The organism is Paenibacillus intestini (genome assembly GCF_030803945.1).
GTDB classification, from domain to species: domain Bacteria; phylum Bacillota; class Bacilli; order Paenibacillales; family Paenibacillaceae; genus Paenibacillus; species Paenibacillus polysaccharolyticus.
On the sequence record NZ_JAURUN010000009.1, the window covers coordinates 170,217 to 226,421 of the forward strand.

Genomic DNA, 56,205 nt, shown 5'->3' on the forward strand with positions numbered 1-56,205 from the left:
CGGAGATTGCACGGCTCAGGAAAAACGATGCGATTGCTTTTGTCTTCCCTCTATGGTGGTGGCATCTGCCAGCGATGCTGAAAGGGTATATTGACCGTGTGATGAACAACAGTTTTGCCTATGGTTCGAACAAGTTGCATCATGAGCAAATGTTGTGGATCGCTCTTGCCGGTGTGACGGAAGAACAGATGAATAAGCGGGGCTATGGTGACTCCATCCAAAACCTGCTCAATGTTGGTATCGCCGATTACTGTGGCGTGACTAACTCAAAGGTTGAATTTTTGTACGAAACGGTGGACACTCCGCCGGAACACTATGAGGAACTGCTGAATCAGGCGTTTGATTTGGGCGTTAATTATGCCAGCGCATCTGCTGAACAGTCAGTAACATAAATGGTTAGGGTCCATCCATCCCTTTCTCAATTGAAAAAATAAACACCTCACATGCCGCTCCGCCTTTTGTAAAATAAATCACCCTTGGCCGCTTTTCATAAGCGCTTATGGTAAGTAAAACACCCCGGCATTACACATCAAAAAGGGCCGCTCAGTTGAGCGGCCTTTCCTGTGTTTGTGCTGTTTGGCGATCGTAATTAGGCTACGTTACGATGCTGCTTGTTTTGTGATATATGCTGCACAAAACTCTCCGACCTTATTTCATCGTTGCCAGCAAGAATTTCTCCAACATGCTAATGTCCGTGATGCTCTCGTTGCACGCCTGATCATCCATACAAACATACTGGCCAACAGACGCAAAATTGTCCGCCGACCGTGCCTTGGTCTTCACGTTGTAGAATCCAAGCTCCTGATGGCGGTGACAGAACATGCAGTATCCCTTCTTGTTCGTGGGCGTCTGCGAGGCGAACCATGATATTAATGTATCTTTTCCAGGGCAAACGAACTCATTTTGTCGCGCTCCTACACAAAGTCCGCCCCTATTCAGGCTTTGCGTAAGGCTTTCTAGCGAACGAGCAATCCGGCATCATCCCTATTGCCACGTCATAACCCCCAAAGCAATTGATATAACGGGCATTATAGCAGGGCAGCATAGTGTAGGCAACGAACTTCGTTCCAGGACTCAATTCAAAAATAACTTTATTCTAAATATATAAATGATAAAGTCTAGAGTTCTCTAAATCTATATTGAATTTGCCTTCTTAAGTATATCTAGCCCTAATACCCCCCCCGATATAAATTCCAATATAATCCACTCCAACTTCTAACATCAAGATATGACTTGCTCCCATTTCAATGACAATATTATTAAACCAATCCTTTTTCTTTTGTTGATATATTGTTAGTTCAGTAAAGCTATACAATATAAATTTCGGAAATTCCACAGAAACATCATTGACAATTTAGAGTTTAATAGGTAACAATATTAAATGTATGGATATTCAATATAAGGAAAATAGTAGAAGAAAATCAACGATACTTCCACTGATCACATCCTATAAAGAGCCGAGATGAAATTCTTATTTGGGAGTAGCTTGATTTCATAGGAGGTGATTAATGAAAGTTCATTCGTTCTTTCAACGCTGTATCATAGTTTATCCATTCTGAAAAACTAGGAGGAATAATATTCATGTTGAAAATGTTCAAATCCGTATTTGTCTCATGCTGCATGGTATCGATTCTAACAATTCCACTTGCAAGTAACGCTTTTGCAAATGACTCGGTTAAGACCATCAGTTCATCTGACAGTATATTGCCTACCGTTGTCTCTGATTATGTGGACGCAATCAATAACAAAGACTGGGATTCGTTTGTTCACTCTTATTCACCCGATCGACAACAATTTTACCAAGGATTCCCAAGTAAAGAACAAGAAGAAAATAAAACAGGTATTTTATCTGTAGAATCTATCAATGTATTCGAGGCTAAAAAACTCCCTTCGAATAAAATATTAAAAGTAGAGCCCTATTTTGCTGACATCAGCTCAGCATATACGGATATCGAATATTACTATGTGGGATTTAATTATACAGTTAATAAAGAAAGCGAATTCTTCTATAATGGTGTTAAATATGAGTTAATTGCAACAGGCAATCTAAATGGACAAGAATATATTATTGGTCATGAGAATGTCTATAATATTGATGAGCTTGTAGCTCTTGGCTATGCCTTTAATTCAACAGCTGAGCAAAAAGCCAATAACATAGTTAAAGAACGAGAAAAAGGGAATATTGTAAACTTCGAGAATAAATCTATAGAGCAAACTACTATTAATGAAGATCCGCAACATGCAGAATTAAACCAAACAGTAGAAGAAAATACTATAGATCTAAATCAGGATCTTCCCGAAATGACTACAATTAAGAAACCACGAGAACAACTGAATTTGGAAAAGGCTAAGAACGGAAGTAACGCTCAAAGCAATTCGGGCGATATCCAACCTCTAAGTGCTACGAGTACACCATCAACGTTTAAATTGTATATTACTGGTTCCGGAACAATCACTAATATCGGATTTGACACTTATGCTAAGAATGTATTGCCAAACGAGTGGTACGGATCATGGAAATCGGAGTCTTTGAAAGCTGGAGCAGTAACAATTAAGACATATGCATGGTACAACGCCACTTACCCAAGAAAACCTGCAACAAATTATGGGGCACACTTGACAGACCGCTGGCAAAATTACCAACACTACGTTCCAAATTCTGGTCAAACAACTACAAACAATGCTGTTAATGCCGTATCAGGAATCTTCATGGTCAATTCTGATGGCAAAGTTTTTGACGCTCAGTATAGAGCAGGGTCAGAAGGGGTTATTGGTACAGTTTCGAGTGGAGTGTTAAGTCAATGGGGCACACAATATATTGCGCAAAATTACCCAGAGTATGACTACTACACCATGCTAAGCTATTACTACAGTTTTTCTGATAAAAGTAGTGGATATATCCAAACTGGGAATTATTAATCATATACTTCAGTTTAAAAACGTCAAACGTAAGGTTTGGCGTTTTTTTTTGGAATTTTAGTTCATTTTTTTCTATAATATAGATTATTCATTGAAAATTATAGAAGGAGGTGATAATTATGACAAAAAAAGCATTCTACCTGCTTCTTTTTTTCCTTCTTCTTCTCACTGCATGTACTTCAGAAGACTCTGGAAAAAATCTTGAGACTGAAAATGTTCAAAGAAAAGAGTCTGCTCCTATAATCACAAGTATTAAGACTAACTTTCCTGAAAAAGAAGGTTGGGTCGTAGTTCCTGCAAACAGTTCTGATTTGACGGTCACTGTAGAGGCAACTAACGCGGAAACACTTCTGTTCTGGTCCGTTCCAACTGGGACAGAGACGTGGAAAGAAAGAGAACTAATTGGGTACGATACCAGTGAGAGCGATGGTTGGAAAATAACATGGAATATTGCGGGTAAGTCATTACACAATCGTCTAGTGGTTCAAGCATTAGGAAGTGATGGAAAAACGATCACTGATGAAACGATAAATATTACGAATGAGTAAGTCTCACTAGAGTAAAAAAACAGTTCCTCCTGTGACTGGACTTTCACCGGATAGAAGATGCGTGCTTAACTGGGCACGCCACATCAAAAAGGGCCGCTCAGTTGAGCGGCCTTTCCTGTGTTTGTGCTGTTTGGCGATCGTAATTAGGCTACGTTACGATGCTGCTTGTTTTGTGATATATGCTGCACAAAACTCTCCAGCTCTATTTAACCGTTGCCAGCAAGAATTTCTCCAACATGCTAATGTCCGTGATGCTCTCGTTGCACGCCTGATCATCCATACACACATACTGACCCACGGAAGCAAAGTTGTCCGCCGACTGTGCCTTGGTCTTCACGTTGTAGAATCCAAGCTCCTGATGGCGATGACAGAACATACAGTATCCCTTCTTGTTCGTGGCGGCAAGGCGTCCCTCAATCCCGAGGAACTTGCCTTCGTGCGGGTACACGATGAACAAACGGCTTGTCGCAATATAGATCCATCTCAGGTACGTGGTGTGTACATAATCGATGGATTCCAGATCAGGAAGTTTGAGCTTCTTCGCCTTTGGAAACAACTTCTGAATCTGCTTGGCTGTAACCTGTGGGTATGGAATCAGATAGTCTTCAAGCTGATTCAGATAGAGTTGCACGTCATGCGGCGTCGCATACGTGGATAACTGCTCCAGCAGCTGCTTCTGTTCCAGCGTCAGATTCTCGAAGATGCCTACGGCATTCGTACTGACGGTGTAGCGGACCGTATCCAATACTTTGGGGTCCACGACCGAGCGCAGCGTTTTCAGCAGAAATTCGGCTTGTTTATAAATATAGTTATATTGATGATTATGAATAAATGGTGTTTGCATGGCCTTCAGCCCCTTATTTATAGTAGTCAAGCAAATAAGGTGCAAAGCCTGCGGGTCGAACCATGATATTGGTGTTGATTTCAGGGCACACGATCTCATGTTGTCGCGCCCTACACAAAGTCCGCCCCTATTCAGGCTTTGCGTAGGGCTTTCTAGCGAACGAGCAATCCGGCATCATCCATATTGCCACGTCATAACCCCCAATACAATCGATATACGGAAATTATAGCAGGAATGGTGGGAAGGGGGCAATTACAGCGTTAACACTGCCTGCACTTCACCACAAGCCAATACATCACCAATAAGTTGAAAACCAAGAGAATCATAGATTTTCTTAGCAGGCACATTTTCCGGTTTATACGTTAGCTCTACCACTTTGGCTTCCCCACGCGGGGCTGAACGTGCATACGCAATCGCTTTCTCTACCATTTCTCTGCCGTATCCCTGTCCTTGGTACCGATGGTCAATCATCATTTTGAAAATACCATAGCTGCTGTAGTCGAAATTTCCATCTCCATCGTCATAATACATCGAAATAAATCCGACCATTCGTTCATCCTTGTATACTGCAAATGTGATAATGATCTGCCCCTCATCCGAGGCTATGTACGCTTCTGCAAGTGCATGCTGATTCGAAGAGATGAATTGTTGCTGATCCGGAGAAACCTTGAGTTCAATACATTCAATAAAGTTATCCCAAGTGATTTTTCTGAATTCCATTTCTTTTCCCCCTGCTCGTAGAGTGAATTGTAGATGCTACCCCATACATGCTTTTGTATATACTCATCTTATCTTAGTACTTCATCCTAGTATTTCTCTCTAAATCGTTCGGCCCACCAGTCCTTCTTCATTAGATATTCCGTTCTAATCGGCATAATCAAGTAGTCATCTGCGACTTCAATCGGCTCATGAGGACCGTTATAGATTAATTCCACATTCATATGAAAGGGGTGAATAGTCCTGCCCGTTTCCACCTCAAACTCCCTAACATACCTTATAACATCCGGTTTACCTTCCCAGTAATGCATCGCAGCTTGTCCGCCTGCGGGCATGTTCCACCACTGGATGAAGGAGGGCCATAGTGCGATCAAAGCGTTTCTCCATCCATCGTGTTCTACAGTTTCAAGTTGAGGCGGGTTAAGCACAAAAGGTGATATATGATTATGGTTAAGGTAAGCAAACTTTACTTGGGCCTGTGATCGAAAATTGGATACAGCTATTTGCCGGATCTTTGCTTCCGCTTTTTGTTGAATGCTGTTCTTCCAGAAATCTTGCCATTGTGTCTCAAACTCCAGATGTAACTCATCTGCTAAAACAACCTTCCTGTCAGGCCATGCACTGTGCTCAATGAAATACGTATTGCAAATGCCATACGCTCTGGCGACATAGACTAAAAAGTTCAATTCAACATCACTTGATATGCACACAGACCATAAGTTTGAATCCGTCATCATAATGAGCTTCCCACTCCTCTCATTTTTATTTTTTTCCTATAGTACCATTTAATTCAAATAAAGGTAACCAGAGAGATTTTAGTTAAGCATGAGAGAATCTACTTACATAGAACTGGTAGTACTGGTAAAATAAAAAAACGGATACAGCGCCATTAGCATCAATTGGTTTCAATAGTTGAAGTACATATAGTTCGCGCCAAAAAGGATGTAATTCATTTGAGAAATAAAAAGATAATCATTAGCATTTTTACACTGTGTATTCTACTGCTATTCGGTTTTATGAGATGGGACCAACTTGAATCTGAATCCAGCGCAGACCTCAAATATAAATATGATCGATGGACAGGCCAGAAATGGGTCGAATTCTATCCGCCGCTAGCTTCCTCCAATAGTATGGAGTTCCCACTTATATACATCGATGAGATAAATCCGAACGATATTAATCACTATTTAGCGAAACAAGCTCTTTCTGGAGAACTGGTGAACAAGTGGATTGAGCGAACTCAATATACGGACGGATACTTAGGTGTATTATTGTTGAACATCATCGTAACTGTGTATAGTTGCTTAAAGATATGGATGAAGAAACGTAATACAAGGTGATCTGTTAAAGACTACAAAAAAGAAGCTATCTCCCTGGCCTTCCCCAGTTTGACAGCTTCTTTTTCACATTACATTCACATAACTTGAAAACAAACGTGTACACATGCATTTCACTTCTCAATCGCTATTAACGGCATCCTAATTACAACCTTAAGTCCTTACTCCTTCACAGCCCCGACCACAATTCCGCTTACAAAGTAACGTTGCAGGAACGGATACACGAGCAAGATTGGCAGTGCGCTGATGAAAATTTGCGATGCCCGGATGGTCCGCTGGGACAGATTCGCAATCGCTTGCGGGTCCATCTTGGTCATGTCGCCCTGTACGATGATCGTCTGCATAAATGTCGCGAGAGGCAGCTTTTCCGAATCACGAATGTAGATGATTCCGTCGAAATATGCATTCCAGTGCCCCACCATCATAAACAAGGACACGGTAGCAATAACCGGAACGGACACGGGCAGATAGATTTTCACAAACGACTGGAAATGACCTGCGCCATCGATAAATGCGGCCTCTTCCAAATCTTTCGGCACCGTTCGGAAGAAATTCAGCAACAGAATGATGTTGAACACCGCCACCAGCCCCGGCAGAATCAGCGCCCACAGCGTGTTCATCAGACCAAGCTTCAGAATGAGGATGTATCCCGGAATCAGACCCCCACTGAATAGCATCGTGATCACAAAATACCACAAGTAGACATTGCGAGCGCGGAACACACGTGTCTCCTTCGACAGAGCATACGCCGCAAGCGTATTGACGATGAGTGCAAGCCCGGTGCCCAGCACCGTCCGCTCCACCGATACCCAGAGCGAGGACAAGAAGTTGGAGTTATCAAACGTCTTGGCGTACGCCTCGAACGTAAATCCAATTGGCCAGAATGTCACGAGCCCTGCATTCGCAGGGGCGGACGAACTGAGTGAAACCATCAGCAAGTGATACAGCGGCAGCAAGCAGAGCACCGAAAGGATGGTCAGAAACACATTGTTGAAGATGCTGAAAATGCGATAAGGTAACGTTTTATGATACATGGTTCATCATCATCCTTTCTTAGAAAATTCGGTATCCGGCAAAACGATACGCCAGTCGGTACGAGATCACGATGAGGATCAGACTGATGACCGATTTGAACAGATTGACCGCCGTTGCAAAGCTGAACTGTCCACTGAGTAGACCTTCGCGATACACAAACGTATCGATGATATCCGCTTGCTGATAGATTAATGGGCTGTACAAATTGAAGATTTGGTCGAAGTTGGCGTTCAGCACGTTGCCCAGCGCCAGCGTGGCAATAACGATCCCGATGGGAATGAGTGCAGGAATAGTGATATACATCGTCTGTTTCCAGCGTCCCGCCCCATCCACTTCAGCCGCCTCATACAGAGCCGGGTTGATTCCCGCCAGTGCTGCAAGGAAGATGATCGTGTTAAAACCAAACTCCTTCCACACATCACTGATAATGACGGTGAACCGGAACCAATTGCCGTCCCCGAGGAAGAAAATCGGTTTGATGCCAAACACCGACACTAGAAACTGATTCAATATTCCCGTCTGAGCCAAAATGTCGATCAGAATACCCGACAACGTCACCCAGGACAAGAAGTGCGGCAGATACACCAGTGTCTGGATCGTACGTTTCAGCGCCATCTTCCGCACCTCATTGAGCAATAGCGCAAAGATAAACGGAATGATGAGGTTCATGATGATTTTCGAGCAGGCAAAGAATAATGTGTTCCACGTAATTTGCAGGAAATAATCATTGGTCCACATATACTCGAAATGCTTCAGCCCCACCCACTCCGAACCACTGAAGCCCAGCGCGGGCTTATAATCCTGAAAGGCCATTAGAATACCTGACATCGGAATATATGAAAAAATAAAGACCATAATGGCCGCTGGCAGCACCATGAAGTGCAATATCCACGGCTGTTTGTAACGTTTTTTCTTCTTTTTTTCCAGCTTGTTGCCGACATTCGCCTGCGGGAGCCGTTGACCCTCCATTTTAGCCTCCATATGAACCTTCTCCTGTTCCCAAAAAAAGTTTTTGTGTGTCTTGGGCTTCTCTGATATAAATAGTATCAAGCCATTCCGAGGTCTGACTATATAACATTGTTAGGGTGGATAGGGTTTTGTTAGTTTGATCTATATTGGTGAACTAATCGTGTTATTTACACCAGCCACTCCGAGGACAGAATAACCTTACAATCGCTGTTATCCCCAGATTTTTTTGATTCCCTTCTTAAAGGGAAAATCCGGTGATAAAGGCGAGCGCTTCGCTTTTCCAGGTTTTTTCTGTCCTCTCTGTTACATGTGTAAATAAAAACGTTCAGCAATATAGTTAGATGTGAATATAGAGGAGACTTTTTATGTATATATGGGAGCGCTTTAACGTTTTTCAAAAAGGAATCCGATCCCGCTTTAGCCTTTTCGCCAAAATCAATCTGTTAATCATCATTCTGTTCATCCCGATTCTGATCATGTACACCTATTCGAACAACGTTACGTATGACGTCGTCAGCAAAGAACTGCAGGTCTCGAACACCAAGCAACTCACGTTCCTGTCCAGTCAGATCGATTCCCGTATCAATCAGATGATGGATTTCAGCCTTATTCTCTCGCGTGATCCGAATGTGCGTGCCTTCAACGGTCTGAACCTGTGGCAGGATAAGTATGACCAGATGCAGACGCGGTACATTATTCAGGAGAAAATGACGCTGCAGACGGGCGTAACCGATCTCTGGCCTACCCGCTACGCGGTGTACTCCCAGCAGAACAAGGAGGTTATTGCGAACTATACCCGCGATACGGGTTATGATGAGGCGTATCTGAAAAAAAACATGAGCGGACAATGGACCTACGGGGATCATTCCACCGATTCGAAAGACGCCATGCAATCCTTTTACTGGTTCTATACGGATTCATTAGCACAACCAGGTATGCTCACAGGCAGCAATCTGGTCATTGAAGCCAGCTTTAGCCATGAGAACATTCAGAATATGCTCGACACGTACAAAGCAGGTGGACAGGGTGACCCATTCTTTTATCACAAAGGCAACACTCCTATTCTAAACCGCACCGCGGACAAGCAGTTATCCGGTGACCTGATCCGTTATCTGGATACTCACTCGCTTGAAGATACAACGCAAGATGTCGTGGAACTGGGCGGCAAAAACTATCTTGTCAGTACCGTCAAATCCACGTATCTGGACTGGCATCTGGTGGATGTCGTGCCGCTGTATCAGATATTGGAGCCGATCTCGCTGAGTCAGAATCTGTTTTATGCCTGCATGATTTTGCTGCTTGTTGTGGGCATATCGGCATCCATCCTTCTGTATCGCAATGTGCAGTACCCCATCCAGAAACTGATCAAAGGTCTGCGCCGCGTGCAGCAAGGCGATTACTCCGTGCGTTTGCACAGCAAGAATCAGAATGAGTTTTCATTCTTGTTCCACCGTTTTAACGACATGTCTCACCAGATTCAGGATCTGATCGAAAATGTCTTTCAGGAAAAAATACGGGCCAGAGAAGCGACGCTGAAGCAGCTCCAGGCACAGATTAACCCGCATTTTCTATATAACTGTCTCGGTTATATCATCAACATGGCGCAGATGAAGGACGAGCAAGCCGTGGTGTCCATGGCGCATAACCTGAGTTCATATTATCGCTACACCACTCGGATGGAACGGGAGACCTCTTCGCTACAGGAAGAAATCAAGTTACTCATTAACTATCTGGATATTCAGAAGTTACGCAACGGCCGAATCGAATATCACATCGATATTCCGGAGCATATGCTTGCCCAATCGGTTCCGCGTCTGATGTTGCAACCGATGGTTGAGAACTCGGTGATCCATGGTGTCGGAAAATCGTATACATCCGGGGAGATTCGTATTACCGGGGAGAGTGTGAATGGCTTTGGCAAAATCTATATCGATGACGACGGCCCTGGCCTCACGCCAGAGCAGTACGAAGCGTTGAACCAGGAAATGCTGGAGCCTTTGCAAGAGGAAGTCGGCTGCGGTCTCTGGAATACGTACCAGCGTATGATTCACACCTTTGGCAACCATTCCTACCTCTTGTTCGGCCCTTCTCCACTCGGCGGCTTCCGCACCGAAATCGTCTGGGAAATTCCGAGCGAAGAAGCTGACAAGGAACGTGGGAACGACTCAGGCGGATAGATAAAGACAGATTAACCTAGTATCCGTTACCCTGGACCGCCGCATTTGTTGCTCAACGTCCTCGGGTAACGATTGCATACACTAATGTACGCACTAAAAAACGCCTTCCAACCGCTCATTGTGGCGGCGGTAAAGGCGTTTTTTCCTTCTTCTTGGTATCTTTTTCGTATCCTTTTTGCTATCCTCTTTGCTACACTTTTTGCTATCTTCTTGCTTTCTTTTTCCATTTGCGACTACGTCTATACTTTCTTGCTCATCCGCTCATCCAACCAATGCACAATATCCGCAGTAACTTCATCCCTGTTCGTTTCGTTCAGCATTTCATGTCGTCCGCCCGGATACAGCTTATAGGTCACGTTGTCGATGCCCTGCTGTTTATAGGCGTTGTACAGCCGGATAATGCCTTTGCCAAAGCTGCCTACCGGGTCCTTGTCCCCAGCGAAGATATGAATTGGCAGGTCTTTGCGCACCAGATTCAGATTGCTTTTGATCCCAAGCTTCTTAAGTCCACTGAAAAAGTCTGCGAAAAATCCAGTCGTAAACACCGTGCCACAGAACGGATCACGGATATATTTATCCACCTCTTCCATATCCCGGCTAAGCCAGTCAAATTCGGTGCGGACAGGTTTGAACGCATCGTTGTAGTTGCCGAAGGACAGCTTGTTCATCCGGTGGCTCGGAACACGTCTGCCGCGGCGCCGAATCTCTTCATGGGTTAACAGCGCAGCTGCATGAAGAATAAAGCGCACATGCAGTGTAGAACCCGATAAGATAACCCCGTCTAATTCTTCGCCATAGAGCATCAGATAACGCTGCGTAACAAACGAGCCCATACTATGACCCATCAGAAATAAAGGGAGTTCAGGATACTTTTTCTTAATGATGCCAGTCAGTTTATACAGATCATGCACCATCCACTCGAATCCGTCGCTATCTGCCAAATATCCTACGTTCTCCAGAACCTCTGCCGTCTTGCCGTGCCCTCTCTGGTCGTGAATATACACGATATATCCATTCCGATTCAGTTCCAGTGCAAAACGCTCGTATCGGGCCGCCGTCTCCGCCATCCCGTGGCAGATCTGTACCACCCCTTTGACCTGAGTATCACTCGCAGGTAGCCAGTTATACACATGGATTCGCGTTCCTTCGTCCGATTTAAAATTAAAATGATTTGCCGTACTCACAAAATCCCCCCGTAATGATACGTTTTCTCTTCATTCTCTTCTTCTTTTTCTTTTTCTTTTTCTTAGTCTTCTTTCTCTTCTTCTTCGTCGTCATCTTTGTCTTTATGTATTTCTGAATTTCCTCATCGGCTTCAAGGTTGCCACATGCTGAGTGAACGTTCCTACATATTCATCCTACTTCTCTAAGGAGGAATTTAGCAATTGTAATTTCACCCTATATATCGGATTACTATACGTAAATATTGATTATTCAATCTTTTTTTCAAGCGCATATGCGCCCGGAACTGTTTCCATAGAGAAGCGGATGGTGGTGTGATATACTGCTTGCAACACATGTCAGCTTAGAAGCGTGTAAACCCTCAAGCAAGGAGACAAAGCAACATGCAAATGATCATCGTAGACGACGAAGCACACTGGGTCGATAACCTGTCCATGACCAAACCCTGGCATACGCTCGGGATCGAACAGGTTCACCGGGCATACTCCGCTCGCGAAGCCCTGCAACTCATTGAAACTCATCCGATTGATATCGTGATCTCGGACATTCAGATGCCGGAAATGACAGGCATAGAACTGATCGAACGCATCCGCATCCGGGACAAAAAAATAAAATGCATCCTCTTATCCGGCTACTCCGAATTCGACTATGCCAAGAAAGCCATCCAGTACGAAGCCGTGGACTACCTGCTCAAACCGCCAACAGATGACGAACTGATCGGCGCCGTACAGAAAGCCATCGATCAGCTTAACAATGAATGGGCACTTGTCAGCTCCCTATCGCGAACGCAGTTTACCCTGCGCGAGAATTTACCGCATTTGCGTGGACGCCTACTTTTGGAAGCCTTACAGGGACATCGGTTCTCCGCCAGCGAATGGGAGCGCAAGCTCGATAACTATGACCTGCCCTTCCGCACCGGAGATGCGGCGCTGATGCTGGTCCGTATGGATAATGAGTTCAGCCAGTACGACAGCCATGATCAGACCCTGATCGAATATGCCATTATCAACATGGCGGAGGAGATTATGGGTGAGTTTATGCACGTGTGGGGTGTGAAGGAGGAGCACGGGTATGTTGTGTTTTTACTGCAATTGAAAGAAGCGAACGGCGATATTGGAAAAGAAACCATTCTGGAGAAGCTGTCCATTCAGCTTCAATCCAAAGTAAAACAGTTTCTGAAAGGCTCCCTCTCCATTGTTATGACCGAGTGGTTCACCTTCCCGGAACAGATCTACGATCGCTTCCGTCAGGCTTCCGCCTATTTCCGTCAGATCGTCGGGGACGAGCGTGAATTCGTCATGCGGGTGACCGATGTCGAAGCACCAGCGGCACAAGGTCCGCTGGATGTGCTTTACACACCGCCTACCTTCATTCAGCTGCTCGAAAGCGGCCAATGGGATGCCGCGGAAGACAAAATCCGTGCCGTCTGCGCCGAACTGGACGAAAAATGGTCGGAATCGTGGGAACACTGTATGGAGGCCGGATTTCTCATCACCGCTGCGTTCACGAACCTGGCTCATCGGAACAAGCTCACCCTGGCAGGTCTCATGGGCAGTGAGATCGAGCAGCTACAGAGCGGCGAAGTCTTCTCCACCATAGGCAAACTGCGCAAATGGTCGCTCTGCGTACTCGCCAAGCTAAAGGAAGGCACATCCAACGAGGTCAAAGACACACGTTCAGAGTATGTGAAGAAGATACAGGAGTTTACCGATAAAAACCTGCATCTGGATGTATCTTTACGTGTGCTTGCAGATCATGTGAATCTGCATCCAACGCATCTGTCCAAAATTTACAAGATCGAAACTGGCGAGGGCATCAGTGAATATATCGCGCGTTTGCGCATGGATCGGGCCTGCCATAAGCTGGTCACAACCACCAAGAAAGTATATGAGATCAGCTTGGAGATCGGCTATATGGACCCGGCGTATTTTATCAAAGTGTTCAAACGTCAATTTGGCGTGACACCTCAAGAGTACCGAGACCAGCATTAAACCAAAGTTTTTACACTTTCACTAAGAGAGTCCTATCGAAACTAACAAACTCATATAGATGCCCTCCTGCTCCTCTTGGTACAGTTACAGTGTAAAGATCATACATCGTAGGGGGATTGAACAATGATCAAATTCAAAGCATGGTGGTCCTTGCTCATGGTTATCGCACTCATCACCATCACTGCATGCGGCAGTGGCGGGTCAGCCAGTGAGAAAGGCACGAATGATACACAAGAGGCTGTCGGCTCTGCGGAAGCGGAAGCGGCGTTTGCCAAAGGAAAATACGACCCGCCCATCGAATTCAGCTCCGTGCTGATGCCGAAAAAATACGCTCATGGCGATACCAAAGAGAACAACGTACATGACCGTTGGATGCTCGAAACGCTGGGCATGAAGCACAAAGATACGTGGTATCCGGCCACTGACGATCAATACAGACAGAAGCTGCAGCTGGCGATTGCGTCCGGCGAGAAGCTGCCTGATTTCGTAACCGTGCCAACGAACGCGGTACTGACGAATCAGCTGATCGACTCCGGTCAATTCATCGCCATTGACGAGCTGTTCGAGAAATATGCAAGCCCGATTCTGAAAGAGCACGCAGCAGCACATCCTGAGCTGTGGTATCCGTTCACCAAGGACGGCAAAAAGTACAACATGCCAATCATGGAGTACACGGATAACGACGATACCCTGCTCTGGCTCCGCGAAGACTGGATGGAGAAGCTGAACCTGGAAGCGCCAAAAACCATCGCAGACCTTGAGAACATCATGGACAAATTCAAAAACGAGAACCCGGACGGCCTGTCTCCAGACAAAGTATTCCCGCTGGCAATCTCGCTCAAAAACAACACCAACACCTGGATGGGCGGACTCGACTGGTTGTTCGGTGCATACGGCACAATTGAAGAACAATGGAACAAAGACGCAAACGGCAATCTGGAGTACGGCTCCGTGAACCCGGGTGCGAAACAAGCCCTTGCCAAGTTGGCTGAATGGATGGAAAAAGGATATATCCACGCCGACTCCGCACTGTGGGACGAAGGTAAATCCGCCGAAAGCTGGACGGCTGGCAAAGCCGGCATTCTACCTGGCGCAAACTGGGTACCGGACTGGCCTGCTCCAGACCTGCTGAAGAACGTACCGGGCGCGAAATACAAAGCCTATCCTGTTCCGGCTGGTCCAGACGGCAAGATCGGTACGAAATGGCAGAATTCTGGCGTCAACGCAAGTATCATGATCAACAAAGATGCGAAGCACCCGGAAGCAATTTTCCTGTACTACAACTACTTGCTGGATAACCTGGCGAACCCGAAAGCGGGCAGTCCGTATGAGTACGGCTTTGCCAAAGGGTACGACTGGGATATCGTAGATGGTAAACCGACCAGTGACAAAGAGAAGATCAAAGACTTCTCCAACGAATTCCCGTTCCTGACCGGCCCGGCGCGAATTCCGGACCTGTACATGAAAACACTCGTGAAACTCGCGAACGGCGAGAAAGCTGAAACACCTTACGAGAAACAAATGGCTGAATTCCGTAAACCGGAAAACTGGTATGCAGGTAAAGTCGTGATGTCCCAGATCGACATCCGCAAACAAAACTATTTCACAGGCGCAGCCACACCAACCATGGTATCCAAGTGGAACCTGCTCCGTCAGTCCGAGCTCGAAACCTTCAACAAAATCATCTACGGCAAACTGCCAATCGATGCATTCGACCAATTCGTAGCCAACTGGAAATCCAACGGCGGCGACCAGATCACCCAAGAGGTAAATGATTGGTTCAAGTCTGTGAGTGGGAAATAAGAATTTGTTGTTGGGAAAAGTAAAGCATTAAAACCCGAGCCGAAGCGAGTTATTCACGCTTCGGCTCGGGTTTTTTAGTGTAAAGCGGGGTTGCTCCCCCATGACATATGAGTTCGCGTTAGCGGATCAAGCCCGTTAATGCTTACCAAGCTAAGCCATGTAAGCATTAACGGGCTTTTCACACTGCTAAGTTCGTAAATCAATTAGCTTTAGTCAGATTCATTCCCTCTCTCCACCAACATCGACTGGCCTAGCAAGGATACCGTTAACTGAATACCATCGCGCAGCCCCTGCATATACAACCGTTCATTCTCTATGCCTCTGCTAACAATGTAACGATTCTCCCATTCCGCATATTCAGGTGTCTGCTCGACATCTTTGCCAGCAAGCAAAGCTTCAAACGCTTCGTCGGTTTCCCCACGTACACGACTCAGTTCAGGATCATGCTCGATCCGGGGTGTCACCTCATCCAGCCTTGCTTGAATCGCTCGCTGCATCCACGGTGGAAAATCCATAGCTTCTCCTCCCCTACGCATTATGTACTTCGCTCATTACCGTACAACTTGGTTATGTCTCGCTTTCATTTCAGTAACTTGTGCCACCAGTTCATCCACCCTCCGGCTCTGCTCCTGAACCGCAGGATTGTCCCACAACGGAATCGCTTGCTTCAAGGATGCCTCACCAAGCTGATTAAGCTTGCGCCGTTCCTCTTCCAATAAGTCAAGCAATCGGCTCATACTTGCACCTCTCTGATGGGTCTAAACTGCATCGTGTCTTGTTAGAACTAAACATAAGTAGTCATTTTTAATGCGACTACTATCCAGAGAGAATTCACTTCTACTTATTCATATTGTAAGAGGAAATATAATCGTTATAATGCGGAAATCGAATTAAACTTAAAAAATTTTGAAAAAAAGATGAAATTTTAAGTAACTTTTTCCCTTTTATGGCGTTTATATCTATGAAACAACATTACAAAATATGACAATAGGAGAGTGAAAAATTGAATTTCAAGAAGACTTGGTTGATTGTTGGAACGTTCGCTCTAGGCTTCAGCTTAATGGGAAGTGCTGCTTCCGCAGAGACTAATTCAGAGAAGGTTGCCGATATTCAAATTAATGCTAGCGATATCCAGTTTTACAATGTACTTCCTGGAAAGTCAGCAGAGGTGAAAGAAAAAGCTCTTATTGAACACAACGATGCTATCAACTTGGTTGAAAAGCAGTTGAATAAAGATGGTATCGCTATCAAAACAGACTTAGACAATGTAGAATATCAAAAATATGTACTCTCGTTAGGGACTTCTTTTGAATTATTCTCTGCTGAGGACATGAAAAAGATAGTAGAATATGTAAAATTTATTGATTGGTATGAAAACTATGAACTTAATGTACAATTGAGAACATATCAAAATAAGCTTAGAAACAACGTAACACTCTCCAATGCAGAACTTACTGAATTAAATGGTCTTTTACCGATTCCTTCAGATGCTCCTTCTACTGCTCCATCTACAGATAATAACGAAACAACAACTAGTAGCGAAACAAACTTTGATTCTTTCGCAACAGACGAGGTTAGTCCACTAGCTACTTCCGCAAACGGATATGACAATATAGCAGCCCGAGACTATGCTTACAGTTGGTGGAACAAAAGAAACCCGACGTATTCAACATATTATGCTGAAAAAGAAGGCTGTAATGTAGCAAATTCATCTTGTTGGTCGAAATGGAATGATTGCACTAACTTTGTATCCCAAGCGATTTATGCAGGAGGGATGAAATTTAGAACAGGTTCCCACGTAACTGCTGATGATGCTTGGAAGTTCGGACCCCTTATGCCTACTCACACGTGGGGAGGAGCTCAAAACTTCTATAAACATTGGAGTCAAAGAGCTGGCGTTGCATCAAGTGTGGCCGCTCTACAAACAGGTGATGCCGTAAATGCGGACTTTGGAGCTGATGGACATGTCGATCACACTGCTATAATCACAAAAAATACAGGCAACAACAATAACAATAAATTCTTAACCCAACATACAACTGACAAAAAGGAAACTAGCACACTCCAAGATTGGTATACCGCTGGCTATAAAGTATATGGATACGAAATGGACAAAGCAACTAACACTGGTAACTAAGCACAACGTAAAACAACGCCCCCTTTACAAAGTAGGGCGTTGTTTTCTTGTCTAATCCTCAAGGTTCGCAATTCCAGCATTCAAACTATATATAATATAAAAATGATTCCATTGCTGCGTAGTGACTATTTCTTCCCGACCGTCTTTCTTAAAAAAATAACCTGATCCCTCCTGTTGACTATATACCCACCCTTCTCGTTCCATGCGTGACTTTAACAGTTCCTGTGGATCACCCTTTTCTTTCGTGAGATAGCGCTCTCGGGCAGGCATATCGCTATCTATCCGAATTACAGATTTACCGGTTGATTCTAAACGATACATGTGTTTCACATTATTATATCCAACGTTATTCACATATAATGCTCCTAACACGACTAAAAGCATACAAGCCCCAATAAAGCTGAATAAAATGACCTTCCATTTCTTATTCATCAGTTTCCCTCCTAAAATTGATTTTCTTATTAAATATAAACGGAACCAGACATCACTTAGTTGCCAAAAAAATTAAAAATCCTCTTTTTTCACTTCTTTTTAAAGATCATTTAAATATTTCAGTGCATCTACAAAAGTAAAATGGATTGTCAATGTGAAATCAGACATTTTTTTAAAGCTGCCTTGCAAGTGACGTGAACTCAGAAGAGATGCCCGTGGTACGCCGAGAGTCCGGTATTTCAAATCCTAAAGTAGACACTTTGACATCTCTTACTCGAAGATCGGCGTTATGTAGTCTAACGATGGCATCTCTAAATAAAGCATAACATTCAGTAGAATGGAGTTCAGGTGCAAATCTTGCTGTTCGAATGCTTGCTTGAGCTTCATCAAGAGCATACTTTCTTTTCATAACCTTGGGATTAAGGAAAATCTACTTTTGTTAATTTCAACCGTCATCAATATATAAAAAACCACAACTCTTTCATCACCTGATCAAAGTTGTAGCTCTTGGTCCTGATACATTTTTTTCGTTATCATATTTGTATATTTCAGTCTCGTGATTTCGATCAGTTCATTTGCCTGCATTATATTCAGGATATGACTATCTTTTATTAATATTTTCCGATGACCTTTCCCCAGCCCTTTAACGATGATGATATTTGTATCCTTCTTCACCTCTACGATTTGTCCAATGGTTACGAATTGTTCTTGGTTCTTGAGATCAAGGTAGGTTAGCAGCCCAAGTATACAAAATATAATAAAACCAGAAATGGATAATCCAGTTGCCCATGCAGGGGGATGATCCACGAAGTAGTTTTTGACAATTAATTGCACACCAATGATAAAAATAAATAGTATGATGAAGCCAAATTGCATTTTCAATTTCTTTTTAGCTCTTTCGTTCATAAGCTCTCCTTCTAAATCTTTTGCTCCATATCCGTTCAATATACCGCCCTCATTAATGGATCTTTACGGAGATGAATCACAAAGTCTGGATTTGAAGTATGATATACAAAGTTACCAGGCTCTACTCGAAAAAACTCTTTATTGGCATCTTGTTCGGATACGATACGAATTGGTGCAACTTCATCTACGATTTTTTTGTTATCTTCCTCATGATATTGAATAATGGAAACTAGGACAAATTGGTCAGGGAACAGTTCTCTCACTTCCTGCCATTTCATGTGTTATACCTCCTGTTATTTGTATTTTTAAAACTTTCTATCATTTTATCATATACACCTGAATTCAAATATCGTTCCTTCATCATAACAACCGAATTAGTCTATTATGTCCCTATCAAATATGTAGAATATACAAAAGAAACCGTACCCTTAAGTAGATTGCTGCTTGCACTTCCACCTGTTGCGGAACGGTTTCTTTTTTCTCATTAGAACCTGGCTCTCCAAACAATACGCCTGCGTAATCTATCTAATACACAATACCATTAAATATCTACCAGTCTATATCCTCATCTCAGCATGCTGTTTTCCCTGTAATCTCTACGCTCCTCTCGGTCAGCTTCCTCCATCCTATGGATGTAACGTCGCAGTGCTTCTTTATGCGTCTCCAATTCATTTATTCTTGTGGATGTTCCGCTTAGGAAAGATTGCATTTTAAATCCTAGCGTGGTTGCAGAATTTCCAGCCCAATCTTGCTCTAGTCTGCTATGTATTGAACGCATCTTCTGCTCCTGCTGCATTAAGCGCTCCAGCAACTGCTCACATTGCTGAACGGCTCTTCTCAGATCAGATAAAGATACCGATATTCTTGCCATGTCACTTACCTCCTGTCAAGAACTGATCTGCTTGAACGAAATCTTCGTGCTTTCGTTCAATATACTCTGCAATCTCGCTGATCGATTCCTGATACCAACGGTTAATTCGTTCTAGTGTCGCTGTAGCATCGTAAGCAATTGGGGTAAAGGAATGGCTTTCACTTGTGGAAGTATACGCCTCGAACATCCGGATGGAAGCTTGTGCATCATTGGAGAATCCGTCCAGGCTAAGGCGCATTTCCCTTGCTGCCTGCGCCAGCTCCTCCGGTGTCAATCGGATTGTACCGCCACCTTGACCTGACTTCCCATAGGCGGCAACCGCAATTAAGGGCGCCAACACTCCGCCAAAGAGGTTTGACAAGGCCACCTGTGATTCCTGATAAGTATTCCAGCGTGGTGAGATATCAATTTGTTGCCCCGTAGCACGATCAATAAGTGGACCGACCAAATTCCCCTGTTGATCAAACTGATATTGGTTCATGGAGTGATAGCCTTTACCTTCTTTTTTAGAAAATGAGTCCATCAATCGAATAATATTGCCGACCTGAAACTTGTCCAGATCAATATCGATTGGGAAATTGTATGTAGCTAGTGGGCCGCTGGGTCCCATCGGGCGAATAGGCAACATAAGCTGGAATTGCAGTCTCCAGTTTTGGTACATCGCATTGGCTGAGTCAAAATCCTGGCCTTTGTAGTACGTGCTGCCAACATGCCTGTCATATTCAGAAATCCCACCTGCACCTACTGAATCGTTAGGATGAACGATGTTTACCACTTTTTTATCATAGTATCCCTCATTTACTTTCGCTAAGCTTGCATCGTCCAGCAGATTGGTTACACTCGGGGCACTGTATGTCATGGCTGACAAATCCTGTCGCGCTGCTACGTATTGCGCTAAACCACCTCCAAGCGAATGTCCTGTAAGAGATATACTTGCGTCAGGATATTTTGATTTAACCTGTTCATAAAGTACTTCCGCCTGATGGAATTGGTTATTCTGCCAATCGATATCTTCCTTAATCGATTGAATAAAGCTTTTCTTGAAAATGTTATGATGATTCGGGTCAGTTACGGCATCCTCCAGTTCTCTGGTACGTCCACCTAAGACATCAAACACGTCTGTTTCGTAATCAGCCGCTATCCCCAGCCAGTTCCCATCCGGCTCCGTTCCCCGGTAACCGATGACAATCTGATTTGTTTGATTGTTTTGGAAGACAACGGAATCGAAACCCGACACTTTATTGTGGAGCTCAGCACCTTCAGGTTCAATGACTTTCCATTGTGCATATTCCCCCTCCTCTGTAAGCGGTGTGCCGGCAGAAATGTCCCTCTGATAAGCAAAGTTAGATATTTTCTGGTATAACTCGTCGCTAATGTAACCGTTTTGCATAAATACCTCCTGAATTGAACATTTCAATATGATTATGTAAACTAGTGATAATTCAATCTTTATAGTATATTAATACCAGTCTAAGAAAGTAGAGGTGTCCCTTTTGAGAAAACCTTTCTTCCTGTTTGTAATCTTAATTATCTCATCTCTCTTGCTTGGAGCATGTGCCTCCAAAGAGGAAAAGGAGATTGTATCCTCCGCCGAGAAGTTCGCTGCAAATTATGTTCTCGAAAAATACGGTGTAACGGTTCGTTTTACGGAGTATAGATTCTCTCCTCCCGATCTAAGCAAGTCTCTAGGCCTCCACGGCTATGCCGAAGGCGATAAGAAAAAGAAGGTATTCGTTATGGTAAATTACGATCCATTAAGTGTGGAGACACTATCGCTTCCTGATGGAATATCCAAGAAATCAGATTCCAAATAGAGCGTTGAAGTATATTTTTTTAACTATCAATCTATATAAATGCTTTTGAAAATATAGGGAATATATGGATTTTATCTTTCGTTGATCACTTCTGTCAACGTTCCCCGCAACAATAAAATGAAGAAACAAATGCGATCTACATAATAGAATGATTGTACTCTCAAATTATGATATATCTCTGTTTGAAGAAGTTCTCTACTGATCCAATACATTGTGGACATACGTAAATAGGGGGAGAAACATATAGCTCCTCTCCCTTCTAATGACGCCTGCTTAATCAGACCCACGATCCCATTAATCCCCTGCGTCCACCTAAAACATCGAACACGTCTGTTTCGTAATCAAACGATATACCACTCCAGTTCTCATCTGGTTCCGTTACTCTGTGACTGATGACAATCTGATTCGTCTGATTTTTTTGTGGAGGACAACGAAATCGAAACCCGACACTTTATTCTGGAGCTTGGCACTCTCATGTTCAATGGATTTCAATTACGCATAATCCCGCTCATCTTTAAGAGGTGCTCAGTTTAAACGTTGTCTTAGTAAGCAAGTGCAGATATTTTCCAATATACATCATCGCTAATGTAATCTCGTTAGGCCCCCATGTCTACATAAACATAGAAGGCGATAAGAAAAAGAAGGTGTTTGTTTTTGTAAACTACTATTTTTTAAGTATGAAGACAGACACTATCCCTCCCTGAAGGTATATACAAAAAACCAAATTTAAATAGGTATCCCCCTTCACCGTAGCAGGTTTTATCCATACACTGCTTACCGAAAAGGGGGACTTTTCTTTGTTTATATCTACTTAGTTTAAAAGCTATGAGCTATTTCATGGTTAACCCAGCAATTGATCTATCGTTGGATTCTCTCTCAGCATGCGCATGATTACCGTTAAGGCTTCCGCCCTCGTGAGATTGGCGTCCGGTTCAAACCGATTCTGGCTCTTGCCCTCCAGTATACCCGCTTTTGCAGCCGTTTCAATGATCTCCTTCGCCCAATGCTTGGGTGCTACGTCAACGAATGTTGCTGCATCGCCAGATACACTATTCTGAAAAATCAGGATTTTTGAGATCATAGCAACCATCTCGGCTCGTGTAATCCTGTAATCAGCGTGGAACGTTCCGTCAGAGTACCCGTTGATAACTCCATTGGAAGCAAGAATTGCTATAGAGTCTCGCGCCCAGGAGTTTTGAATATCCCGTAACTCAAACATTCCGCTTCCTGAGCGCAGAGCAAATGCTTTAACAAGAAGTGTGCTGAACTCTGCCCTTGTAATAGAAACATCCGGTTTGAATCTGCCGTCTGGGTAGCCATTGATTATACCTATCTTGGTAGCGGACAAAATATCTTTGGAAGCCCAGTGGGACGCTACATCCCGGAACGTTACAGAATTACCTGCCAATGACTTTTGTATAAAAGCTACGAGCCGATCGGTTTCAACAAGAGCTTGAAAATGCTTGGTCTCCTTAGCAGGAGGTATTGAAGGTTCCGTTTTAGCCGGAGTACTATTATCGATTGAAGTGCTTGTATTGGTTGAACTGCTCGGAGAAGATCCTGACCCCGAAACTGGCGTGCCAGTTACTGTTATGTTGATATCTACCGATTGGGTTCCATACACAGCACTGACGACAGTGCTGCCCGCTGTCTTACCTGTAACCCTCCCACTGCTAACAATAGCAATTGACGGATTACGAACAGTCCAGGTTACCCATGAGGTCACATCTTTTTGCGACTGATCTGAGAAAACAGCTGTAATCGCTACAGAAACCGTTTGTCCGGTCGATACGCTCAACGTATTCGTATCCGTCTTTAAACTGTTTAATCCCTGCAAGGTAATGCTCTTTGTTGCGATGCCGCTCATTTTGTTGCCGTCGCTTACGGTAAAGCTGATCGTGCGCGTCGTCATATTCGTAGAAACTTGTGTGTTACTGTAAGTAACTGCTTGCAATGCGTTCTGCCACTGCGCCAACGTTGCGGTTCCACCTGCGGACGTCAGCGTCAGAACACCCATGAGAGCATCATAATTCGCCGTAATATTCCCCATGCTCGCTCCATCATTGGTGTAAGCCAATACGTCTTTTCCCGCGTCCAAGTGGCTCGTGATGCTAACCGTTGCACTGGCCAAGGTTGCATTATCCAAATCGGATACCGCCAGACCGCCGTCAATAGCAACCGGAGTCGAAGTTCCAGAGATGTAATTGGTCAAACCATCACTCGTGGTCACAATAGGTGTCTGGTTGGTATCCATCACCATCACAGTTCGTGTCGCTGGATTGCTCACATTGTCGTCATCCGTCACCATGAAGCTTACTACACGTGTCGCCGCATTTGGCTTGATCGCCGTATTGGTATAAGTAATCGATCTCAAGGCAGCTTGCCACTGCGCCAACGTTGCAGTTCCGCCCGATGATGTCAGCGTCAGCACACCCGTAGATGCATTATAACTGGCTGTAATATTCCCCATGCTCAGCCCGTCATTGATGAAACCCAGCACATCTTCTCCAACATGAAGATTACCTGTAATGGTCACTGTTGCGCTTGAAAGCGTGGTGTTGCTATCTGCGGTTACCGTTATGCCAGAGTCGATAACGACCGGAGTTGAAGGTATATTATCCCCAGCCACAAATGAAGCCGAACCGTTGCTTGTAGTCAGCATCGGAGGCGCGATCACCGCCACTTCCACAGGATGTGTAGCAGCAACGCTTGCTTTTGTTCCGTCGCTTACGATATAGCTAATATTGCGTTGCCCTGGCGTGGCGCTCGTGCTTGAGAACGAAATTCCCCTCAACGCTCTCTGCCACTGCGCCAACGTTGCGGTTCCGCCAGATGATATCAGCGTCATTACACCAGTAGAGGCATTATAACTCGCCGTTATATTTCCCATGCTAGCCCCATCATTGGTGTATGCCAATACGTCTTTTCCCGCGTCGAAATTGCTCATAATACTAACCGTTGCGCTAGCCAAGGTTGCATTATCTAGGTCGGATACCGTTAGACCGCTGTCAATATCCGCCGGAGTCGAAGCTCCAGAGATGTAATTCGTCGAACCACCACTTGTGGTCACGATTGGTGACTGGTCCGTAGCGGCAACCGTTATATTTCGTGTCGCCGTACTACTTGTATCCACACCGTCCGTCACCGTGAAGCTAACCGTACGTGTCGCTGTATTTGGCGTAATCGCTGTATTCGTATAATTTATCGACCTCAAAGCGGCTTCCCACTGCACCAACGTTGCCGTTCTGCCCGATGATGTCAGCGTCAGCACGCCAGTAGCTGCATTATAACTGGCTGTAATATTTCCCTTGTTCAACCCGTCATTAATGAACATCAGCACATCTTCTCCAACGCGAAGATTGCCTGTAATCGCCACTGTTGCGCTTGCAAGCGTAGTGTTGCTATCTGCGGTTACCGTTATGCCAGAGTCGATCGCAACCGGAGTTGAGGACGCATTATCTCCAGCCACGAATGAAGTCGAACCGCTGTTTGTCGTCAGCATCAGAGGCGTGATCACCGTTACTTCCACTGAACGTGTAGCAGCACCGCTGGTCTTCATTCCATCATTTACGGCATAGCTAATGATACGCTGCCCTGGCGTGGCACTTGTACTTGAGAATGAAATACTTCTCAACGCACTCTGCCACTGCACCAACGTTGCAGTTGCGCCTGATGATGTCAGCGTCATCACGCCAGTAGATGAATTATAACTCGCCACGATATTTCCCATGCTCGCCCCATCATTAGTGTATGCCAATACGTCTTTTCCCGCGTCGAAGTTGCTCGTGATGCTAACCGTTGCGCTGGCCAAGGTTGCATTGTCTAGGTCTGATACCATTAGACCGCTGTCGATCGCCAACGGAGTCGAAGCTCCGGAGATGTAATTCGCCGAACCACCACTTGTGGTCACGATTGGTGTCTGGTCGGTAGCTGTAACCGTTATAATTCGTGTTGCCGTGTTACTTGTATCCACACCGTCCGTCACCGTAAAGCTAACCGTACGTGTCGCCGTATTTGGCGTAATCGCTGCATTGCTATAAGTAATTGATCTCAGAGCGTTCTGCCACTGCGCCAACGTTGCGGTTGCGCCTGATGATGTCAGCGTCAGCACGCCAGTACCTGCATTATAACTGGCTGTAATATTCCCCATATTCTGTCCGTAATTAATGAACATCAGCATATCTTCTCCAGCATGAAAATTACCTGTAATCGCTACTGTTGCGCTTGCAAGGGTATTGATGCTATCCGCGGTTACCGTTATGCCAGAGTCGATCGCAACCGGAGTTGAGGACGCATTATCTCCAGCCACGAATGAAGCAGTACCTCCAGTTAAAGTTAATACGGGACCCGTTGCTGCAAAGGTTGTCGGCGTAATATAATTACCGAATCCCGCCTGAAAGGTTAACGCAATGGTGACCAGGACTAACATTTTTCGTAATAAGCTCTTCATCGACTACTCTCCCTATCGTTTAGATTTAATCCTGAATCTCACTATTGCTGAAACATAAACATTAATTAACACCAGAATTAGTTGAACCCCTTTTAAAACCTTTACTACATAGACAAAATCCATTTTGCGATATTATCGAAAAGAATTCTTGTGCTTTAAGAACTATCTTTAGAACTTTCGCCCTATTCCGACTCATTAAAACCAAAAAAAACAGGTCACTTATCCTCTTTACGGAGAGAAAAGATGACCTGTCTATAGTCTTTCGAATAGCTATTTGAACCCCGATTAGGGTAAATGCTTTATGTAAACCCCAACAACGCTTTTTCCATCTGATCCACAATTCCATTGATCCCCATCGGCCCATAGCAACCAATCCAAGTCGCCGCATCCACCGAATGTACTCGCTGCTCCTCTCCCCCACCAAGCATCTCCAAAACCCGCTGCTCTGTTGCCGATATCCCATCCTGCATAAGTTTATTACTCAGCAGAAAGTAGTGACTTGCCTGCACTGCGGGTAATCTCTCAACCGAAATATGATAGGCCGTATCGGAGGTGTCAGCCACAAACAATGGTGCAGGCAGACCTAGATCACGGTACAGCACAGCACCTGTACGATGAGCGGCGGAATGGACACGAACGAGCGAGTCCAACGGACGGATCAGGGCCACACTTTTGCCTGCCAATACTGTAGCTAGTTCCTCAGCCAGCAAAGCCGTTCTGCGAAGATAGTCGGCATTAATCTGCTTGGCCTCTGCTCGCTTGCCTGTCAGTTCACCGAACAGACTAAGGATCGTCTGCCAGTTTTCGTTACGTTTGAACATGAGCACTGGAGCGATCCCACTTAATCGTTCAAGATACTGCTCATGTACCTCGGTGCAGATGATTAGATCCGGTGCAAGTCGTTCCACCGCAGGCAGATCGGGATATTCATATGTACCTAGTAAATCGGTGTGCTTGAGTCCTGCCTGAAGGGGTTGGGGAAAAGATAACACGCTGCTTCCTAGTCCGACACTCCCTACCGGAGACAAACCCAGCGCAAGCAAGTGATCGGCATACTGCACATCGAGGACAGCGATACGCTGCGGTGTTTCAGTGACGATGTATTCCCCTTGCATATGGCAGATGACCGGGCCTTGGGCTGATTCATAGGATGAAGCTGTGCGGTTTTGCAACAAAGCCTTCGCATAGTCTGCATCGGTTCTCGACGCGGCGGCATGCCGATAATGTAGTGGTGGGACGCCTACATACTTTTTAAAAGCCCTGCTGAAATAATACATATCTCGATAGCCCAGCTTGTCTGCAATTTCTCCTATTGAAGCATCCGTATGACGCAGCATGCGCGAAGCACTTTCCATGCGTAGCTGGATGACGTACTCCATCGGGCCGAGCTGCTTTTCTTGTTTGAAACGGCGCTGTAGTTGTCTTACGCTACAGCCCGCAAGGGCTGCCAGCTCTTTCAGCTCCAGGTTCTGACGATAGTGCGACGCAATATAGGAAGCGACCACATCCACCATATCGGACTCCGCTCCCCCCTGACCACGTTCATACGCCATGATTAGCTCATAGATCATGCCCTGGAGCAAAGCGTTGGCATAAAATCGTTCCAGTCCTTCGCCGCGGCGCCATTTGGCTACTATTTTTTCCGCATTCTCAATCCATTCGGCGTGGGCTGCCGAGTTCTGTACAAATGATCTACGCAACGGGTGTTTACGGTACGAAGGCATAACAATAGAGGCTCCCTCCATGGAAGAAGCCTTGTACTTGATCACAATATAATGAATGTCCTCTGATCTGGCCGTCAGCGTGTAGGATGATCCCTTCACCGCATGACAGGCAAAAGAAGCTCCAATGTGGCAACCCTCGCCATCCATTGCAAGCTCCCCTTCCCCTCCGTAGGCCAGCAGCAGCACATTAGAAGTTACATTTGTTTCGTGTAAAACGCTGCCTGTCTGCAGAGTACCGCTATATCCGTCCAGCATCTTGATTGCTGTGTCACTCCAACCACTTGTCTGTTCCTGCAGCGGCATTTCTCTCATCTCCTGACAATCGCGTAGGTATAATCATTACTGTTGTCATTGTAGTTGAGATTCTTTCTCATTGTCAATTTTCGGACATTTGAGGCAATATTCCCCTGACATCTGGTACCAGAAACAGCAGGTGAGCCGATCACTTTTGGCAACATGCACATCGTTCTTACACTCGGTAAAACGGGTTAACGGATTCTTCCTCTCACCAAACACTGGCCCGGACGCTACCTGCGTCAGATAGGCGAAGTCCTCTCGAATGATCTTACGTTCCTGCTCCGTCTCACCTTCATCAGGAGCGAAAAGTCGCCCGATCCGTACCATGATATTCTCCCAGAGAATACTCATCGAAAGGGGTGCAATCGCAGCAAGTGTCTTTAACAGAGGTGTAAGCTGTACCGCGAACATCTCTTGGACTGCCTTTTCCCGCCAAACGTGTCTATCTCCCGTCAGCTCTTCAGCCCGAAGCTCGTTCACCGCTAGAAAAGGAAATCGTGTACCCTCCTCATGTTCTTCGAGCTTCGGATGATAGAGAAAGCTGTTCTCCAGCTGAAAGGTTACATGCTGATGATGAAATGTCATCGCAGTCACGAGCGGAGTCGTCCATAGATAGCCAATTCGCTTGGCTAACATCGAAGCGGCAACCTTCATGTCTGGTGCATCGATATAATGTTGAAACCAGCTGATATACTCTCGGCACGCCTCTTCGTCATGCAGCTCACTCAGCGCAATGCTACGGACACTATGTTGAGGCGGCTCGCCAAGCAAAATCGAATGATCCTCCACCGTCTCTTTCCATGCGTCTGTCGAGAGATATCGGCTCATATTAGTTCGATCCGAGCAGGGCTTCCGAAGCCTGATCTACAATCAGATTAATCGCAAGCGGTCCGTAGTATGCGATCCATAGTGTGGAGTTTACATCATACGTGCGGTTATTTTTCACAGCATCCAGAGACTTCCATACCGGATTGTTCACCATCGCTTCTGCTTCTGCGGCAAACAGTTCATCCGACAGGACAAAATAACGATCTGCTCCAATTTCAGGGACTTTCTCCATCGAGATTTCTACGGAAGTATCATCCTTGATTCCTTCAACAAGTGCAGGCATTTTCAAGCCCAGGTCATTATACAGAATGCCGCCTGTGCGGTGCTCGATGCCATGAACGCGAATACCTTCTTTACGCGGACGAATCAATGCTACCGTCTCATCACCCAGCTTCTCAGCCAGTTTTGTTTTCATTCCTGCCACTTTCTCTTCATACGCTGTGCGCACTTTCTCTGCCTCGTCTTGCTTGTCCGTAATCTTAGCTACTGTAGCTAACGTATCACGCCAGTCTTCGTAGAAATCCAGTACCAGGGTAGGTGCAATTTTGCTTACACTCTCATACTGCTTCTCTTGGAAGTCGGTCATGATGATCAGATCCGGGTCAAGTGCAACAATGGCTTCCAGGTTAGGCTCGTCCCGTGTACCCAGCACTTCAACGCCACTCGCCTGATCACCCAAGTATTCTGGAAAATCAGTGTTACCTCCAGCGATAACACTACCTGCCGGCTTTTCGCCAACCGCTAACATTTGATCCAAAAACTTAACATCCAGCACGGCCACTTTCTTCGGTTTTTCGTTTAGAGTGATGTCACCCTTCATACCCTTGATCGTTACTGGAAAAGCGCCGTCGGTCTTCGTCTCTGTACTTGCAGGTGTATCCGAAGGCGTTGCCGCGGATTGTTTACCGCTATCTGTACCTGTTCCGGCACCGCACGCCGTCAGGACAAGAATCAGGGCCAACATCAAGCCCATCAGTAATCGTGATTTGTGAGCAAGATAGCCTTTGCTTCCGGCTGCTTGCCCGTTTGTTCCTTGTTTCATTTGTAAATCCCCCTTATGTATACTAGTGATAATGATTTTCATTATCGAAACATAAAGAGAGTATAAACGATCTGTGTATCGTGTTACCATGTACTTTTGCGACATTTCAGTCGGACTAATGCGACATCGTCATTGATATTTTACCTACACCTATCCACTATCCGCCTTTTAATTTCTCAGCAATGTAAGCCTGAAGACGGTAAATGTCTGCAAGAAGTTCTTCTTCCTCCGGCGTATTGCCATACTCCCCCAGCCAGCGCGGTGTACGGAACTGCCAATCCTCTGTCAGGTACTGCTTTTCATCTCGATACTCCCTAATATGTCCCAGGAAATATTCCAGTGAGCCGAAGGATTGTTTCTGATTATCGTTAATGATGGATTGTGCGTTCTCAATGATAGTATGTAACATTTGCTCAATATGCTCTTCTGGATTCATAGTGGATCTCCTCCAAAGGAATATTTTTAAGGATTCATATCCAGATTTCGTTCAAGCATTGCTCCTATACGTTCAGCCATTACGGAAGGTGGGAGAGGTCTTTCATGCGTAAACCACCATTCGACGACCCCAATGATCGCTCCCCCCACAAACTGAACCTCCACAATCTGGTCTTTCATTAATTCGGTGTTCATAACAGCTGGTTCGCTCTCGTTCCCGTTCTGTAATTCATGAATAAAAAAGTCCAGAAACTGCTTACGAAAAAAAGAACTGCCTTTACTCGCCAGCAATGCGTAGAAAAATAAAAAATGCTTCTCAAAATACTCAAACCACACGAATACCATGTTGTTATAACCCGTGTCCATCTCCGTAGATTCACAGATTTCACGCAAATTCTCAATATGCTCTGTGATGAGTTTATTCAGAAGATCGAATTTATCTGTGTAATGAAGATAGATCGTTCTGCGGCTGATATCCGCTTTGTCTGCAATGTCCTGGATCGTAATATGATCAAAATCTTTGTTCATCATCAGTTCAGTAACCGCCGTTTTGATCGCTTCTTGGGATTTGCGTATCCTTCGATCCACCTTTACCACCTTATATCACCCTTTTTCTTCATTGTTAATACACATTTTCAAACCATCTGTGCACAATTGCACGCAATCCAGCCTTTTAGCCATTGTAAGATTTTTATTTACGTATACCATTATACATAGTTGATAAATAATACACTACTGTGCATTAATTCACAGTGAGAAATGGAGTTTAACCATATGAAAATCGCAGTCATTGGGGCTACCGGAGGAACAGGAAAAAAAGTGATTGAACGCGCACTTGGATTAGGGCATGAAGTTATTGCCGTTGCTCGTCGTCCCGAAGCCATTGCTCCAATAGAAGGACTTACTGTTAGAAAAGGGGATGTGTTCGATTTACCTGTTATGATTCAGGCCATTTCAGGGGCAGAAGCTGTCATCAGTTGTATAGGCCCTCCCCTCAATGTATCATCCACCTCCGCCAAGAAGGGCTTGGGTAATCTCAGTGCCGGTTTAAGTACAATGAAGGCTAATTTCTCACCAGGTACGGTCATGTCTGTGGGAATTCCAAATATTATTTCGGCCTGTCAGCATACAGGGGTTAAACGTATGGTGATGCAGAGCGGCATTAATTTGAGCGATGGTAGAGAATTTTCTTATGTCAGCCGTCTCGCCGTGCATCTGATGCGCCGTATTTTTTGGAAGGCCATTCAGGATAAACATATCGCGGAACAAGCGCTCATCCAAAGTGATCTGGAATGGGTCATCATGCGTGCATCCGTGCTTCAGTATGCGGAAGGGAACTTGGAATATACGGCTGGTCCACTCGCTCGCATCAATCCAGTTGCTGCACTTCCTTTTGCAGATTGTGCGGATGGGCTAGTACGTGCGGCATCAAGCCAGCCCGATTGGACCGGAAAAATTGTGAATATAGGGAGATAAGTCGTTCGGATTGGAGGTTCGTTTCATTTCTTATATACTCTATGTAGGTCTGTGTTAAAACCAAAGAATCGATACCCCATAATAACGGAGACATCGATTCATATCATCTAACTATGGGGTGAATCATGAGTATGCAACTAAATAGGAAGTATATCACTACCGTTTTCACTGTTGCCATTATTGCTTTTCCTATAATCATTGGATTTTATATGTTGAACAAGGTTGTCGATGCGGAAAAAATTATGGTCACGAAAACACAAGTTTCTTCTGAGCTTATTACGATACAAGGTGGATTTGGAGACAGTATCAGCAAATATCACGGCTACAACATCTCACATCATGATCATTCACTATTCATCCAGATCAAAGGCAGCCAACTTCCGATTGGAGGTCATAACGACTTCAACATTTCATTCTCTAACACATATGGGAATATTGATGAAATCTACTTAGTAGGGCAGGACAACGCTAAAAGAAAGATTTGGCCTCAGACATAACGGATACCTGCCTTCCCGTCGCTCTCATCATTGCATTTCCTATTACTTCACCTGCTTTTCAACCAACTCTTGTTTGATTCTGCCAATCTGGTCGAGATGGTTCTGCACATGAGCGACAAAAGCAGGAATGATTGCAGCTAGAGATACCGTCTCGCCTTTGAAGTTAATGCCGGTTTTCTCCCATTCTTCGTCGCTCAGCCGCTCCAGTAGTCCTGAGTTGTACTGCACCAGACCATTAGCAATCGTAAGCAACTGAGAAATCTGCTCCTCATTTGCCTTTTGTCCGGCAACCCATGCATCCTGGTTAAACCCAGGCAGCGTCACTGGTGATCCCGCTAATATTTCACGGATGCGGAAGGATACGACGATACTGTGATCCACCAGATGTCCCAGCACTTCCGTAACACTCCAGGAGGAAGGAGAAGACTTCCACCTCAACTGCTGCTCGGTCAAACCTGCAATCTCCTGTTCAATCTCTTCATAAGCGTGTACATATGCCGATATAATGGATTCTGTCTTCACTGTTGTGTTCCCCATGATTACCGCTCTCCGATCTATATAAGTTTAACTACAATACGGATGATAGGATTTGCTATGTTTACACCAGTTCCCCCGTAAATGCTTCTTTCAGCAATTGGAATGAACGTGTTCGTTGTTCAAAATCAGGAATAATCGTTGTAAACACAAAGCTATTCACGTCATATTCCTCCGACAACTCCAGCAGCCGCTTCCGCACCGTTTCCTTGGTCCCGCGTGTAATGTCCGCTTCGCGTTCAACCGCCGTAAATGTTTCTCCCGCCTGTCTTGCGAATTCTGCTGCCTGCTCCAACGTCTGCACATTTATGGTTCTGCCACTCGCCAGCGTTGCACGCACGGTTTTGTGCTGTCCCGCCAGCGCATTCGCCTCTTCTTCCGTATCTGCAGCTATAACCGACAAAGCCAGAATGGCTTCGGGCTCTCCGCCATGTTCCGTGTTAAACTGCGTGCGGTACGTATCCAGTGCAACGCGTGCTGTTTCGGGATCACTGTTGATAAACAGCGCGAACGCATAAGGAAGCCCCTGCTTGGCTGCCAGTTCCGCGCTGGAAACACTCGTGCCCAGCATATAAATACGTGCCGGCTGTCCCGGCAACGGATGTGCTGTCAGTCCTGGCTGCGCATGGGTTTCACCCGCCGGAGCATTCAGGAAGTTTCTCAGTTCTACCAGTTTGTCATCCAGTGTTTCCGGCTCGGCGATTCCCTTTTGTAGCGCCTTTGTGGAACGCGGCAAGCCGCCCGGGGCACGCCCGATCCCAAGTTCAACCCGTCCCGGAGCCAGTGTGGCAAGCACATTGAAACTTTCGGCCACCTTATATGGGCTATAATGCTGGAGCATCACACCACCGGAGCCAATCCGGATTTTTTGAGTCTGAGCAAGCAAATACGACACGAGCACTTCCGGCGATGATCCGGCAACACCTTCCGAGTCATGATGCTCTGCTACCCAAAATCGGTCATATCCAAGTGATTCTGCAAGCTTCGCCAGTTCTACGGTATTTTTCAACGCCTCCGCAGCCGACTGGCCCGGGAATATAATGCTTTGATCCAAAATCCCTAATGTAAATGACATATCTCTTCCCCCTTGGATATTCCTTAATCATGGTTCTAATCCCGTGTTCTTATATGGAGTACGCACTATCCGGCGTAATGCGTTTGAGAAACTGCTTCGTTCGTTCTTCCTTCGGATAGCGGAACAGCTGCTTCGGCTCTCCTTCTTCCACAATGACCCCGCCATCCATAAAGACAACATGATTCGCCACCTCCTGGGCAAAACCCATTTCGTGAGTCACGATGATCATCGTTATGCCTTCCTCCGCAATCTGGCGAATAACCGCCAGCACTTCGCCTACAAGTTCCGGGTCCAGTGCCGAAGTCGGCTCGTCGAACAAAATCACCTCTGGATTCATCGCCAGCGCCCGGGCGATCCCGACACGTTGTTGTTGTCCGCCTGAAAGCTGGCTAGGGTATGAATCGAGCTTGTTTCCGAGACCTACCTTTTCAAGCAAAGCGATACTCCGCATCCGTGCTTCCTCTTTCGCCACTTTGCGTACAGCGACAAGTCCTTCCATGACATTTTGCAACGCTGTTTTGTGCCGGAACAGATTGTATTGCTGGAATACCATCGCTGATTTTTGGCGTAAGGCATGGATGTCCTTTTTGGCATGCTTGCCGTAATCCAAGGTGAAATCACCGAGTGTGATATGCCCGGAGTCCGGTTTTTCCAAATAGTTCATGCAGCGCAGAAGTGTCGTTTTGCCTGATCCACTCGGCCCCAGAATCGCAACAACTTCTCCACGTGCCACCTTCAGATCGATTCCTGACAGTACCTTATTGTCTCCGAAGCTTTTGTGTATTTGCTTGAGTTCAATCATGACACGCCTCCCCGGTTGTACGATCTGAACCGCTTCTCTGCCACTGCGGTCAGTCTTTCAATCATGACGGTCAGTCCCCAGAAGATGAGGGCCGCCGCCACATATGCCTCGAAAAATTTCCAGTTGGTCGATGCGACAATTTGCGCCTTGGCGTTAATCTCCACCACCGAGACCGCAAATGCCAGTGTAGATCCATGCAACATGCCAATCAGCATGTTAGAAACGTTGGGTAGACTGGCTGCAAAAGCCTGTGGCAACACAATTCTGCGCAGCGCCTTTGTCGCTGTCATGCCCAGTGAATACGCCGCTTCAATCTGACCGCGATCCACCGCGAGCAGACCAGACCTTACAATCTCTGACGCATAAGCACCCGCCGTAATCGAGAACGCCAGATAAGCAAAACCAATCAATGGAATGGATGACGAGTTGAACCCAAGTCCGAGTGATGAAGACACGCTGTCAATGATCATCGGCAGTCCGAAATAGATCAGTAGCAGATGTGTAATCATCGGTGTTCCGCGAATAAACGTAACGTAGGCCGTCGCCAGCTGGCTTAGTACAGGAATCCGAAACTGGCGGAGAAGGGCGACCGCTGTGCCGATGATAAAACCAAGTACCACCGAGACCACCGTGATCGCCAGTGTAATCGGGATGACACCGAGAAGTTGCACGAACGCGGTCCATACAAAGAAAGCATCAAAGCTCATATCGGAGCAAACCCCCTCTTCTGCACTTTCCGCTCAAGTACACCGAACACCCTCTCCAGCACAAAACTCAAAACAAAATAAATGAGCGCCAGCGAGATATACGCTTCAATAAAATGACGAGAGATCGTTGCCAGCGTAGACGATTTGCCCGTCATCTCCATGACACCCACACTGAACGCAAGGGATGTGTCCTTCAAGCTACCAATCACCATGTTGGCGAATATAGGCAATGCCGTCACATAAGCCTGCGGCAATACAATCCGGAAGAACGCTTGTGGGCCAGACATGCCCATGGCATAAGCTGCTTCGACCTGTCCCCGATCCACGGAAGCGACGGAAGCCCGAATCATCTCCACCATAAACGCTCCACTATTGAGCGAGTAAGTCATAATGACAAAGTAGATGGCAGGTGCGCGGTTCGCATTAATACCGAACAAACTTAAAATTTCCGGCACGCCGTAATAGAACAAAAACAGTTGAATCAAAATCGGAGTTCCGCGAAAAAAGGACACATACAGCTTAGACAGCTGTTTCAGCACCGGAATATTGTACATCTGCGGCAGTGCCGCGATGGAGCTGATGAGTAGACCAAGCACCATTGCACTAACTACAATGAGAAGCGTAGTACTGATGGTGGGTAAGAGCTTTACAAAGTAGTCGATGACATAACTGAATTCAAATGGTGCACCCATCGTTGCAACCTGCCTTTCCTGTACGTGTTATTTCGTTTCCGATTGCGTAGCGTCAAAGCCAAGCCACTGCTCACTCAGTTTCTTCAATGTACCGTCTGCCTTGATTTCCTTCAGTGCTTCATCGATGCGATCCGCAAGTTTCTGTTCTTCAGGATCATCCTTGCGGAACATAAACAGGGTATCCGATTCACTGAGTGGTGGACCGACCAGTTTCAGCTCGCCGCTTGGATCAATAAGTGGAAGCGTAAAATCCGCTGCTACAAATGCTGCAACCCGTCCAGCCTTGAGCTGTGCGATGGAATCGTTGGCCACACCGCTTGAATACACAATATCTAGTGCATTGTTATTCTGCTTGTTGTAGTTTTCCAGCAAGATGGCTTGTGCGCTAGTTGCTGTCGTTAACACTTTTTTGCCTTTCAGATCATCAATGGAATGAATGGTATTGTCATCTTTAAGAACCGCGATTTTGTTCTTCCAGTGGGAATATGCTTCTTTATTGAATAGATATTTCTGTTCGCGCTCCGGGTTTTTCTCCATCTGATGCGCGACCATGTCAATTTTGTTCGTTTCGAGACTGAGCAACAAGTTCGTGAACTCCATCGTCTGCAGATCGAACTCGTAATCATCAAGCCGTTTATCAATTTCTCTGACTAGTTCTACATCGTATCCCGTCAGCTTGTTATTTTCGTCAATAAAAGCGACATTCGGAAATTGCGTGCCTGTTCCCACAATAATCTTGGTTGGTTCTTTCGCTCCCTCAGCTCCCGATGCCGTCTTCGTGTCTCCCCCGGTGCTGCATCCTGTCAGCGCTAATACGATTGCAGTTGTAAGTGTTAGAAAAGACCATTTTTTCATGTTTTTCTCCCCCGTTATGTGTGCGATTATTTTAAACCACTAATTCTTACATGTTAACTAGGAATTAATTGATCTAAAAATAGCATTCCAACAGGAACATCGTCAACGGGTTTACTTATAGAACAATTCTATATATAAATAAAATATTCGATGGGTGCGATTACAACTCGCCTTAACATTACCATGAGTGTCCATTTGCAATAATATAGACGACTTCTACACTAAACCTGATCGTTATCTTTATCTAACGTGATCTCGGAGAAACAAGCAAAAAACCTAACGAAGAATCGTTAGGTTCAAGATGTCCAACACCCTTATGAAAGTATAACTAGCCGCCCCTTCTCCTTCACTTATCTTCTATATAAGTTGAACTAAAGATGTTTACACGGAGCACTCCGACCACAGAATAACCTTCCCATCGCTGTTATCCCCGGATTTTTTTGGATTCCCTTTTCTTCAACTTATATAGTTATCTTCGACTTAACTTCTTAAATGCCGAGTACTCTTGCCCGGAGTTCATATAACTTAGTATTTTTTCCGCACATGCAGCTGAAGTGAGTTCTTCTGTATTCACATCCAGATCATACTCATCGTAAGCGTATATGTAATCGAACTGGGAATGAGCAAGCCCGATCTCGCGATCTCCCCGGCTCTGCTCTCTTCTGGTAAGTTCTTCTTTGGAGCAGTGTACACCAACAAACAATATCGGATAATCCGCAAGCAAATCATAAAAATCATTGAACAACTTGTCATCGCTGATGACCGTATCCACAATTACATTCAGACCCAGCTCCGAAAACAGTTTAATGGTTGAGAAGTACAATGAACCAATCGGGCCAAATAGGATATCTGACATCACACCCGGCTCCACTTCTCTTGTTGGCTTCATATCGGGATATGTCGTATCTATGAAATGATCATAATTTTGAAAAATTGATCTACGGACAGATGATGCAGCGGCATTTCCCCTTGCTTTTTCATTTCCAGCGCAATGCTTGTCTTGCCTGAACTTGACGTTCCGTTTAAAAAGATAATAAGTCCTCGTTCCATATGGTTCACCCTTATCTATTAAATTGGTGTTGCCTAGCTGAGCTCTTCTCCCTTTAAGATATCCTTTGAAAATTGATCCACAGCGAGCCAGGTAGACACATCTTCTTCTACATACTTCTTCCAAGCGATTACAACATGAATTTCACATACTTCATCCGATCCCATCTGTGACATGGGCACACTAATCCCTTTTCCAGAACTCAGGATGTACCCCTGTGCTTCAACATCAATACCTTCACCATAGGATTTCGGAATCCGATCCCCTTGGTTTCTCCTCATCATTAATAGCGTTCCGTCTTGTGTACCGATATGTAACTGAACCGTTTGATTTTTATATTCAATCGCTTCGAGTCCTTCTCCAGTATCCGATCCACAGTTTGTCCAGTTATATCCCTCTTTCCACGAAGCCGTGAAGCTGCACTCATCAATCTGGTAATCATTCTTTGGTTTGATTCTGAATACAGCTCCCCAGCATTCTTCTACTGCCTGATCGCAAGCAAGTTCTACATCCACTCTACAAATTGCGAGTTCGCAGTCCCATGAGTCGTAGTAATACTTATACAACCACCCACCGCTTTTGAGCTTGGCGCATTCTGTTGCAAGACAGGATTGGTTGGAGACCGAAAGTGAGAATTCCACGGTGCCCAGAGGTGTACAAATAGACGGCATCGCAGGCATCTGCGGTATATCGTTGGTTTCTTTTCCATGAAAAAGCTTCATGTTCTCTCTCCTTTGAATTGTTGCTCCACAGCCATCATTCATTCCAGAATTCAATAATTTTCTGGTTTACCAGATCCGCCTGCTCGTGGTTAATGGCATGACCTGCATCTCGAATGATCTCATAATTCAACTGGTTGCGCTGTAGCCAATGTATCGCTTTTGGATAGTTAGAGAGGATGTCATGTTCCCCGATCAGAAACTTGGCCTTTCCTACCAGTGTGGCAAGTTCCACATCATCAACAAATTGTATCCGGTGTTTCATCATAGACTTGTTGTTGAAATACTTCAGCAAATAAGTCCAGTGTCGCATCAATTCTTCATTCTCGGCAAAGACCGCATAGTTAGGGCCACATAATTTTCGAAGCAGCTTCTCACAATTTTTTTCCGAGAGGAACAATGCTTCAGGCATAAAGGCTTTCATCATTTTGACCATCACTTCAAACGTACTCGATGAAATTCCGCCTGCCAGGCACATGGCTTTTCTGATTCTGTCAGGTCTTTTTAGTGTGTAAAAATAGGACAGATATGCACCATAAGACACGCCGCAAATATATGAATTGTGGAGCTGAAAAGCGTCCATGATGTCATCCATCCATTTCACCTGATCAAACCGTTTGAAATATTCGGCGTTCGGCTCACTTTTCCCCGATCCTCCAATCGAATCTACCGCTATGACATAGAACTTCTTGGAAAGCTCGTTCATGTTGTACATCCACATCATTGCGGCATTATCCGCAGTGCCATGGAACAGTAACAAGGAAGGATTATGCGGATCTCCGGCAGTAATCACATGTGTCTGTCCAAAGCTCGTTTCAATAAATTCCTCTTCAATATGAACAGCATACGATTGCAGCAGCTTGTCATACGACTGGTAGATGAGCTGTCTTCCTTGAGGTGATTTATATCGCTCCATTAGGCACCATTTTCCTTTCCTTTACATGGTTGCTCCTTTTCCTTTTTAACATATTGTCTAAAATATTCCCTAAACACATCATAGATTTCCTGCACTTCAAGGATCTCTTCTTGGAACTTTTCCTGTATTTCTGTTCTTTGTTTATATTCCAGCTCGATGTTAAATTCCTCGGCCTCATAATGAGTTAATAATTCAAAAAAGTACTCACAAGGCTCCTTCACTGCTTCACAACCGTCAGCATACTGTCCAGCTTCCATCAGAAAGCTGGCCCAGGATAATTCTCTTCTGTCGTATTTTATGTACAAACAAGCAATATACTGATCAAAATGTGTATGATTATAATAAGTACAAAAAGGTTCGGAGTGGATGTATTTGTTAACGATCTCAATAGCCGCACCTTGATATCTGATCGTTGCTAATTCAATGATCCAATACGGCGGCTCCTCATATTCCATAATAATGTCATCACAAAACGGGTGGAAGTGTTTGTACCAGATTAATTTACTCTGGAGCATAATCCCAAGCTTACAAGCAAACTCTTTGGTAAGTTCAATCTCCATACATATACTCCTTCTGTAAGCTTAAATAGGACTAACGCTTGCCTATGAATAATTTCGTCTGAGTCCAATGAAGATTATAACCATAACGGTACAACTCGAAGTATGGATACAGGCAGTTTTCTGCTTCCTGCAGACCTTCATAACGGGGCCATTGCAAGTAATAGGCTACCCAATAGTCACAAGCAATTGAATAGTAGGCTTCGCTGAGGATTTCAATCGCTTCATCGTAGTTTCTGCGAGAGCTAAGAAGGTCTCCGAGGGCTTCGTAAACCGCCTCGCTATCTTCTTCGTCCGTGCCTTGGATGGCTCTTTGCTCTAACTTTCCAAGCTCACCCTGTGGTAACACAACCACTTCCTGCACACAGGCCAGCTCTTGTAATGCTTCCATAGCGATATCCGCTGATTCGTCATCTTCTGGCACCATAGAGAACAGACTTTTCAAGCCTACAATGAGCTCCAGACCCCATTTTCGTAACGTTTCCTCGGAAGCAACCTCATATCCACCATTGAAATAACCGGGCACATATTCGCCGGTGAAGTCCTCCGGATTCAACATCGCATAGATCGGACGTATTCTGTTCAAGAAAAGCTGGCCCTCTGGAATCGACTCAAATACCCGTTCAACACCTGCACCCGACGGCATAAACCACTGAAAAAATCCGTACAGATGCTCTGCTTCAACCTGTTCGCCATCTTCTGGCATAAACTCTTCTCCACCCATTGCTAAACAATAGAGGCCATATTCCTGTTGATCCATGCATACTCTCTCCCCTCTTTTTCGAGCAATCCTACCACTCTCTCCATTCTTCCGTAATATCTGCATTCTCCTTGATGTGCATACCAGCCAATCTATCTACTCCAGGGTTTCGTCGGTTTGTCCTGAAACAATTCTTGTAATATCATCCGGGCTATTCCCTCCAGCCGCAATGTTATTTAAATTTTACCTATAACCAAGATGACGTACTAGCTCTCCTGTCGAATCACTTTTTTCTTATTCTTGCCAGAGCCTTCTCACCTTCTCTAAGGTTAGCCCGTCAAATTGTAATTGGTAGATATCCGGTTTCGTAGTCTGGTTCATAAAATGCAATCCGTAACTTGGATCAAATTCATTCATTATTAACGTCATGACATGTCCGTGTGTGCCGATCGCTACTTTTTTCCCAAAATGCTCTTCTACAATCTGTTTCAATACGGTCACAGCCCTATGCTGGCAGACTCTGTTCGATTCTCCTCCCGGTAATGCGTAATCAGGGTCATCAAACATCTGCTGTTCAGCAGATGCAAAATCTTCATCCGCCACAACCCCATCGGAAAAATGTCTTTCTCGCAGATCCTCCATGAGCTGGATTTCTAACCCTAAAGCCGTTGCAACTCCCTCCAAGGTTAAAACAGCCCTGGCATAAGGACTTGAAATGATGGTATGTATTCCTTCTTCCTTTAATATCTCTGTTACTTTAGCCGCACCCTCCCTGCCCTTCAAGGTAAGTCCTCTCGTTCTTTCTGTTCCTTCGTTAAACGGTGACTCCGCATGTCTGACCATGTAAATGATCGTTTTCATAGGTTCCTCCTTACATAATTGATCTGGATAGACATCAATGGCCCAATAGGTCTTAACATTTATATATGTCAAGATGCCTCACCTTGTCTATTACAATGATATATAATAGAGTATCTTTAGAGTTTATTTCCATAAAAGGAGAATTAAAACCTATGAGAATAAAACCTTTGGCTCTGACTCTACTTATTTTCTTATCCTTATTAGCAGGCTGTTCTAGTATGTCTACCTCACACAAGCAAGTTATTGTAGAAACGGCCAAACCCATAAGTGTTCAATATATAAAAAAGTACTATAATGCGGACTTTATTGTAACGGGTCACGATATTGATGCTCCTTACATCCATCCACGCCTATACCTATATGGTTACATCAAGGGACATGAGGATGAACATGTTACCGTTTCCTACGACTATGATAAACAAGAGGTATTCAGTGTACAAGGACCAGGCTGGTTTATAGATAGTCGAAACCCGAAAAAGGACGTACCTTCATCTTAAAATAATCTGCACAGAAAGGATGATATGATGTCTCTTTTCAAAAAGAAATACGTACTGTTCTCCATATTAGGTGTGCTTGTTATCTCTATCGCTACTATCGGAATTGTAAATAATCAATCCAAACCGGATCAAACCGTCTATAATGTAGTCAATCTTCCTGCCAACTCCATCACCTTCAGCGAAGTGGAATAGCTGCATGAGTTTGCCGAATTGATCGTGATCGGTTACGCAGAGGAAGAGTTTAACGATCGCGAACATGTGATCACCGCATTCGATGATGGAGCCATGCAGTCCTTTCACACCAACACCAACATCAAAATTAAGCAGATATTGAAGAAGCCCGAGGATTTCCTTGCAGATCAGAAGAAATTGACAATAATTGAACCTGTCAGCTTGAAAGAAGATGTCAAGTATACCGTTAATCAGTATGTTGAACTGCAGAAGAGTGAACCAAGTGTACTATTTTTAATGAGAAATACCTATGGTGACTATGGATTAATCAATGATAATTTAGGAAAATTCAGCTTGGAAGGCCTCAGCCAGAGCAGCTTACCTGAAACCGCCACAGCACAGGAATTATCCGAATACGCAGCATTTCGCCACTCGGTTATGAAGAAGTACAATTTAGGACAGGATTCTTAATCAATCTCATTGGTCATAAAAATACGTTTGATCAGATCAGCCCCAGAATAGGGGCTTTTTTTATAGTTCATGCCGTACTCTACAACTTTTTATCCCGATCATATTCCATCAATTTCTCCTCAATGAACGCCCATGCGCTGTTCAGATCTCGGTGAACCCAATCAATGTCGTCAATAGACTCGTCACTATATTCTCCCAAAATCAAAGTTCGTATTGCCTCTTCCGATTGTTTGCCTACAACAAGTGCTTCTGGGAAAGGAATTCTCCCAGACTTGGCTTTACCGATATCAAAAACACGCTCGATCAGATCGCCCCATTCGTAGACCAGCTCACTAAAGTCCAAAATCAAACCGTCTGGTCCCCAGGCTTCAACTGCTGCTTCTCCGATGGCACACATATAAATAGCATCTGAATTCCCAGATGAACCAAAACCATACTCACCCATGAATTTTAAGATCATGATGCTACAGTAATTAACGGCTTGGGAATCTCCCATATGCACTTCATATTTCAAATCACTAAGCTCTTCCAGCTTCAACTGCTTGGTTACAATGTCCATACAATCCTCCATATATAACTTCATATTACTCTTCTATCCGAACCAGAAAATCACGCGTACATCTTGAGGCTCTCCTAACACGGAAAGCTTCGGGATCGTTTCATAAATAAAATCGGAACATACCTGTTTAACCTCTCTATATTCCATAAACGCATCACAATAAAAGCGCTCGTCCCATTTGAACTGCATAAGCTCTTCTAACAAGAGCCAGCTGTGGTCATAGAAGTCATCTTTACTCTCTAATGCCACTTGAAGCAGCTCGGGAGAAAGATCAGCCGGAAGACCTCGCGGGGCATCTATAAACTTAAGATTACGGTCATTTCTGGTATTGGACAAAATACCAAACAGATCGTAGTTTCTAACTCCGCTGTAAAATTGATATGGATTGATCTGTACGAGTTGAGCAGCACGCTCTTCCGGGTACAGATGGTAGTTGGGATTGACCTTCCAGTGATCCTCGCTAACCCAACGGGCTGTGTCCTTCAATTCTTTTTCACTTTTCGGGATTTCGACCAGGCTGCCATTTGTCCATTGATACTCTCTTCGGTAGTGTTTTTTCTCTACATAAAACCAAATATCTGTCCCCATAACTCCTCCTGACCTTACTACGACTTTGTCGAATCATCGACTTCTACCTCTTTTAAATACGTTGGTCCAATGCTATGATTTCACCTTTCCAGTTCAAACTTATGACTTCTTTGTCTTTCATTAAGCACCAGTCAATGATCTTCCCTATCAGTCGTGGTGTAACTACGCCATCGTTCCATACGGGTGTTCGAACTCTTCGGTGACCCATATAATCTGCAGTCCAACCTTCAAACTCTTTACCGATAATCACTAACATTGGGACCTCAAGATGACCTCTAATGCACTGTCCCACCTCATAAGCGACAATAAATTTTCTATCCTCAGAAATGATATGTAGTTTCATGATCCCTTCATCGTCCAGATCCGGCTTTACATACCAAAAAAATAATCGATTCGCACGAATAATACTGCGTTTATGTTTCTTGCTTACACCCATCCATCCACCTCTCGACACGGCGCATCCAATCGCTGAACTCATTCATGATGAGCTGTTATTTTTTCATATAATTATAAACTTTAAAATCATCATACTTCACATAGAATCCTTCTTTGATAAGCATCTGTTCTTCCTTCTCAATTCCAAAGGAAAAAGCTGCGCCTGGACCAATTCCTGTCTGACCTACTGCAATTTCCTTCCCATTCTTATCGTACAATTTCATATTAGTGTCCATGGATGTACTAATCCCCTCGTCAGTAAAGTATCCATTATATATAAATGCTCCCGAAGGATTGTTCATATTAAAGATCGTTCTAAACGAAAAATAAATATCGTTACCTCTGTTTACCACATCCAGTAGCAGAGTCGAGTTGTGGATCTCGGCTGCTTGGATATCTTTTTTCATGGGTTCATCGACATTAAAATTAATCCATTCGGGTTTTACAAAAATTTCAACAGGAATATGTTCTGATCTCAGCGTGACGGTATACCCATCTTGGTTCAAAACCTTCTCTGTTATTGCCTCGCTTGGGGAGTCTGACTTGTAATACTGATATATAAATATCGCAGCTACAATCACGATAACCGTTGAAAGTAATGCCCATCTTTTGTTATTCATATCTGTTCCTTTCCTTTTCGATGCTTAACTCAGACTATATGCTCATCCCTTCAGCCATTTGAATTAAAGTTGCTGCGGACTGCTGCTGCCCAATCAGTTCATACTGTAGTGCTTTTCCGCTGCTTCCAACCTCAATCCAGATCAACCGGTCCATTCCGTGATTCGAAAAATAAAATGCTTCTGCGCCCCGAACGCGTAGCGGTTTCACCTGAGACAATTCATCCTCAGATAGGTAAACTCGGCTTTTGGTTGTGCCAAAAATGTGAAGGGTCAGTGCCCCTTCTCCTTGATACTGGATTCGGATACCTACAAGTTTGTTGTTTGGATGCAAATCACGGATCACGACCTGCTGTCCTGTGGTTCTGCTCTCTTCAGCCATAGCTTCAATCTCATCCGGTGTCAGATTATCGAATCCATAATAGACCTGAATGCTCTCAACCCCCGCATGGGCCGGAAACTGCGGCTGCCACTCCGTCAGCGTTTCCTTCAACTGCTCCAGTCCGTGCTCCCATTTAACGGCAGCATAATTCGTCTGCTGGGTGAATTGGTGCTCTCCAGCATTTGCAATGTAAATGGCCTTTCCATCACCGGGTTTCAGAGTGCGTATAATTTGATCTACGACGTAATCACTTTCCTGCGCTTCCATCTGAATTCTACCAAGAAAATCACCGTTTCGATTATTAATATCCAACCATGATCACCCTCCAACGTAGCTATTTTTGATCCATCCGATTTATCAGGCCTAATCAATTAAACCCACCCATGCTGTATCACATATGTAATACAAATCCTGTCTTCCTACCCTTTTTAAACCCTGCTCTCGCATAAAAACGATGCACTTCTTCTCGCTGAGAACCCGTCATTAACATCAACTTATAACAGTGCTTTTGCTCGGCGATATCCTTAGCCTTTTCAAGTGCCAGTTGACCCAACCCCCGCCTCCTGTAATCCTTATGCGTTATTACATTTTCGATCAATCCATAGGGTCTAGCATTTCTAGTCAGATTTTTAATAATAACTACAATACAAGAAGCAACAAGTACACTTTCATGTTCCACAACAACAATGTGCATATTCTTGTCCTGCAGCATTTCAGCCCAATGATCTGCCAAACCTTGATCTCTGTTTAGTTCAGGATCATTCGGTTGAAGAAACGTATACAGCAATAACAAATCCTCTAATTCATCTTCACGAATCAAACGAGCTTGAGTCACACCATCCCACCTTCTTTTACACCCAATTATCTATTATTTATTCAAATATCTCTTCGTGACGTTGCTGCCCCGGTTCACTCAACATTTAATCATCGTTCATAATAAAACATGACATTTCTTCTCTATCTTGTCAATTCAGAAAGTCCAGTTTCGCTTACGTCAGGATTTTTGTCAAAGGTGAAGCGTGGCGCGTCTATGGATAGGTAAGCCGCATAGGGGCGACTTGCTGCTCTAGTTGGTAGCACCTTATGAAGAAGCCCCGCGACAATGAATCGCGGGGTTCATGTTTAACATCACAGTTGTATGGATGAGATGTCAGCATAGATGTGACTATTTTAAAAGATGACATCCATGGTTCAGTTTTTTATTCTATTTTCATTGTTGATTACCCTTTATCTCCTGAACAACTTTAAATGCACACTTCAAGCAACTCAATAGATTTAATTCAATGCCCGTCTTTTCTCTAAATGTTGTATAAATGATTTGAGCTATTTGAGTTTCGTTCGTTGCTGCGTTTACTTGTTTGCATATCACTTTTATCTCAATATCATATTCATTACTTGGTGCCCCACCAGCCAGAAGTGCAAGTGGGTCCCATGCGTTGATAATCCTTGTGAGTATTTCTTCAGTCTTCAAATAGACCTCCATATTAAATTTTATAATTTCATATTATTTCTCATTATTTTTTCTAAATATTCTCTCAATCACGTTGCTTTTTTTCTTAATGACAGGTTCATCCTGGAACTTTGCGCTAAGCCAGAATGAACCAGAAATAATGCCACCGACTATCATTTCCTTGTTAACGAGTTCTTGATCAATGACAACATCAATCTCCCCACCTAATGTTCTGACTAATGCCCAGGTGAAACGTAGCTTCGACTGCTCATTAACAATCTCTGCCGTTTCTACGATTCGCCCAGTAAAAATGGCTGTTGCACTTGGCGTACCTTCACTATCAAATAGTCCGGATGGGATAAAAGATTCCACTGCAAATTTCAATTCACTATCTTGGGACAGGTTAAACTCTTCTTCATCTTTATAGATCGTCACTTCATGTGCGAATGCAGATAATTGTACATGTATACTCTGAGGAGTCAGAATTTGCCCGTAGACGCCTCGGTTAGGTACATCAAAAACGAATGGATAACTCCCAGATTCCATCGAATCATCGGGTTCAGCCCAAGCATGAAAACTGCCATCTAGTTTATTGTTTTCGTCTGGCTTTAATTCTGCAGTAAGTCCGATATTCATACGAGATGAACCTGAAAAATGTGGATTCAATCCGATAACCTGATTTTTTTTATCTATTTGAAGCCATATCTCAATCCCTTCTCCTGCCAGAGCAAAAGCATATTGCCCATGTTTAGCTTTAATTCTGGTTCCTGTTGAGAGTGCATACTCGGCGATATTTTCAAAATCTTCTGGAGAATGTACACGAAATCCCAATGTGGTCATATGATTTACCATTTATGCATAACTCCTTTGTATATTTACGTTGTCTGTTATGTTTCGCTTTGTCTAATACTCATCCATTGGACTGATTCACCTTACCGCTTTAGTGAAACAATAGGATAATCTATCAAATCCTTTAGATTCATAGAATTCATGTGCTTTTGTACGTTGAAATCCACAATTTAATATCATGTAAGAAAGTCCGTTCTTTGAAGCAAAATCCTCGGCATGGTCAATTAATTTAGTGCCTATTCCTTTTTGTTGAGCATTTTTTTGAACAACCAGACCATTAATTTGTAAGTATCCTATCTCATATTCCAATGCCATGATTTGCACCATTGAAATACAACCAACTACCTTGTTATCTGATACGGCGACTATTATTTTGTAGTTTTCATCTGAATTCAGTCTTTCGATCCGTGCAGATATATTATCAGAAGTAACAGTCGGACTGCCTAAGTCATTGTTCCATAACATGACTACATCAGAATAGTCCGTCTCTCGGATTTCTCGAATCACAACGTCCATGGTTAACCTCCGATCTCTGAAATGATACCTTATATTATTGAACCTACGAGGATTGATGTTCTTATCATTCCTTCAACCATTCTATCGTTCCTTTGGCAATAGTCTTATTCGTTTTTAGTGAGAAACTGTTGCCGGGTTCCAACAGATGATTCGGCACTTCTTCTGAATTGTGGAATAGATAATACAGATCAGCCCTAGCTTCCCTATGTTCATCCGGTTGACTATGTAACTTCACGACAGCACTCCAGAGCCCGAATTGCAAATCTGGATCCACATCAAAAACGATAGGTGCCGAAAAGTCCTCCGTAATTGCTGCCTTCTGTCCACCTTCTGCCTCGCTCAAAAAATACAAGCTAACAACCGCTACTTTCTTCACTGAAGACCACTTCCAATGTATTAGATTAATTAAAGCTCGATATATACCTCTTGTTTTTCCTCTTCGTTGTGAATCCGCCAAAATTCATACTGCTCTATTCCACCTATATTAATGCCAGAGAGAAAAGTTGGATCGAAAAACAGCACTTGTTCATTCTTCAACAATAACTTTTCTTTATACTTAGTAAGAAATCGACCTATAATATAATTCGTCGTTGATCATGAAACGCTTAAATCTTATGTTCTCAAGATCTATAACATTCGTAGCTTCCCTTGAATGAAAAACAATCACATTGAAATATTCCAGCAAGAAGTTAAACATTAATTGATACAAAGCTTGGATCATGACTTTCGTACAATCTGAATTACATTTCATATCCAAATCATATAACTCTACAACACCAAAAGGAGGCAATACATCCTCATAATCAAAATCATCATTCGATGTATCTGTTACATAACTATTTTTGATCCATGCGATCTTTGGTGAATGCTCCTGATATAAGTCAATCACTTTACATTGAAAGGACAAGTTTTCATTATATTGAACATGTATATGTGCAATATTTTCACTTTCTCCTTGTGTGACATTAATATGATGATCAATCACGAGCGCCTTCATTGTTGGAGGCAAGTATTCCACATCTACAAATCTAAAATCTTTTTCTTCGAGAAATGTACTTACTCGCAATATTCCGCCTCCAAACATCCTTATTCTTTCTTTTGCATCACTCTTACGATTCCATCATGGAAGATTTCAATAACCTGCCTCTCTTCTCGATAGACCCATATATCTGGAGAAACAGCAGTAACATCCTCCAGGTTTTTAACGATCTGATTCAACCTTGCTTTGATTACAGGATCTGATCCATGACTCCATAATATATAATAATATTCTTCTTGGTTCATATATCGATTTCCAAATGTATTCTCATCCATTTCCTCATACGCTTTATATGAATCCCATTCTATTCGACCATATAAATTGATTTTAAATTCCGCTTCAAATAATTTATATATTTCTTTTGACCGTTCATCGGTCATAACAATCACATCACTACCTAATGCTGCCAAGCATTCTTCAAACAACACACTTGTTTCTCTTTCCTTATTTTTCAGTTTGTTTCTTCTCAACAATGTCTGAAGCCTTCTTTTTCTGTCAGATGGCAAAGTTATCTTCCACTCTTTTCGCTGAATTCTCGTTTATGATCGAATACGTTTTGAGGTCTTCGAATTTCCCTTTAATGAATATATGCTTTCTATAAATCCCTTCAAACTCCATGCCTGCTTTCTCCATGACTCTTGAAGAACCCGTGTTCGCTGATATACATCTAGCTTCAATTCGAACCAAGTCCATATGTTCAAAACCAAATTGGGTTATTTTCTCCACACACTCCGTCATATAACCTTGTCCCCAATAATCTCTTGACAATGCGTATCCAATCTCAGCTTTGTGGTGATGGATATCCCAGCCTACATAGTCGCAAGTTCCGATGATCTTGCCTGTTGTTTTATCTTGTATCCCCCATGGGCTAATCTGGCTTTTATTATATTTATCTATGATGAAATCAACAAAATTCTCGGTATCCTCTATTTTCATATGTGGATGCCATGTTGTATATTTGGATACTTCCGGGTCACTACAGTAAGAATAGATATCCTGCACATCATTCTTTTCAATTTTTCTAAGTATGGCTCTGGAAGTCTCAAGCACAGGTAAATCGTTGTAAACATCTTCAATCTTCATTTTCAACACCTCCAGTTTATGTATCTATAATAGAACGATTCAAGCGTTACACTTCACTTTCATGCAAATGATCCACTTCGATCCATCTCATTTCTTGAATGTTTAGTACTTCCTTAAATTCTTCTACTAATTGATGTTTAGATTCCAGTTGAGAATAGTAGTTCGCATTCAAAATTTGGCTTAATCGTTGTATTTGTTCATCAGCAATTTCAAATCGTTTAAATGTCTCTAGATTGCAATTTGTAAACTGTCTTGTGATCGCCTCATCATATTTATTAGTTGTTTGAATTTCTTCTATAAGTTCAATTCGGATACTCTCCCCTCTAGGGTCGACATATAAAAATTCAATATGATCTTCTTCCGGATACCTCTCTTCCGCAAGCTCTATAACTATCGTATCTATTAATTCATATATTATTTGAAGACTTGCAATCTCTTTGAAGTTGTAAACTACACGATAGCCCCAACCATGGTCCTCGAAATTATAAAAATATAACACTGGAATTTTTTCTGAAATTTGAATTAAACTTTCCGGGATTTCTTCACTCACCTCTGTATCTTTAGTGATGAATACAAACCATTGATCATTTAAATTATCTATGTAAATTGGATCATATTTAAGAATTTCCTCTTTATATTTCATTAATGTTACGCTTCCTGAAGTAAATTCGCTCACGGTTTATGCTCCTTTTCATTTTTTAAAACATCTTTCCGTCAAAAGCAGCTGGCAGAAGATTATTTTCCTTCTATACAAATGACCCAGCCTTAGATCATTTTATCTTAGACTGGGTCTTGTGTAATGGGATTCTTTCCCTTTATTTTATTTTAAAGAAGACCCATTCATTTTATCGCCCGATAAAAGAGACCTAGAGCACCGGAATCAAAGGTTTTATTTTCAATAAGTTGAAGATTGATCTTCTGGTTGAGACCTTGGAATAACGGTAATCCACTTCCGATTAAAACGGGAGACACTGTAATTTTATATTCATCTATTAAGCCAAGCTGCATAAGGTAGTGTGCGAACCTTGGACTACCGAGTATGACCATATCCTCGCCTGGTTGTTGTTTGAGATTTTTGATCTCTTCTTCAATATTTTCTTTTACCAATCTGGAATTGTTCCACTCGACGTCGCTCAGCGTTGTTGAAAAAACAATTTTGACGGTCTTCTCAATCCACTCGGCATGATCCCGTTCATGCTGAGAAGCCGATACGTCCGAACGTACAGATGGCCAGTAACCGTGCATCATCTGATACGTCCCACGTCCCCAAATGACCGTGTCAGCAGTACTCAGAACTTCTTTCGCGTATTTCTCCAAATCTGCATCGTAAGAAACCCAGCCAATATCCATCTCACCATTGGGTCCTTCTACATAACCGTCAAGCGACGAATGCAGAAATAAAACGAGTTTTCTCATCTTCACTTCTCCTTGTTTATGAGGGATATCTCCGCTAAATCTGAACTGAACTCTGACATGATTCATCTTGTTTTCTCATATGGTTTGCTAACCACAAATGAAATATACGACTATTCCAAAAAGATGTATATAACGTTCTTCTATTATTCACTTTGCATCTCTATTAAGAATTTCAATTGTTGATTTCGATACATGAGGAAACGCTTCATATATGATTTTAATATAAGTCTTTCGGTGACCCAGCCTATAACCCCGAACGGAGCAACCATAGTAAGCCGATCTTTCATGAGTGTCTTGCCGTTATGTTCTTCAAAAATATGCTCATGGCGCAAGCTTTTAAACGCACCTTTCAGCATTTCATCTACAAAATAATAAGGAGCTTGGTACGCTGTGATCCTTGACGTCAACTTTTGCCTAATCCAAAAATGTCTTGCCTCGAAGGTTACCGTATCTTCATAATTTATTTTTCCCGAAGTAATTCCTGCGACAGCTTTCTCTTTCGTATGTTTCCAGACCGTTTGTGTATGAACATCAATATCTCTAGCCATATCAAAACATAACTCTATTGGAGCATCGATTAGAATCTCTGTCTCAACTATAACCACTCCACAATCACCTCGATACGTAACGAATGATTTATTGAATTAGAACTACATGAATCTGCTGCCACTGACTTATAATCCATTTCCCAGTTTATCTATTCTTCATTTTATCCATATGAATTTCACGCAATAATAAAAATAATGGCAGTCCAAAAGAAACGCCAACGGTTAATGTTCCAATGATCGGTAACCACATATGCTTTACTCCAATTCGTTTTCCTTCATAAAGGATAAATCCAATCAAAACAACTGCTGAAATTAACACATCCAACCAAGCAAACTCGCTAATCCGATTCTGTCTTGCTTCACCCAATAGCATCGTTATATTGAATCCGTTTTCACCAATCCATGGAATAAACGCCATGTAGGGCAGTGCTATTCCTAATATGGTTAACACCCCGAAGAAATACTTCAACCTCTCACCTCATTAATATATTATGTCCCTCTAAATTTACCTATTGGTAATGACTCTCGTGCACCTAGGCAGCATTCTAGAATGCCCACCTATGATCCTCTGGCAAACACTCATCACAGAGTAATCGATCATCGACAACCGCTCCGTTGTTTAGTTCATCTATATGATCCGGTTTTTCTCTGTCGGTTACCCACGAGTTACATTTGAAACACTTTCCGCAGTTCATTGTTTCTGAATTCAGTAAGATAGTAGAACTACTCTGCCAATCTAATTTTAGATTTTGCCTGACTGTGATTTCGTTCTCAAGTTCTGGAATCAATTGGTCACCCATTTCTTTGTATTCTTCATCACTTAGATCAATTAAATAAGCAACCTTAACAAGATACGTTTTCTTATTCATTTCCTTCACCCTTTAATTTGTCCTCTGCAAAAAAACTACACTTCAATGATTCCTACTGCAGTGTAGGGATAATCAATCTGCTTCTTTACTATATTGGCCTCTTCTTGGCCTGCAAATAATTCAATCAAATATAGTCCCAAATCAATCGATGTCGCTACGCCTCCCGCAGTGATCACGTTTCCATCCTTTACGATTCTCGTTTTAGCTACTTCTTTGCAGTAAGGCTCAAGTAAGTCATATACATTAGGATGGGTTGTTGCTATCTTGTCCTTTAAGAAACCGGCAGCCCCTAACAAAAGCGAACCCGTACAAACCGAGATTTTGTAGCTTACAGATTCGGCAGTTCGAATCCAATCTACAAATTCATTATCTTCTTTTAGTTTTCTAGTCCCCATGCCTCCTGGAATAAAAACAAGGTCATATGGAGATAAATCAGGTTTTATGACATCCACCTTTACGCTCATCCCAAGTTCATCCGTCACTTCCTCAGTCAATCCACAGATGTCCCATGTCGTTCCTTTGGTTTGGTCAAATAAGTTCAATCGATAGATAACGTCATAGAAACCAACAAAATCAAGAAATGTTACTCCATTGAATAAAATGAAGGCCATCTTCATAGAATCATTCCTCTCCAAGATTAAGTGATTCACTTCTATGAAATATTCTTTAATCCCTTATCGATCTCTTTTTGATCGTAATCAAGAATCGCCTGCAGTAGTGGATGGAGATCTCTCCCTCTCACTCGATTTAATCAATCACAGGCTCCATAAAGTTTTCATCGGGATTTGCAACCTAAAGGTCGTCACCTATGTAATTCAAGTCTACATCCTGTCCTATCTTTAAACTTGCCAGCTTCAAAAATAAAGTCATTCACTTTTTTAAATCCGTTCTTCTCAAGGACCTTTAACGAACCTTTATTGCTCGCCAAACAAGCACTTCTAAGAATTTGAAGATCCAATTCATGAAACGCAAATTCAATAGCCTTTTGGGCTACGACTGTGCCTATGCCTTGATTCCAGAAAGGAACTGCAATCCAGTAATCCAACTCTGCTGTTTTCTCAGTTAGATCCACAGCATTTATAGACATGACACCCGCAAATTGATCATCCGATAAAATAGTAAATACATAAGATATCCCTTGTTCACGTCTAGCCATCACCATGTTCACCCATGATTCTCCTGCTCCGTCTGGATAAGGATAGGGAACATTGCTTGTCTCTGAAATTTCAGGGTAACTTGCATATTGCTGTACATGTTCAGCATCACTAGGTAAGACAAAGCGAAGCGTGACTTTCACACGACTCATCTCCTTTTCGGGCTTTTGAATGATTCTAGGGTTGCTTCAAATTCACCAACATCCAGAACATTATAATTGTTCCTTATTCGGTCCTCCAATGTATGGAGTCTTCCCATTCCAATAATCAATTACATGATTCCACCATCGTTTTGATTCTGGTTTTAAACATTTTTCAATTTCACTATACTCAATATTCTTATCCGATAATTGGTTCTGTAATGATTCCAGAATACCGACTGTAGCAAATTCTTTAACAAATGAATCTCCATTCGTATGAAGCTCTTCAATGACTTCGAATAGTGCATCGAATTCATCCGTGTTTTTACGTTGATAACACTCAACAACATGTTTGACGAAGTCACTTATATCGACATAGATCAATCTCTCTTCTCCAGGTTCATAGTTCTCTTGGATGTACCGTTCGTATCTATCCTTATAGGAGGGCACGGCTATTAATAACCTGACCATGATTTCTTCTTTTTCAATCATTGTAGTATCACCTTCGTTTAGGTTCGCATTTCTCTGACATAGGGTGTGACTGCAAAACAATCTTCCAAATCGCTCTCATCTTGAGCCCAATAATTAATAGTATGGATATGTAACTCATAGTCTTTACGTAGATTTTGTTTTATTCTATTCCATAGTTTGTGACCATCCGTTCCTTTTCCTTCGGAAAGGTAGTCATCCAATGAAGAGATCATAATGATCATCAGTGTAAATTTCTCATTGTCGTTTAATTGATGATTCTCGTAATACGTAATAAATTCATCTAATCTCGATGCATCAGCCGACGTATACTCCCAGTCCTGTGAAAATGGAGTGAGTGGCGGCAGATTCAACTTTTGTATGAGACTTTCCATGGATGCTTGTTCAACATATTTAGGAGTAGCCTCCTTCATCTGTCCCACCTCACCTTCATTTTGAATTTCTGAAAGCAGCCATTGTATGTAAGGCATTCTCGAAATAGCGATATACTTCCTCTGCATTTCTTAGAAACTCTTCAACAGGTACATGACAACTATCCAAGTAACAAGCATACAGATATTCAACGAAAGCGGGGTCAATCTCGCAATAGTTTAATATAGCATTTTTCATCTTAGTTATGTCGTCTTCCCATACCCCTGTATCTTCTATAATCAATGAATATAATGCGCGAAGTAATCTCTTCGAGTAACCTTTGGTATATCTAGTTTTCATCGCGTCATCACTAGCATTAGAAAGTGAACGACGTACGTGTTCCACTTCCTTCTTGGTATCTGTATTTAAGTCTAAAATGAATTCTGGAGAGATGATGATCGGGGGTACTTTTTCACCAATGTCCTCCCCATGTATGCAAACACAAATGATCTTAACCCAAAAACCCCAATCATTCGGTCTACTTATTACATCATCCATCGAGCAAATGATCGTATCCATCTTCGTGACAAATGGGTATTCTTCCAAAAGCTTATCTTTGATATTCGACAATTTTTCGTAATCAATATCTTTGGGATTTGCACATACAATCGTAAAATCTGCATC

69 protein-coding genes and 1 pseudogene (2 of these 70 running past the window's edge) are annotated in these 56,205 nt (G+C 43.4%); 14 read left to right on the forward strand and 56 right to left on the reverse strand.

What is annotated here, in order from left to right; genetic code table 11:
- On the forward strand, nucleotides 1–392 hold the 3' portion of the coding sequence (locus tag J2T16_RS21895) for an NAD(P)H oxidoreductase (RefSeq protein WP_336122102.1). Its footprint begins 205 nt before the window's first position; only the last 392 of its 597 coding nucleotides appear in the window; its start codon lies beyond the left edge, outside the window; its stop codon occupies nucleotides 390–392.
- Between the two features lie 256 nt (nucleotides 393–648).
- Here the strand turns inward: J2T16_RS21895 and J2T16_RS21900 are convergent.
- Nucleotides 649–849: pseudogene (locus tag J2T16_RS21900) on the reverse strand (FusB/FusC family EF-G-binding protein); the annotation flags it as partial.
- Nucleotides 850–1,581: 732 nt separating this feature from the next.
- On the opposite strand from J2T16_RS21900, the gene J2T16_RS21905 reads away from it, so the two are divergent.
- Both J2T16_RS21905 and J2T16_RS21910 read left to right on the forward strand, forming a co-directional pair.
- A complete protein-coding gene (locus tag J2T16_RS21905; RefSeq protein WP_499019249.1) occupies nucleotides 1,582–2,919 on the forward strand; it encodes a SpoIID/LytB domain-containing protein in 1,338 nt (445 codons plus the stop codon).
- A 119-nt stretch (nucleotides 2,920–3,038) separates the two neighbouring features.
- On the forward strand, nucleotides 3,039–3,467 hold the full coding sequence (locus J2T16_RS21910; RefSeq protein ID WP_336122100.1) for a hypothetical protein: 429 nt from the start codon (nucleotides 3,039–3,041) through the stop codon (nucleotides 3,465–3,467).
- 202 nt (nucleotides 3,468–3,669) lie between these two features.
- On the opposite strand, the gene J2T16_RS21915 is transcribed toward J2T16_RS21910, so the two are convergent.
- The 3 genes from J2T16_RS21915 to J2T16_RS21925 form a co-directional block, all read right to left on the reverse strand.
- Complete coding sequence (locus J2T16_RS21915; RefSeq protein WP_499019250.1) at nucleotides 3,670–4,311, reverse strand: FusB/FusC family EF-G-binding protein; 642 nt, start codon at nucleotides 4,309–4,311, stop codon at nucleotides 3,670–3,672.
- A gap of 252 nt (nucleotides 4,312–4,563) precedes the next feature.
- The gene (locus tag J2T16_RS21920) at nucleotides 4,564–5,031 is read right to left on the reverse strand and encodes a GNAT family N-acetyltransferase (protein WP_499019251.1); all 468 of its coding nucleotides are present in this window, start codon (nucleotides 5,029–5,031) and stop codon (nucleotides 4,564–4,566) included.
- Between the two features lie 86 nt (nucleotides 5,032–5,117).
- Nucleotides 5,118–5,762 (reverse strand): hypothetical protein, encoded by a 645-nt coding sequence (locus J2T16_RS21925; RefSeq protein WP_499019252.1) that lies wholly within the window; start codon nucleotides 5,760–5,762, stop codon nucleotides 5,118–5,120.
- Between the two features lie 219 nt (nucleotides 5,763–5,981).
- Here J2T16_RS21925 and J2T16_RS21930 point away from each other — a divergent pair, with 219 nt between their 5' ends.
- Nucleotides 5,982–6,368, forward strand: a complete 387-nt coding sequence (locus tag J2T16_RS21930) for a hypothetical protein (RefSeq protein ID WP_499019254.1) — start codon at nucleotides 5,982–5,984, stop codon at nucleotides 6,366–6,368.
- A 158-nt stretch (nucleotides 6,369–6,526) separates the two neighbouring features.
- Here the strand turns inward: J2T16_RS21930 and J2T16_RS21935 are convergent, their stop codons facing one another.
- Nucleotides 6,527–7,399: a carbohydrate ABC transporter permease gene (locus tag J2T16_RS21935; protein ID WP_336122096.1), complete on the reverse strand. Its 873-nt coding sequence runs from the start codon at nucleotides 7,397–7,399 to the stop codon at nucleotides 6,527–6,529.
- A 19-nt stretch (nucleotides 7,400–7,418) separates the two neighbouring features.
- On the reverse strand, nucleotides 7,419–8,369 hold the full coding sequence (locus J2T16_RS21940; protein ID WP_418792795.1) for an ABC transporter permease: 951 nt from the start codon (nucleotides 8,367–8,369) through the stop codon (nucleotides 7,419–7,421).
- A gap of 365 nt (nucleotides 8,370–8,734) precedes the next feature.
- Between J2T16_RS21940 and J2T16_RS21945 the strand changes: the two genes are divergently transcribed.
- Nucleotides 8,735–10,546 carry a sensor histidine kinase gene (locus J2T16_RS21945; protein ID WP_336122095.1) on the forward strand — a complete coding sequence of 604 codons (1,812 nt, stop codon included), beginning with the start codon at nucleotides 8,735–8,737 and terminating at the stop codon, nucleotides 10,544–10,546.
- 239 nt (nucleotides 10,547–10,785) lie between these two features.
- Here the strand turns inward: J2T16_RS21945 and J2T16_RS21950 are convergent, their stop codons facing one another.
- Nucleotides 10,786–11,730, reverse strand: coding sequence for an alpha/beta hydrolase (locus J2T16_RS21950; protein ID WP_499019255.1), 945 nt, complete (start codon nucleotides 11,728–11,730; stop codon nucleotides 10,786–10,788).
- Between the two features lie 381 nt (nucleotides 11,731–12,111).
- Here J2T16_RS21950 and J2T16_RS21955 point away from each other — a divergent pair, with 381 nt between their 5' ends.
- Entirely contained in the window at nucleotides 12,112–13,719 is a 1,608-nt protein-coding gene (locus J2T16_RS21955) for a response regulator transcription factor (protein WP_336122092.1), read from the forward strand.
- A gap of 123 nt (nucleotides 13,720–13,842) precedes the next feature.
- Nucleotides 13,843–15,522 carry a type 2 periplasmic-binding domain-containing protein gene (locus J2T16_RS21960; RefSeq protein WP_336122091.1) on the forward strand — a complete coding sequence of 560 codons (1,680 nt, stop codon included), beginning with the start codon at nucleotides 13,843–13,845 and terminating at the stop codon, nucleotides 15,520–15,522.
- A 209-nt stretch (nucleotides 15,523–15,731) separates the two neighbouring features.
- Here J2T16_RS21960 and J2T16_RS21965 read toward each other — a convergent pair whose 3' ends face one another.
- Both J2T16_RS21965 and J2T16_RS21970 read right to left on the reverse strand, forming a co-directional pair.
- Nucleotides 15,732–16,037, reverse strand: a complete 306-nt coding sequence (locus tag J2T16_RS21965; RefSeq protein ID WP_221787042.1) for a hypothetical protein — start codon at nucleotides 16,035–16,037, stop codon at nucleotides 15,732–15,734.
- 36 nt (nucleotides 16,038–16,073) lie between these two features.
- The gene (locus J2T16_RS21970) at nucleotides 16,074–16,259 is read right to left on the reverse strand and encodes an aspartyl-phosphate phosphatase Spo0E family protein (RefSeq protein WP_221787043.1); all 186 of its coding nucleotides are present in this window, start codon (nucleotides 16,257–16,259) and stop codon (nucleotides 16,074–16,076) included.
- A gap of 266 nt (nucleotides 16,260–16,525) precedes the next feature.
- Here J2T16_RS21970 and J2T16_RS21975 point away from each other — a divergent pair, with 266 nt between their 5' ends.
- Nucleotides 16,526–17,659 carry an amidase domain-containing protein gene (locus J2T16_RS21975; protein ID WP_336122090.1) on the forward strand — a complete coding sequence of 378 codons (1,134 nt, stop codon included), beginning with the start codon at nucleotides 16,526–16,528 and terminating at the stop codon, nucleotides 17,657–17,659.
- Between the two features lie 51 nt (nucleotides 17,660–17,710).
- Here the strand turns inward: J2T16_RS21975 and J2T16_RS21980 are convergent, their stop codons facing one another.
- The 5 genes from J2T16_RS21980 to J2T16_RS22000 all read right to left on the reverse strand — a co-directional run bounded on the left by J2T16_RS21980 (nucleotide 17,711) and on the right by J2T16_RS22000 (nucleotide 21,258).
- A complete protein-coding gene (locus tag J2T16_RS21980; protein ID WP_221787045.1) occupies nucleotides 17,711–18,091 on the reverse strand; it encodes a hypothetical protein in 381 nt (126 codons plus the stop codon).
- A gap of 492 nt (nucleotides 18,092–18,583) precedes the next feature.
- Nucleotides 18,584–19,036: a hypothetical protein gene (locus tag J2T16_RS21985; protein ID WP_221787046.1), complete on the reverse strand. Its 453-nt coding sequence runs from the start codon at nucleotides 19,034–19,036 to the stop codon at nucleotides 18,584–18,586.
- Nucleotides 19,033–19,275, reverse strand: a complete 243-nt coding sequence (locus J2T16_RS21990) for a hypothetical protein (protein WP_221787047.1) — start codon at nucleotides 19,273–19,275, stop codon at nucleotides 19,033–19,035. The genes J2T16_RS21985 and J2T16_RS21990 overlap by 4 nt, the downstream gene beginning before the upstream one ends.
- Before the next feature lie 287 nt (nucleotides 19,276–19,562).
- The gene (locus J2T16_RS21995; protein ID WP_221787048.1) at nucleotides 19,563–19,868 is read right to left on the reverse strand and encodes a WXG100 family type VII secretion target; all 306 of its coding nucleotides are present in this window, start codon (nucleotides 19,866–19,868) and stop codon (nucleotides 19,563–19,565) included.
- 1 nt (nucleotide 19,869) lies between these two features.
- Entirely contained in the window at nucleotides 19,870–21,258 is a 1,389-nt protein-coding gene (locus J2T16_RS22000) for a lipase family protein (protein ID WP_221787050.1), read from the reverse strand.
- A gap of 103 nt (nucleotides 21,259–21,361) precedes the next feature.
- Here J2T16_RS22000 and J2T16_RS22005 point away from each other — a divergent pair, with 103 nt between their 5' ends.
- Nucleotides 21,362–21,682 (forward strand): hypothetical protein, encoded by a 321-nt coding sequence (locus J2T16_RS22005; protein ID WP_221787052.1) that lies wholly within the window; start codon nucleotides 21,362–21,364, stop codon nucleotides 21,680–21,682.
- Between the two features lie 841 nt (nucleotides 21,683–22,523).
- Here J2T16_RS22005 and J2T16_RS22010 read toward each other — a convergent pair.
- From J2T16_RS22010 to J2T16_RS22035, 6 genes are all read right to left on the reverse strand, one after another.
- Nucleotides 22,524–26,132, reverse strand: coding sequence for an S-layer homology domain-containing protein (locus J2T16_RS22010; protein WP_499019257.1), 3,609 nt, complete (start codon nucleotides 26,130–26,132; stop codon nucleotides 22,524–22,526).
- A 299-nt stretch (nucleotides 26,133–26,431) separates the two neighbouring features.
- Complete coding sequence (locus tag J2T16_RS22015; protein ID WP_499019258.1) at nucleotides 26,432–28,159, reverse strand: helix-turn-helix domain-containing protein; 1,728 nt, start codon at nucleotides 28,157–28,159, stop codon at nucleotides 26,432–26,434.
- A gap of 45 nt (nucleotides 28,160–28,204) precedes the next feature.
- Nucleotides 28,205–28,981, reverse strand: a complete 777-nt coding sequence (locus J2T16_RS22020) for a ferric iron reductase (protein ID WP_499019259.1) — start codon at nucleotides 28,979–28,981, stop codon at nucleotides 28,205–28,207.
- 1 nt (nucleotide 28,982) lies between these two features.
- On the reverse strand, nucleotides 28,983–30,023 hold the full coding sequence (locus J2T16_RS22025) for an ABC transporter substrate-binding protein (protein WP_154887198.1): 1,041 nt from the start codon (nucleotides 30,021–30,023) through the stop codon (nucleotides 28,983–28,985).
- Nucleotides 30,024–30,180: 157 nt separating this feature from the next.
- Complete coding sequence (locus J2T16_RS22030) at nucleotides 30,181–30,459, reverse strand: hypothetical protein (protein ID WP_499019260.1); 279 nt, start codon at nucleotides 30,457–30,459, stop codon at nucleotides 30,181–30,183.
- A gap of 26 nt (nucleotides 30,460–30,485) precedes the next feature.
- Nucleotides 30,486–31,046 carry a TetR/AcrR family transcriptional regulator gene (locus tag J2T16_RS22035; RefSeq protein ID WP_499019261.1) on the reverse strand — a complete coding sequence of 187 codons (561 nt, stop codon included), beginning with the start codon at nucleotides 31,044–31,046 and terminating at the stop codon, nucleotides 30,486–30,488.
- A gap of 186 nt (nucleotides 31,047–31,232) precedes the next feature.
- Here J2T16_RS22035 and J2T16_RS22040 point away from each other — a divergent pair, with 186 nt between their 5' ends.
- Together J2T16_RS22040 and J2T16_RS22045 are read left to right on the forward strand one after the other, a co-directional pair.
- Nucleotides 31,233–31,934: an NAD(P)-dependent oxidoreductase gene (locus J2T16_RS22040; protein ID WP_499019262.1), complete on the forward strand. Its 702-nt coding sequence runs from the start codon at nucleotides 31,233–31,235 to the stop codon at nucleotides 31,932–31,934.
- A 125-nt stretch (nucleotides 31,935–32,059) separates the two neighbouring features.
- Nucleotides 32,060–32,431 (forward strand): hypothetical protein, encoded by a 372-nt coding sequence (locus J2T16_RS22045; protein ID WP_499019264.1) that lies wholly within the window; start codon nucleotides 32,060–32,062, stop codon nucleotides 32,429–32,431.
- Between the two features lie 42 nt (nucleotides 32,432–32,473).
- On the opposite strand, the gene J2T16_RS22050 is transcribed toward J2T16_RS22045, so the two are convergent.
- From J2T16_RS22050 to J2T16_RS22110, 13 genes are all read right to left on the reverse strand, one after another.
- Nucleotides 32,474–32,968 (reverse strand): DinB family protein, encoded by a 495-nt coding sequence (locus J2T16_RS22050; protein ID WP_499019265.1) that lies wholly within the window; start codon nucleotides 32,966–32,968, stop codon nucleotides 32,474–32,476.
- Nucleotides 32,969–33,029: 61 nt separating this feature from the next.
- Nucleotides 33,030–34,040, reverse strand: a complete 1,011-nt coding sequence (locus tag J2T16_RS22055; protein WP_499019266.1) for an LLM class flavin-dependent oxidoreductase — start codon at nucleotides 34,038–34,040, stop codon at nucleotides 33,030–33,032.
- A 49-nt stretch (nucleotides 34,041–34,089) separates the two neighbouring features.
- Nucleotides 34,090–34,842 carry an amino acid ABC transporter ATP-binding protein gene (locus tag J2T16_RS22060; RefSeq protein ID WP_499019267.1) on the reverse strand — a complete coding sequence of 251 codons (753 nt, stop codon included), beginning with the start codon at nucleotides 34,840–34,842 and terminating at the stop codon, nucleotides 34,090–34,092.
- Nucleotides 34,839–35,549, reverse strand: coding sequence for an amino acid ABC transporter permease (locus J2T16_RS22065; protein WP_499019268.1), 711 nt, complete (start codon nucleotides 35,547–35,549; stop codon nucleotides 34,839–34,841). The genes J2T16_RS22060 and J2T16_RS22065 overlap by 4 nt, the downstream gene beginning before the upstream one ends.
- Nucleotides 35,546–36,241, reverse strand: coding sequence for an amino acid ABC transporter permease (locus J2T16_RS22070; protein WP_499019269.1), 696 nt, complete (start codon nucleotides 36,239–36,241; stop codon nucleotides 35,546–35,548). Before J2T16_RS22070 ends, J2T16_RS22065 begins: the two co-directional genes overlap by 4 nt.
- A gap of 27 nt (nucleotides 36,242–36,268) precedes the next feature.
- The gene (locus J2T16_RS22075; RefSeq protein WP_499019270.1) at nucleotides 36,269–37,096 is read right to left on the reverse strand and encodes a transporter substrate-binding domain-containing protein; all 828 of its coding nucleotides are present in this window, start codon (nucleotides 37,094–37,096) and stop codon (nucleotides 36,269–36,271) included.
- Between the two features lie 469 nt (nucleotides 37,097–37,565).
- Complete coding sequence (locus J2T16_RS22080; RefSeq protein ID WP_499019271.1) at nucleotides 37,566–37,985, reverse strand: phosphotransferase-like protein; 420 nt, start codon at nucleotides 37,983–37,985, stop codon at nucleotides 37,566–37,568.
- A 17-nt stretch (nucleotides 37,986–38,002) separates the two neighbouring features.
- Nucleotides 38,003–38,146, reverse strand: coding sequence for a phosphotransferase-like protein (locus tag J2T16_RS22085; protein ID WP_499019272.1), 144 nt, complete (start codon nucleotides 38,144–38,146; stop codon nucleotides 38,003–38,005).
- Nucleotides 38,147–38,179: 33 nt separating this feature from the next.
- Nucleotides 38,180–38,866: a hypothetical protein gene (locus J2T16_RS22090; protein ID WP_499019274.1), complete on the reverse strand. Its 687-nt coding sequence runs from the start codon at nucleotides 38,864–38,866 to the stop codon at nucleotides 38,180–38,182.
- Nucleotides 38,867–38,900: 34 nt separating this feature from the next.
- Nucleotides 38,901–39,779 carry an alpha/beta fold hydrolase gene (locus tag J2T16_RS22095; protein ID WP_221787092.1) on the reverse strand — a complete coding sequence of 293 codons (879 nt, stop codon included), beginning with the start codon at nucleotides 39,777–39,779 and terminating at the stop codon, nucleotides 38,901–38,903.
- Nucleotides 39,779–40,339, reverse strand: coding sequence for a hypothetical protein (locus tag J2T16_RS22100; RefSeq protein WP_221787093.1), 561 nt, complete (start codon nucleotides 40,337–40,339; stop codon nucleotides 39,779–39,781). The genes J2T16_RS22095 and J2T16_RS22100 overlap by 1 nt, the downstream gene beginning before the upstream one ends.
- A gap of 31 nt (nucleotides 40,340–40,370) precedes the next feature.
- The gene (locus tag J2T16_RS22105; protein ID WP_221787095.1) at nucleotides 40,371–41,096 is read right to left on the reverse strand and encodes a hypothetical protein; all 726 of its coding nucleotides are present in this window, start codon (nucleotides 41,094–41,096) and stop codon (nucleotides 40,371–40,373) included.
- Between the two features lie 234 nt (nucleotides 41,097–41,330).
- Nucleotides 41,331–41,897, reverse strand: coding sequence for a histidine phosphatase family protein (locus tag J2T16_RS22110; protein WP_221787096.1), 567 nt, complete (start codon nucleotides 41,895–41,897; stop codon nucleotides 41,331–41,333).
- A gap of 218 nt (nucleotides 41,898–42,115) precedes the next feature.
- On the opposite strand from J2T16_RS22110, the gene J2T16_RS22115 reads away from it, so the two are divergent.
- Genes J2T16_RS22115 through J2T16_RS22125 form a run of 3 tightly spaced genes read left to right on the forward strand, consistent with a single transcriptional unit; the run spans nucleotide 42,116 to nucleotide 43,036 of the window.
- On the forward strand, nucleotides 42,116–42,394 hold the full coding sequence (locus tag J2T16_RS22115; protein WP_260510691.1) for a hypothetical protein: 279 nt from the start codon (nucleotides 42,116–42,118) through the stop codon (nucleotides 42,392–42,394).
- A gap of 27 nt (nucleotides 42,395–42,421) precedes the next feature.
- The gene (locus J2T16_RS22120; RefSeq protein ID WP_499019275.1) at nucleotides 42,422–42,586 is read left to right on the forward strand and encodes a hypothetical protein; all 165 of its coding nucleotides are present in this window, start codon (nucleotides 42,422–42,424) and stop codon (nucleotides 42,584–42,586) included.
- 18 nt (nucleotides 42,587–42,604) lie between these two features.
- Nucleotides 42,605–43,036, forward strand: coding sequence for a hypothetical protein (locus J2T16_RS22125; RefSeq protein ID WP_221787102.1), 432 nt, complete (start codon nucleotides 42,605–42,607; stop codon nucleotides 43,034–43,036).
- A 79-nt stretch (nucleotides 43,037–43,115) separates the two neighbouring features.
- On the opposite strand, the gene J2T16_RS22130 is transcribed toward J2T16_RS22125, so the two are convergent.
- The 23 genes from J2T16_RS22130 to J2T16_RS22240 form a co-directional block, all read right to left on the reverse strand.
- Nucleotides 43,116–43,595, reverse strand: coding sequence for a hypothetical protein (locus J2T16_RS22130; protein ID WP_221787103.1), 480 nt, complete (start codon nucleotides 43,593–43,595; stop codon nucleotides 43,116–43,118).
- A 33-nt stretch (nucleotides 43,596–43,628) separates the two neighbouring features.
- Nucleotides 43,629–44,183 carry a hypothetical protein gene (locus J2T16_RS22135; protein WP_221787105.1) on the reverse strand — a complete coding sequence of 185 codons (555 nt, stop codon included), beginning with the start codon at nucleotides 44,181–44,183 and terminating at the stop codon, nucleotides 43,629–43,631.
- Nucleotides 44,184–44,235: 52 nt separating this feature from the next.
- Complete coding sequence (locus J2T16_RS22140) at nucleotides 44,236–44,619, reverse strand: hypothetical protein (RefSeq protein WP_221787107.1); 384 nt, start codon at nucleotides 44,617–44,619, stop codon at nucleotides 44,236–44,238.
- A gap of 55 nt (nucleotides 44,620–44,674) precedes the next feature.
- Nucleotides 44,675–45,238, reverse strand: coding sequence for a hypothetical protein (locus tag J2T16_RS22145; protein WP_221787109.1), 564 nt, complete (start codon nucleotides 45,236–45,238; stop codon nucleotides 44,675–44,677).
- A gap of 34 nt (nucleotides 45,239–45,272) precedes the next feature.
- A complete protein-coding gene (locus tag J2T16_RS22150) occupies nucleotides 45,273–45,929 on the reverse strand; it encodes a hypothetical protein (RefSeq protein WP_221787110.1) in 657 nt (218 codons plus the stop codon).
- Between the two features lie 79 nt (nucleotides 45,930–46,008).
- On the reverse strand, nucleotides 46,009–46,452 hold the full coding sequence (locus tag J2T16_RS22155; RefSeq protein ID WP_221787111.1) for a GNAT family N-acetyltransferase: 444 nt from the start codon (nucleotides 46,450–46,452) through the stop codon (nucleotides 46,009–46,011).
- A 375-nt stretch (nucleotides 46,453–46,827) separates the two neighbouring features.
- A complete protein-coding gene (locus J2T16_RS22160; RefSeq protein ID WP_339836821.1) occupies nucleotides 46,828–47,088 on the reverse strand; it encodes a hypothetical protein in 261 nt (86 codons plus the stop codon).
- A gap of 33 nt (nucleotides 47,089–47,121) precedes the next feature.
- Nucleotides 47,122–47,919, reverse strand: a complete 798-nt coding sequence (locus tag J2T16_RS22165; RefSeq protein WP_090921852.1) for a hypothetical protein — start codon at nucleotides 47,917–47,919, stop codon at nucleotides 47,122–47,124.
- A 75-nt stretch (nucleotides 47,920–47,994) separates the two neighbouring features.
- On the reverse strand, nucleotides 47,995–48,432 hold the full coding sequence (locus tag J2T16_RS22170) for a GNAT family N-acetyltransferase (RefSeq protein ID WP_221787115.1): 438 nt from the start codon (nucleotides 48,430–48,432) through the stop codon (nucleotides 47,995–47,997).
- Nucleotides 48,433–48,496: 64 nt separating this feature from the next.
- Entirely contained in the window at nucleotides 48,497–48,808 is a 312-nt protein-coding gene (locus J2T16_RS22175; protein ID WP_221787118.1) for a hypothetical protein, read from the reverse strand.
- 180 nt (nucleotides 48,809–48,988) lie between these two features.
- Nucleotides 48,989–49,498: a hypothetical protein gene (locus tag J2T16_RS22180; RefSeq protein WP_494390471.1), complete on the reverse strand. Its 510-nt coding sequence runs from the start codon at nucleotides 49,496–49,498 to the stop codon at nucleotides 48,989–48,991.
- A gap of 20 nt (nucleotides 49,499–49,518) precedes the next feature.
- Nucleotides 49,519–49,941 carry a CDI toxin immunity protein gene (locus J2T16_RS22185; RefSeq protein WP_499019276.1) on the reverse strand — a complete coding sequence of 141 codons (423 nt, stop codon included), beginning with the start codon at nucleotides 49,939–49,941 and terminating at the stop codon, nucleotides 49,519–49,521.
- 25 nt (nucleotides 49,942–49,966) lie between these two features.
- On the reverse strand, nucleotides 49,967–50,554 hold the full coding sequence (locus tag J2T16_RS22190; RefSeq protein WP_499019277.1) for a GNAT family N-acetyltransferase: 588 nt from the start codon (nucleotides 50,552–50,554) through the stop codon (nucleotides 49,967–49,969).
- Nucleotides 50,555–50,600: 46 nt separating this feature from the next.
- Nucleotides 50,601–51,230: a hypothetical protein gene (locus tag J2T16_RS22195; protein ID WP_499019278.1), complete on the reverse strand. Its 630-nt coding sequence runs from the start codon at nucleotides 51,228–51,230 to the stop codon at nucleotides 50,601–50,603.
- Between the two features lie 164 nt (nucleotides 51,231–51,394).
- Nucleotides 51,395–51,970, reverse strand: a complete 576-nt coding sequence (locus J2T16_RS22200) for a dihydrofolate reductase family protein (RefSeq protein ID WP_499019279.1) — start codon at nucleotides 51,968–51,970, stop codon at nucleotides 51,395–51,397.
- A 143-nt stretch (nucleotides 51,971–52,113) separates the two neighbouring features.
- Entirely contained in the window at nucleotides 52,114–52,575 is a 462-nt protein-coding gene (locus J2T16_RS22205; RefSeq protein WP_221787136.1) for an SRPBCC family protein, read from the reverse strand.
- 88 nt (nucleotides 52,576–52,663) lie between these two features.
- Entirely contained in the window at nucleotides 52,664–52,969 is a 306-nt protein-coding gene (locus J2T16_RS22210) for a DUF2834 domain-containing protein (protein ID WP_499019280.1), read from the reverse strand.
- Between the two features lie 94 nt (nucleotides 52,970–53,063).
- Entirely contained in the window at nucleotides 53,064–53,387 is a 324-nt protein-coding gene (locus J2T16_RS22215; RefSeq protein WP_499019281.1) for a hypothetical protein, read from the reverse strand.
- Between the two features lie 35 nt (nucleotides 53,388–53,422).
- Nucleotides 53,423–54,004 carry a DJ-1/PfpI family protein gene (locus J2T16_RS22220; RefSeq protein ID WP_154982843.1) on the reverse strand — a complete coding sequence of 194 codons (582 nt, stop codon included), beginning with the start codon at nucleotides 54,002–54,004 and terminating at the stop codon, nucleotides 53,423–53,425.
- A gap of 185 nt (nucleotides 54,005–54,189) precedes the next feature.
- On the reverse strand, nucleotides 54,190–54,684 hold the full coding sequence (locus tag J2T16_RS22225; protein ID WP_499019282.1) for a GNAT family N-acetyltransferase: 495 nt from the start codon (nucleotides 54,682–54,684) through the stop codon (nucleotides 54,190–54,192).
- 69 nt (nucleotides 54,685–54,753) lie between these two features.
- Complete coding sequence (locus J2T16_RS22230) at nucleotides 54,754–55,173, reverse strand: DUF7674 family protein (RefSeq protein ID WP_499019283.1); 420 nt, start codon at nucleotides 55,171–55,173, stop codon at nucleotides 54,754–54,756.
- A gap of 17 nt (nucleotides 55,174–55,190) precedes the next feature.
- The gene (locus J2T16_RS22235; RefSeq protein WP_499019284.1) at nucleotides 55,191–55,640 is read right to left on the reverse strand and encodes a hypothetical protein; all 450 of its coding nucleotides are present in this window, start codon (nucleotides 55,638–55,640) and stop codon (nucleotides 55,191–55,193) included.
- Nucleotides 55,600–56,205, reverse strand: partial view of a nucleotidyltransferase domain-containing protein gene (locus J2T16_RS22240; protein WP_499019285.1) — the 3' portion only. The gene runs 162 nt beyond the window's last position; only the last 606 of its 768 coding nucleotides appear in the window; its start codon lies beyond the right edge, outside the window; it ends in the stop codon at nucleotides 55,600–55,602. The genes J2T16_RS22235 and J2T16_RS22240 overlap by 41 nt, the downstream gene beginning before the upstream one ends.

Bases quoted from the DNA above. Each gene is read 5' to 3' on its own strand.
- J2T16_RS22085 (WP_499019272.1), bottom strand. From the start codon at position 38,146: ATGGAACGAGGACTTATTATCTTTTTAAACGGAACGTCAAGTTCAGGC.
- J2T16_RS22230 (WP_499019283.1), bottom strand. From the start codon at position 55,173: ATGATTGAAAAAGAAGAAATCATGGTCAGGTTATTAATAGCCGTGCCC.
- J2T16_RS21925 (WP_499019252.1), bottom strand. From the start codon at position 5,762: ATGACGGATTCAAACTTATGGTCTGTGTGCATATCAAGTGATGTTGAA.
- J2T16_RS22165 (WP_090921852.1), bottom strand. From the start codon at position 47,919: ATGGTAAATCATATGACCACATTGGGATTTCGTGTACATTCTCCAGAA.
- J2T16_RS22025 (WP_154887198.1), bottom strand. From the start codon at position 30,023: ATGAAACAAGGAACAAACGGGCAAGCAGCCGGAAGCAAAGGCTATCTT.
- J2T16_RS22045 (WP_499019264.1), top strand. From the start codon at position 32,060: ATGAGTATGCAACTAAATAGGAAGTATATCACTACCGTTTTCACTGTT.
- J2T16_RS22200 (WP_499019279.1), bottom strand. From the start codon at position 51,970: ATGAGAAAACTCGTTTTATTTCTGCATTCGTCGCTTGACGGTTATGTA.
- J2T16_RS21960 (WP_336122091.1), top strand. From the start codon at position 13,843: ATGATCAAATTCAAAGCATGGTGGTCCTTGCTCATGGTTATCGCACTC.
- J2T16_RS22220 (WP_154982843.1), bottom strand. From the start codon at position 54,004: ATGAAGATGGCCTTCATTTTATTCAATGGAGTAACATTTCTTGATTTT.
- J2T16_RS21980 (WP_221787045.1), bottom strand. From the start codon at position 18,091: ATGAATAAGAAATGGAAGGTCATTTTATTCAGCTTTATTGGGGCTTGT.
- J2T16_RS22140 (WP_221787107.1), bottom strand. From the start codon at position 44,619: ATGGGTGTAAGCAAGAAACATAAACGCAGTATTATTCGTGCGAATCGA.
- J2T16_RS22015 (WP_499019258.1), bottom strand. From the start codon at position 28,159: ATGCCGCTGCAGGAACAGACAAGTGGTTGGAGTGACACAGCAATCAAG.
- J2T16_RS21920 (WP_499019251.1), bottom strand. From the start codon at position 5,031: ATGGAATTCAGAAAAATCACTTGGGATAACTTTATTGAATGTATTGAA.
- J2T16_RS22135 (WP_221787105.1), bottom strand. From the start codon at position 44,183: ATGGGGACAGATATTTGGTTTTATGTAGAGAAAAAACACTACCGAAGA.
- J2T16_RS22075 (WP_499019270.1), bottom strand. From the start codon at position 37,096: ATGAAAAAATGGTCTTTTCTAACACTTACAACTGCAATCGTATTAGCG.
- J2T16_RS22010 (WP_499019257.1), bottom strand. From the start codon at position 26,132: ATGAAGAGCTTATTACGAAAAATGTTAGTCCTGGTCACCATTGCGTTA.
- J2T16_RS21940 (WP_418792795.1), bottom strand. From the start codon at position 8,369: ATGGAGGGTCAACGGCTCCCGCAGGCGAATGTCGGCAACAAGCTGGAA.
- J2T16_RS21970 (WP_221787043.1), bottom strand. From the start codon at position 16,259: ATGAGCCGATTGCTTGACTTATTGGAAGAGGAACGGCGCAAGCTTAAT.
- J2T16_RS22130 (WP_221787103.1), bottom strand. From the start codon at position 43,595: ATGGACATTGTAACCAAGCAGTTGAAGCTGGAAGAGCTTAGTGATTTG.
- J2T16_RS21965 (WP_221787042.1), bottom strand. From the start codon at position 16,037: ATGGATTTTCCACCGTGGATGCAGCGAGCGATTCAAGCAAGGCTGGAT.
- J2T16_RS22120 (WP_499019275.1), top strand. From the start codon at position 42,422: ATGTCTCTTTTCAAAAAGAAATACGTACTGTTCTCCATATTAGGTGTG.
- J2T16_RS22030 (WP_499019260.1), bottom strand. From the start codon at position 30,459: ATGAATCCAGAAGAGCATATTGAGCAAATGTTACATACTATCATTGAG.
- J2T16_RS22215 (WP_499019281.1), bottom strand. From the start codon at position 53,387: ATGAATAAGAAAACGTATCTTGTTAAGGTTGCTTATTTAATTGATCTA.
- J2T16_RS22095 (WP_221787092.1), bottom strand. From the start codon at position 39,779: ATGGAGCGATATAAATCACCTCAAGGAAGACAGCTCATCTACCAGTCG.
- J2T16_RS22080 (WP_499019271.1), bottom strand. From the start codon at position 37,985: ATGAAGCCAACAAGAGAAGTGGAGCCGGGTGTGATGTCAGATATCCTA.
- J2T16_RS22105 (WP_221787095.1), bottom strand. From the start codon at position 41,096: ATGGATCAACAGGAATATGGCCTCTATTGTTTAGCAATGGGTGGAGAA.
- J2T16_RS22115 (WP_260510691.1), top strand. From the start codon at position 42,116: ATGTCTACCTCACACAAGCAAGTTATTGTAGAAACGGCCAAACCCATA.
- J2T16_RS21945 (WP_336122095.1), top strand. From the start codon at position 8,735: ATGTATATATGGGAGCGCTTTAACGTTTTTCAAAAAGGAATCCGATCC.
- J2T16_RS21905 (WP_499019249.1), top strand. From the start codon at position 1,582: ATGTTGAAAATGTTCAAATCCGTATTTGTCTCATGCTGCATGGTATCG.
- J2T16_RS22100 (WP_221787093.1), bottom strand. From the start codon at position 40,339: ATGGAGATTGAACTTACCAAAGAGTTTGCTTGTAAGCTTGGGATTATG.
- J2T16_RS22190 (WP_499019277.1), bottom strand. From the start codon at position 50,554: ATGAAGATTGAAGATGTTTACAACGATTTACCTGTGCTTGAGACTTCC.
- J2T16_RS22090 (WP_499019274.1), bottom strand. From the start codon at position 38,866: ATGAAGCTTTTTCATGGAAAAGAAACCAACGATATACCGCAGATGCCT.
- J2T16_RS22065 (WP_499019268.1), bottom strand. From the start codon at position 35,549: ATGAGCTTTGATGCTTTCTTTGTATGGACCGCGTTCGTGCAACTTCTC.
- J2T16_RS21935 (WP_336122096.1), bottom strand. From the start codon at position 7,399: ATGTATCATAAAACGTTACCTTATCGCATTTTCAGCATCTTCAACAAT.
- J2T16_RS22050 (WP_499019265.1), bottom strand. From the start codon at position 32,968: ATGGGGAACACAACAGTGAAGACAGAATCCATTATATCGGCATATGTA.
- J2T16_RS22170 (WP_221787115.1), bottom strand. From the start codon at position 48,432: ATGGACGTTGTGATTCGAGAAATCCGAGAGACGGACTATTCTGATGTA.
- J2T16_RS21910 (WP_336122100.1), top strand. From the start codon at position 3,039: ATGACAAAAAAAGCATTCTACCTGCTTCTTTTTTTCCTTCTTCTTCTC.
- J2T16_RS22020 (WP_499019259.1), bottom strand. From the start codon at position 28,981: ATGAGCCGATATCTCTCGACAGACGCATGGAAAGAGACGGTGGAGGAT.
- J2T16_RS22070 (WP_499019269.1), bottom strand. From the start codon at position 36,241: ATGGGTGCACCATTTGAATTCAGTTATGTCATCGACTACTTTGTAAAG.
- J2T16_RS22000 (WP_221787050.1), bottom strand. From the start codon at position 21,258: ATGCAAAACGGTTACATTAGCGACGAGTTATACCAGAAAATATCTAAC.
- J2T16_RS22055 (WP_499019266.1), bottom strand. From the start codon at position 34,040: ATGTCATTTACATTAGGGATTTTGGATCAAAGCATTATATTCCCGGGC.
- J2T16_RS22110 (WP_221787096.1), bottom strand. From the start codon at position 41,897: ATGAAAACGATCATTTACATGGTCAGACATGCGGAGTCACCGTTTAAC.
- J2T16_RS22060 (WP_499019267.1), bottom strand. From the start codon at position 34,842: ATGATTGAACTCAAGCAAATACACAAAAGCTTCGGAGACAATAAGGTA.
- J2T16_RS22040 (WP_499019262.1), top strand. From the start codon at position 31,233: ATGAAAATCGCAGTCATTGGGGCTACCGGAGGAACAGGAAAAAAAGTG.
- J2T16_RS22145 (WP_221787109.1), bottom strand. From the start codon at position 45,238: ATGAATAACAAAAGATGGGCATTACTTTCAACGGTTATCGTGATTGTA.
- J2T16_RS21990 (WP_221787047.1), bottom strand. From the start codon at position 19,275: ATGAAATGGCAGGAAGTGAGAGAACTGTTCCCTGACCAATTTGTCCTA.
- J2T16_RS21955 (WP_336122092.1), top strand. From the start codon at position 12,112: ATGCAAATGATCATCGTAGACGACGAAGCACACTGGGTCGATAACCTG.
- J2T16_RS21915 (WP_499019250.1), bottom strand. From the start codon at position 4,311: ATGCAAACACCATTTATTCATAATCATCAATATAACTATATTTATAAA.
- J2T16_RS22235 (WP_499019284.1), bottom strand. From the start codon at position 55,640: ATGCCTTACATACAATGGCTGCTTTCAGAAATTCAAAATGAAGGTGAG.
- J2T16_RS21995 (WP_221787048.1), bottom strand. From the start codon at position 19,868: ATGGCAAGAATATCGGTATCTTTATCTGATCTGAGAAGAGCCGTTCAG.